At 69.9% G+C, this 57,671-nt stretch carries 36 protein-coding genes, 1 tRNA gene and 1 pseudogene (2 of these 38 cut by a window edge); 22 read left to right on the top strand and 16 right to left on the bottom strand.

Going from position 1 to position 57,671, the window contains the following annotated elements; translation table 11 throughout:
* Window positions 1–22 carry the 3' portion of a SecDF P1 head subdomain-containing protein gene (locus tag AC3ITM_RS18125; RefSeq protein WP_489267027.1) on the top strand. It extends 446 nt beyond the left edge of the window, so 22 of the gene's 468 nt are visible here — the last part of the coding sequence; its start codon lies beyond the left edge, outside the window; it ends in the stop codon at window positions 20–22.
* 21 nt (window positions 23–43) lie between these two features.
* Here AC3ITM_RS18125 and AC3ITM_RS18120 read toward each other — a convergent pair whose 3' ends face one another.
* The 7 genes and pseudogenes from AC3ITM_RS18120 to AC3ITM_RS18090 all read right to left on the bottom strand — a co-directional run bounded on the left by AC3ITM_RS18120 (window position 44) and on the right by AC3ITM_RS18090 (window position 6,880).
* Window positions 44–1,849: an MFS transporter gene (locus AC3ITM_RS18120; RefSeq protein WP_489267025.1), complete on the bottom strand. Its 1,806-nt coding sequence runs from the start codon at window positions 1,847–1,849 to the stop codon at window positions 44–46.
* A 52-nt stretch (window positions 1,850–1,901) separates the two neighbouring features.
* Window positions 1,902–3,017 carry an N-acetylglucosamine-6-phosphate deacetylase gene (gene nagA / locus AC3ITM_RS18115; RefSeq protein ID WP_489267023.1) on the bottom strand — a complete coding sequence of 372 codons (1,116 nt, stop codon included), beginning with the start codon at window positions 3,015–3,017 and terminating at the stop codon, window positions 1,902–1,904.
* Entirely contained in the window at window positions 3,014–3,793 is a 780-nt protein-coding gene (locus tag AC3ITM_RS18110) for a DeoR family transcriptional regulator (protein ID WP_228886069.1), read from the bottom strand. The genes nagA and AC3ITM_RS18110 overlap by 4 nt, the downstream gene beginning before the upstream one ends.
* Before the next feature lie 34 nt (window positions 3,794–3,827).
* Window positions 3,828–5,156 carry a D-tagatose-bisphosphate aldolase, class II, non-catalytic subunit gene (locus tag AC3ITM_RS18105; protein ID WP_489267021.1) on the bottom strand — a complete coding sequence of 443 codons (1,329 nt, stop codon included), beginning with the start codon at window positions 5,154–5,156 and terminating at the stop codon, window positions 3,828–3,830.
* 23 nt (window positions 5,157–5,179) lie between these two features.
* A complete protein-coding gene (locus AC3ITM_RS18100) occupies window positions 5,180–5,383 on the bottom strand; it encodes a hypothetical protein (RefSeq protein ID WP_489270150.1) in 204 nt (67 codons plus the stop codon).
* An 8-nt stretch (window positions 5,384–5,391) separates the two neighbouring features.
* A pseudogene (locus tag AC3ITM_RS18095) lies at window positions 5,392–5,709 on the bottom strand (ROK family protein); the annotation flags it as partial.
* A gap of 13 nt (window positions 5,710–5,722) precedes the next feature.
* Window positions 5,723–6,880 carry an SIS domain-containing protein gene (locus tag AC3ITM_RS18090; RefSeq protein WP_489267019.1) on the bottom strand — a complete coding sequence of 386 codons (1,158 nt, stop codon included), beginning with the start codon at window positions 6,878–6,880 and terminating at the stop codon, window positions 5,723–5,725.
* 324 nt (window positions 6,881–7,204) lie between these two features.
* On the opposite strand from AC3ITM_RS18090, the gene AC3ITM_RS18085 reads away from it, so the two are divergent.
* From AC3ITM_RS18085 to AC3ITM_RS18070, 4 genes are all read left to right on the top strand, one after another.
* The gene (locus AC3ITM_RS18085) at window positions 7,205–10,564 is read left to right on the top strand and encodes a TIM-barrel domain-containing protein (protein WP_489267017.1); all 3,360 of its coding nucleotides are present in this window, start codon (window positions 7,205–7,207) and stop codon (window positions 10,562–10,564) included.
* A 133-nt stretch (window positions 10,565–10,697) separates the two neighbouring features.
* The gene (locus AC3ITM_RS18080) at window positions 10,698–13,670 is read left to right on the top strand and encodes a TonB-dependent receptor plug domain-containing protein (RefSeq protein ID WP_489267016.1); all 2,973 of its coding nucleotides are present in this window, start codon (window positions 10,698–10,700) and stop codon (window positions 13,668–13,670) included.
* Window positions 13,671–13,724: 54 nt separating this feature from the next.
* Entirely contained in the window at window positions 13,725–15,080 is a 1,356-nt protein-coding gene (locus tag AC3ITM_RS18075) for a Gfo/Idh/MocA family protein (RefSeq protein ID WP_489267014.1), read from the top strand.
* Between the two features lie 119 nt (window positions 15,081–15,199).
* Window positions 15,200–15,640 carry a hypothetical protein gene (locus AC3ITM_RS18070; protein WP_489267012.1) on the top strand — a complete coding sequence of 147 codons (441 nt, stop codon included), beginning with the start codon at window positions 15,200–15,202 and terminating at the stop codon, window positions 15,638–15,640.
* Here AC3ITM_RS18070 and AC3ITM_RS18065 read toward each other — a convergent pair.
* The gene (locus AC3ITM_RS18065) at window positions 15,634–16,017 is read right to left on the bottom strand and encodes a hypothetical protein (protein WP_489267011.1); all 384 of its coding nucleotides are present in this window, start codon (window positions 16,015–16,017) and stop codon (window positions 15,634–15,636) included. The two genes, AC3ITM_RS18070 and AC3ITM_RS18065, sit on opposite strands and share 7 nt — an antisense overlap.
* Before the next feature lie 122 nt (window positions 16,018–16,139).
* On the opposite strand from AC3ITM_RS18065, the gene AC3ITM_RS18060 reads away from it, so the two are divergent.
* From AC3ITM_RS18060 to AC3ITM_RS18015, 10 genes are all read left to right on the top strand, one after another.
* Complete coding sequence (locus AC3ITM_RS18060; RefSeq protein ID WP_489267009.1) at window positions 16,140–16,838, top strand: STN domain-containing protein; 699 nt, start codon at window positions 16,140–16,142, stop codon at window positions 16,836–16,838.
* Complete coding sequence (locus tag AC3ITM_RS18055; RefSeq protein ID WP_489267008.1) at window positions 16,838–17,368, top strand: RNA polymerase sigma factor; 531 nt, start codon at window positions 16,838–16,840, stop codon at window positions 17,366–17,368. The genes AC3ITM_RS18060 and AC3ITM_RS18055 overlap by 1 nt, the downstream gene beginning before the upstream one ends.
* Window positions 17,365–18,381: a FecR family protein gene (locus AC3ITM_RS18050; RefSeq protein ID WP_489267006.1), complete on the top strand. Its 1,017-nt coding sequence runs from the start codon at window positions 17,365–17,367 to the stop codon at window positions 18,379–18,381. The genes AC3ITM_RS18055 and AC3ITM_RS18050 overlap by 4 nt, the downstream gene beginning before the upstream one ends.
* Before the next feature lie 256 nt (window positions 18,382–18,637).
* On the top strand, window positions 18,638–32,245 hold the full coding sequence (locus AC3ITM_RS18045; RefSeq protein WP_489267004.1) for a filamentous hemagglutinin family protein: 13,608 nt from the start codon (window positions 18,638–18,640) through the stop codon (window positions 32,243–32,245).
* Between the two features lie 147 nt (window positions 32,246–32,392).
* A complete protein-coding gene (locus AC3ITM_RS18040) occupies window positions 32,393–34,000 on the top strand; it encodes a ShlB/FhaC/HecB family hemolysin secretion/activation protein (protein WP_489267002.1) in 1,608 nt (535 codons plus the stop codon).
* 36 nt (window positions 34,001–34,036) lie between these two features.
* Window positions 34,037–35,857, top strand: a complete 1,821-nt coding sequence (locus AC3ITM_RS18035; protein ID WP_489267001.1) for a DUF2341 domain-containing protein — start codon at window positions 34,037–34,039, stop codon at window positions 35,855–35,857.
* A gap of 10 nt (window positions 35,858–35,867) precedes the next feature.
* Window positions 35,868–36,281, top strand: a complete 414-nt coding sequence (locus AC3ITM_RS18030; protein WP_228886054.1) for an ExbD/TolR family protein — start codon at window positions 35,868–35,870, stop codon at window positions 36,279–36,281.
* Between the two features lie 4 nt (window positions 36,282–36,285).
* The gene (locus tag AC3ITM_RS18025; RefSeq protein ID WP_489266999.1) at window positions 36,286–36,981 is read left to right on the top strand and encodes an energy transducer TonB family protein; all 696 of its coding nucleotides are present in this window, start codon (window positions 36,286–36,288) and stop codon (window positions 36,979–36,981) included.
* Window positions 36,982–37,036: 55 nt separating this feature from the next.
* Window positions 37,037–38,770 carry a putative porin gene (locus tag AC3ITM_RS18020; RefSeq protein ID WP_489266998.1) on the top strand — a complete coding sequence of 578 codons (1,734 nt, stop codon included), beginning with the start codon at window positions 37,037–37,039 and terminating at the stop codon, window positions 38,768–38,770.
* A gap of 52 nt (window positions 38,771–38,822) precedes the next feature.
* Window positions 38,823–39,611 (top strand): SapC family protein, encoded by a 789-nt coding sequence (locus tag AC3ITM_RS18015; protein ID WP_489266996.1) that lies wholly within the window; start codon window positions 38,823–38,825, stop codon window positions 39,609–39,611.
* A gap of 168 nt (window positions 39,612–39,779) precedes the next feature.
* Here the strand turns inward: AC3ITM_RS18015 and AC3ITM_RS18010 are convergent, their stop codons facing one another.
* Together AC3ITM_RS18010 and AC3ITM_RS18005 are read right to left on the bottom strand one after the other, a co-directional pair.
* Window positions 39,780–41,663, bottom strand: coding sequence for an aspartyl protease family protein (locus AC3ITM_RS18010; RefSeq protein WP_489266994.1), 1,884 nt, complete (start codon window positions 41,661–41,663; stop codon window positions 39,780–39,782).
* Window positions 41,664–41,744: 81 nt separating this feature from the next.
* A complete protein-coding gene (locus AC3ITM_RS18005; protein WP_489266992.1) occupies window positions 41,745–42,899 on the bottom strand; it encodes an AraC family transcriptional regulator in 1,155 nt (384 codons plus the stop codon).
* A gap of 152 nt (window positions 42,900–43,051) precedes the next feature.
* On the opposite strand from AC3ITM_RS18005, the gene AC3ITM_RS18000 reads away from it, so the two are divergent.
* The gene (locus AC3ITM_RS18000; RefSeq protein ID WP_489266990.1) at window positions 43,052–43,684 is read left to right on the top strand and encodes a flagellar basal body L-ring protein FlgH; all 633 of its coding nucleotides are present in this window, start codon (window positions 43,052–43,054) and stop codon (window positions 43,682–43,684) included.
* Window positions 43,685–43,859: 175 nt separating this feature from the next.
* Here the strand turns inward: AC3ITM_RS18000 and AC3ITM_RS17995 are convergent.
* Window positions 43,860–43,936, bottom strand: a tRNA-Arg gene (locus AC3ITM_RS17995).
* Between the two features lie 155 nt (window positions 43,937–44,091).
* Here AC3ITM_RS17995 and ubiA point away from each other — a divergent pair.
* Window positions 44,092–44,985 carry a 4-hydroxybenzoate octaprenyltransferase gene (ubiA, locus tag AC3ITM_RS17990; RefSeq protein WP_489266989.1) on the top strand — a complete coding sequence of 298 codons (894 nt, stop codon included), beginning with the start codon at window positions 44,092–44,094 and terminating at the stop codon, window positions 44,983–44,985.
* Between the two features lie 157 nt (window positions 44,986–45,142).
* Window positions 45,143–46,567 carry a short-chain fatty acid transporter gene (locus tag AC3ITM_RS17985; RefSeq protein ID WP_489266987.1) on the top strand — a complete coding sequence of 475 codons (1,425 nt, stop codon included), beginning with the start codon at window positions 45,143–45,145 and terminating at the stop codon, window positions 46,565–46,567.
* Window positions 46,568–46,583: 16 nt separating this feature from the next.
* On the opposite strand, the gene AC3ITM_RS17980 is transcribed toward AC3ITM_RS17985, so the two are convergent.
* The 3 genes from AC3ITM_RS17980 to AC3ITM_RS17970 form a co-directional block, all read right to left on the bottom strand.
* The gene (locus tag AC3ITM_RS17980) at window positions 46,584–49,436 is read right to left on the bottom strand and encodes a type I restriction endonuclease (protein WP_489266985.1); all 2,853 of its coding nucleotides are present in this window, start codon (window positions 49,434–49,436) and stop codon (window positions 46,584–46,586) included.
* A 253-nt stretch (window positions 49,437–49,689) separates the two neighbouring features.
* Window positions 49,690–51,204: an HsdM family class I SAM-dependent methyltransferase gene (locus tag AC3ITM_RS17975; protein WP_489266983.1), complete on the bottom strand. Its 1,515-nt coding sequence runs from the start codon at window positions 51,202–51,204 to the stop codon at window positions 49,690–49,692.
* On the bottom strand, window positions 51,201–51,800 hold the full coding sequence (locus tag AC3ITM_RS17970; protein ID WP_489266981.1) for a restriction endonuclease subunit S domain-containing protein: 600 nt from the start codon (window positions 51,798–51,800) through the stop codon (window positions 51,201–51,203). Before AC3ITM_RS17970 ends, AC3ITM_RS17975 begins: the two co-directional genes overlap by 4 nt.
* A 706-nt stretch (window positions 51,801–52,506) precedes the next feature.
* Here AC3ITM_RS17970 and AC3ITM_RS17965 point away from each other — a divergent pair.
* On the top strand, window positions 52,507–52,650 hold the full coding sequence (locus AC3ITM_RS17965) for a hypothetical protein (RefSeq protein WP_489266979.1): 144 nt from the start codon (window positions 52,507–52,509) through the stop codon (window positions 52,648–52,650).
* Window positions 52,651–53,202: 552 nt separating this feature from the next.
* On the opposite strand, the gene AC3ITM_RS17960 is transcribed toward AC3ITM_RS17965, so the two are convergent.
* Window positions 53,203–53,874 carry a VOC family protein gene (locus tag AC3ITM_RS17960; protein ID WP_489266977.1) on the bottom strand — a complete coding sequence of 224 codons (672 nt, stop codon included), beginning with the start codon at window positions 53,872–53,874 and terminating at the stop codon, window positions 53,203–53,205.
* A 79-nt stretch (window positions 53,875–53,953) separates the two neighbouring features.
* Window positions 53,954–54,787: an AraC family transcriptional regulator gene (locus AC3ITM_RS17955; RefSeq protein WP_489266975.1), complete on the bottom strand. Its 834-nt coding sequence runs from the start codon at window positions 54,785–54,787 to the stop codon at window positions 53,954–53,956.
* Between AC3ITM_RS17955 and AC3ITM_RS17950 the strand changes: the two genes are divergently transcribed.
* The 3 genes in view from AC3ITM_RS17950 to AC3ITM_RS17940 are tightly spaced (at most 8 nt apart) and all read left to right on the top strand, a layout consistent with a single transcriptional unit that may run on beyond the window.
* On the top strand, window positions 54,740–56,314 hold the full coding sequence (locus AC3ITM_RS17950) for an efflux transporter outer membrane subunit (protein WP_489266973.1): 1,575 nt from the start codon (window positions 54,740–54,742) through the stop codon (window positions 56,312–56,314). The genes AC3ITM_RS17955 and AC3ITM_RS17950 overlap by 48 nt on opposite strands.
* Window positions 56,315–56,322: 8 nt before the next feature.
* The gene (locus tag AC3ITM_RS17945; RefSeq protein WP_489266972.1) at window positions 56,323–57,459 is read left to right on the top strand and encodes an HlyD family secretion protein; all 1,137 of its coding nucleotides are present in this window, start codon (window positions 56,323–56,325) and stop codon (window positions 57,457–57,459) included.
* Window positions 57,456–57,671 carry the 5' end (the start) of a DHA2 family efflux MFS transporter permease subunit gene (locus AC3ITM_RS17940; RefSeq protein WP_489266970.1) on the top strand. 1,338 nt of this gene lie beyond the right edge of the window, so 216 of the gene's 1,554 nt are visible here — the first part of the coding sequence; its start codon is at window positions 57,456–57,458; its stop codon lies beyond the right edge, outside the window. Before AC3ITM_RS17945 ends, AC3ITM_RS17940 begins: the two co-directional genes overlap by 4 nt.

The following is a 57,671-nucleotide window of genomic DNA, read 5'->3' as shown; positions in this document are numbered from 1 at the left end:
GATCACCGGCCAGACGCGCTAGCGCTGCCGTCGGCCGCGCTACTCAGCGGAAGTTGGCCTCGATCTGCTCCAGCGACTTGCCTTTGGTCTCCGGCAGCCAGAACGCGGCGACCAGGAAGTACAGCAGGGTGCAGCCGGCCCAGAAGAAGAACATGCTGGCATAGCCGTGGTGGCCGACGGTGGGCAGGAAGATCGCCGCGATCACGGTGGACACGAACTGGTTGATCAGCAGCGCGATGCTCATGCCGTTGCTGCGGATCCGGGTCGGCATCAGTTCGGACAGCGCCAGCCACACGCATACGCCGGGACCGACCGCGAAGAACGCGACGAAGACCAGGATGCAGCCTGCCACCAGCCAGCCGTGGGTGGGCGAGGGCACCGGGCCGAGCATGGCGCGCTCGATCACCAGCGGTGCGTTGGCCGCCTGTGCCGGGTCCGGGAACGGATTCAGGTGCAGCGTGCGGAAGAAGCGGCCGATCACGCTGTCGGCCGAGACCGCGTCCTCGCGGCGGATCTGCAGCGTGGCGTCGATCGGGTTGTCGCTGCGCAGCGAGCGCACGTTGTTGAAGCCGGCATAGGCATAGGACACGGTCAGCTGCTGCGGCCCGCTGCCGGCATTGCCGTCCAGCTGCTGCCACCGTGCCGCATCCAGCGGCAGCGACAGGCTGCTGCCGGCCACCTGCTGCTGCAACTGGGCCTGCACGTCGATGCGGCCGCGTTCGCTCTGCACGAACAGCAGCGCTGCAGCCAGCAGCGACAGGGTGATGCCGCCACTGCCCAGCATCAGCAGGAACTTGCGGCCCTTGCGGTCCACCAGCAGCAGCGCGACCACGGTCATCACCGCGTTGAGCAGCTTGATCGCCACATCGGCGCCATTGGCCACCGCGCCGGGCAGCCCGGCCTGGTTGAGGATGTTGACCGCGTAGGCCAGCACCGAGTTGATGCCGGTGGCCTGGGTGAAGGCCAGCACCAGGCAGGCCAGCGCGAACGGCCACACGTAGCGGCGGCTGAGCAGTGGATCGCGCTTGCCGTTGCGGCCGATCTGGATGTCCTCCGGCGCCTGCATGCGTTGCAGGGTCGGCTCGACCTCGGCCGGCGCGACCGTGCGCTGCAGGGCGCTGCGGGCCTTGTCGATGCGGCCGCGACGGACCAGCCAGCGCGGTGATTCACTGATCAGCAGCACGCCAGCGGTGAACACCAGGCCGGGCAGCAGGCAGCTCCAGAAGATCGTGCGCCAGGCATGGTCCTTGACGTCGAACAGCAGTCGCTGCTGCTCGGCACCGGGCAGATGGCGCACCGCCTCGCTGGCCGCATCCACCGCATGGGCGTGGTACAGCCCGATCACCGCCGCCAGCACCAGGCCGATGGTCAGCAGCAGCTGGAACATCGCCGCGCCACGGCCACGCCGCTCCGGGCTGAGTACTTCGGCCAGGTACAGCGGCACCACCACACCGATCAGGCCGCCGCTGATGCCCTGCAGCAGCCGCCCCATCAACAGCGCGCCATAGCCATCGGACAGCGCCATCACCGGGATGCTGGCAGTGAACAGTACGCCGGCCAGCAGCATCGCGCCACGGCGCCCGATCAGGTCGGCGACCATGCCGGCGAACAGCGAGGACAGCACGCTGCCGAGCAGCACCGCGGCGACCACGAAACCCAGCTGCTGGCTGGTCAGGTGCCAGCTCGCGGTCGCGGTGGCTTCCAGGTAAGGCAGGGCGCCGGCGATGATGCCGATGTCGATGCCGTACAGCAGCCCACCCATGCCACCGATGAACAACAGATAGCGTATCGGCCAGCGTGGCGCGGAGGCGCCGGCGTGCACGGGAAGGGCTGCGGAAACATCGTTCATCGTGCCGGTCCTGTTCTGCATTGCATGCGCCGTGGCGGCGCGGGTTCAACGCTCAGTCGAGCGCGATGTCGTCGCCTTCCACCACCACGCCGCGCACGCGCAGGTCGTGGTCGAGCACCACCAGGTCGGCCCAGGCACCGGTCGCCAGACGGCCGCGGTCGTCGATGCCGAGATAGTCGGCCGGGTAGCGCGACAGCCGGTTGGAGGCGTCGGCGATGTCCAGTCCGAGCGAGACCAGGTTGCGCAGCGCCTGGTCCATGGTCAGCGCACTGCCGGCCAGCGAGCCGGTGGACAGCCGCACGCAGCCCAGGCATTTGTGCACGCGCTGCACGCCCAGCGCGTACTCGCCGTCGGGCATGCCGGTGGCGGCGGTGGCATCGGTGACGCAGTACAGCTTCGGGATCGCGCGCAGGGCGGTGCGGATCGCGCCGGGATGCACGTGCTGCAGATCGGGAATGAGCTCGGCGTACTGCGCATGCGCCAGCGCGGCGGTGGCGATGCCGGGGTGGTAGTGGTCCACGCCGGTCATGCCGTTGAACAGGTGGGTGAAGCCGGCGGCACCGGCATCCAGCGCGGCCACGCCGTCTTCGTAGCTGCCGGCGCTGTGGCCGAGCTGCACGCGGATGCCCAGCGCGCTCAATGCGGGAATCAGCGCCTGGTGCTGGCCGATCTCCGGGGCCAGGGTCAGCACCTTGATCGGCGCGATCGCATGCAGGCGGCGCACGTCGTCCAGGGTGGCCTCGACCACCAATGGCGGCTGCGCGCCCAAGCGTTCGATGCTGATGAACGGGCCTTCCAGGTGTACGCCGAGCACGCGCGCCATCCCCGTCGCGCGCGTGCCGATCGCGCCGGCCAACCCCTGCAGCGCCCGCACGATGTCGTCCTCGTGCGCGGTCATGGTGGTGCCCAGCAGCGCGGTGGTGCCGTGGCGCGCGTGGGTGCGGGCGACGGTGGCGGCCGCATCGCCGCCCTGCATGATGTCCACCCCGGCACCGCCATGCACGTGCAGGTCGATGAAGCCGGGCAGGATCAGTGGTACCCGCTCGTCGCCGCGCGGATCGGCGTGCGCGGTATCGATGGCGAGGATGCGCTGGTCGAAACGCAGATCGCCACGCACCCACCCCGATGGGGTGAGGATGCGGCCATGCAGCGTGCGGGGTGCGGTCATGGTGGGGGCGACCCGGTGATGATCACTTCGATGCCCAGCCGCTGCAGCCCTTCCAGGTACTCGGCGTCGATGCTGGCGTCGGTGATGATGGTGTGGACCTGGTCCAGCCGCGCGATGCGGTGCAGGCTGACCCGGCCGAACTTGGAGGCGTCGGTGAGCACCACGATGCGGCGTGCGCGCTCGACCATGCGGTGGTTGAGGCTGGCTTCGGCTTCGTGGTGGGTGGTCAGGCCGAACTGCAGGTCCAGGCCGTCCACGCCCAGGAACAGGGTGTCGAAGCTGTAGGTATTGAGGCTGGCTTCGGCCTGGCTGCCCTGCAGCGACAACGACTGCTTGCGCAGCAGCCCGCCGGTGAGCAGCAGTTCCACGCCCGGCGCGTTGGCCAGTTCCCAGGCGATGTTCAGGCCGTTGGTCATCACCGTCACATCGCGGTGCCCGCGCAGGTGCCGGGCCAGGGTCATGGTGGTCGAGCCGGAGTCGATGATGATGTTGTCGCCGGGCTTGACCAGGCGCGCGGCATGCACGCCGATGCTGTCCTTCAGCGGCAGGTTCAGCGCATCCTTTTCGTGGATGTCCTGTTCCTGCGGCGGCGTGCGCACCAGGGTGGCGCCGCCGTGGGTGCGGGTGGCCAGGCCCTGCGACTCGATGTGGGTCAGGTCGGCGCGGATGGTCACCGCCGACACGGCGAACCGGGCGACCAGTTCGCTGACCTGCACGTTGCCGTGCTCGACCAGCATCTGCAGGATCTGTTGGCGGCGCTGCCGTGTGTTGCGCATGGGAGGCGATTCCATTCGGAAGGAAAGCCGAAGCTTACCGTTCCGAAAGCTCCGTGGCCCGGGAAGTTTCGTTCTTCGCCGGCGCGCGGTTGCGATTGCAGGCCCGGGCGTACTCGGCCAGGCGCTGGGCGACCTTGTGCCGGATCAGCGCCAGCGGGTCCGGCCGCAGCTGGCCGGCTTCGATCGCCCGCTGCTGCTCGGGCAGGTACTGGCTGAGCAGGATCTGCGGCGGGGCGTGCGCGGTCAGGTTGGCCACCAGCGTGTCCAGCGCGGCCTGCACCGGCGGCTCGCCCCAGTAATAGCGGCTGCGGTCGCTGAGTGAATACGCGCGCAGCAGGCGCAGCGCGTGCGCGTCGCCCTGGTAGTAGTTGCGCCAGCTGCCGGGCTTGTCGACCATGCAGCGGTCCAGCACCTCGATCAGGTTCGAGCGCTGCGACGCCGGCAGCAGTTCGCTTTCGATCATCGCCAGCGCGAACACCGCTTCGCGAAACGCGTAGGTCGCCGCCGGGCCGACCTTGAGGATGGCGAAATGGTCGCGCACCAGCTCATGCAGGCCTGCTTCGGTCTGGTAATCGGTGGAATGCGCCTCGAACACGATGCGCGGCTGCTGCTCGACGAATGCCGACAGCTCGCGCGCGGCAGCCGGATCGTAGTAGTGCACGCTGCTGTGGTCGAAATCCACGCCGGGCTGCACCACCATCGCGATCACGCGCTCCCACGCCGGCAGCAGGTCCGGGGCGGAGAACGCCTCCCGATGGATGTCCAGCGTGGTCGCGGCCGCGGCCGGCGTGGTCACCTGCAGGCCACCGGCCAGCGAGGCTTCGCCGCCGGGAATCGGCACTTCGGTGCCGATCACGTAGACCGGGGGCGGCAGGCCGTGTTCGGCCGCAGTGCGCTCGGCGATGCGTGCCAGTTCGGCCGAGCGCGCCGCCACGATCGCATCGGGCAGCGGGGTCGGGTCATCGGCGCAGGACATGCTGCAGTCCAGGTGGATCTTGTGGAAGCCGGCGGCCACGTAGGCGGCGATCAGATCGCGCGCATTGGCCATGGCGGTCTCGGCCGGGCCCTTCTGCCAGGCATTCGGGCCGAGGTGGTCGCCGCCCAGCACCAGCCGCTCGGCGGGGAAGCCGGCATCGCGCGCCAACTGCAACACGTAATGGCGGTATTGCGCCGGGGTCATGCCGGTGTAGCCGCCGAACTGGTCGACCTGGTTGGAGGTCGCCTCGATCAGCAGCAGGGTGTCGTAGTGGCTGGCCACCTGCATCGCGGCCAGCAACACCTGCGCATTGCTGCAGCACACGCTGTACAGCCCCACGGGTTGGCCCTGGCGGTGGGCGGCGATCAGCGATTGGATGGCGGACATGGCAACTCCAGTAACAACGGTGTTCAGCGGGAGGGATGCTGCTGGCGCGCCAACAACGCCGCGCCACGCGCGCCGCCGGCATCGCCGAAGCGGGGCGGCAGGATCGGCGGCACGACCACGCCATCGAACAGGTACGGTGCGATCGCGTCGGGCAGGTCGCGGTACAGCTGTACATGCTCGGGTAGCCGGCGCCGGCGCCCTGGTGCGCCTCGCTCAGGGCGAAGCACTGCAGGTCGTTGCCGAACTGCAGCGGACGTTGCAGCAGGGCCTGCAGGTCATCGCCCACCCGCTGGCCGGTCAGGCACGGCACGTTGGCGCTGAGCTGGCGGCCGCTGCGGTCGCGCACCCCGGGCAGGCCGATGCCGACCGCGCTGCCGCCGGTGCCCAGCGCCAGGTCGGCGCTGTGCACCAGGCCGGTGAGGGCCTGCAGGAAGGCGTCGTAGGCCTGGGTGGGCGTGGTTACGCGCTGGCGGTGCCGTTCGCGCAACTCATTGTCATAGGCCACCAGCTCGATCTTGGTGCCGCCGACATCGATGCCGTACCAGCTCTGCATGGGCGTGGCCTGCTCAGCCATGGGGATGGATGGTGACGCCCTGCACGACCCGGTTGACGGTGCCGTCGGGGAAGGGGTTGTCCGGGGTCATGCCCAGCGCGGCCGAGCGCTGCAGCGCATAGCACTGCGGCATCAGCAGCCACAGCGGCGCCAGCCACGGATCGGGCAGCGCCGGTGCGGCGAGTACGAAGTCGCCGTCGGCGCGGTCGTTGCCGTCCGGCCCGACCGAGATCACCCGCGCGGCAATGCCGTCGCCGCGCAGCTCGTCCAGCAGGTCCTGCTCGTAGCGGCGCGACAACGCTTGCGCGCTGCGCAGCATCACCACCAGGGTGTCGCCGTTGAGCGTGGACTTGGGCCCGTGGCGGAAGCCGAGCGGGGTGTTGGCCAGCGCCAGCACGCGGCCGCCGGTGAGTTCGAGCACCTTCAGCGCGGCTTCGCGGGCGAGCGCTTCCAGCGGGCCGCTGCCCAGGTAGATCACGCGCGTGTAGGCGGCCTGGGCCAGCCTGCCTACTGCCGCGTCCCAGCCCTGCAGGGCGCGCTCGCCATCCCCGGCCAGGTCGAGCAGCCGCTGCACGCGCTGCGGCCACGGTGCGCGGTCGAACACACTGAGCGCGGCCAGCAGCATGCAGCTCAGGCTGCTGGTCATGGCAAAGGCACGGTCGCAGCTGGCTGCCGGCATCAGCAACGACAGCGTGTCGCTGCGGCCCTGGCCACGCTTGGCCAGTTCGCCCTCGGCATTGCAGGTGATGTCCAGGAAGCGCGCATCGGTCACCTGGTCGCGCACCAGCTCCACCACGGCCACGCTTTCCGGGCTGGAGCCGCTGCGGCCGAACGACACCAGCAGGGTCGGGCGCTCGCGGCGCAGGTACAGCGCCGGGTGGGTGAGCAGGCTGGTGGTGTGGACGGCGCGCACCTCGGCCGGCCACTGCGCATTGATCTGGTCGGCCACCATCTCGGCGATGAAACCAGAGCTGCCGGCGCCGGTGAGGATCACCAGCTGGCCGGGGTCGCGCAGGCGGTCGCCAAGGAAGGCGTCGAGGCGGACCCGGGCGGTGTCCAGCACGCCGGCCAGGGCGGTCCACATGGACGGCTGCTGGGCGATTTCTTCGGCGGTATGGGCGCCGCCAAGGCGCTGCCAGGCGGGCAAGTCGGAGAGCAGAGAAGCGTCCATTCGCAATTCCTGTTGGGCGAGCGAACCTTCCGCGTTTTCTTTCGAAATGTCAAATATCGAAAGATAAAGAAAAGCTCGCTTGGTCACCGTTTTCGATCGAGAGCGCGCGGGCGCTGCCCATTAATGGCGCGGTGCACCAAGGTTTCAGGCGACACGAATTGCGCATTCAGGTGGCGTTTGGAAAGTGTTGCTTTGCGTCATCTTTCGTTTTAGAGAAAATATCCTTCCTTTTTCTTTGCAATTTGTTGACATCTTTCGAGGCCCTGCCCTAGAGTCGGCCGCAATGGTTGGAGATACCCGCCGAACGCGGGCCTGGGGGGCAAGGTGGAAAGCCGTATACGTCGCACTGGTCTGTCTGTCGCATTGCTGGCGGCCCTGGCGCTGGCCGCATCGGCCCAGGCCGAGCCGCTGGGCAACCTGCGCACGATCAGCGCCGTGCCGGCCAGGGACGGCAATCCCGGTTGGGAAGTCCGCACCGACAGCGGCGCCCTCCTGCGCGTGGAGCTGCTGGGCGAGGACGTGCTGCGCGTGCAGGCCGGGCGCGACGGCACGCTGCTGCCGGCCGGCGACAAGGCCGCGCCGATCGTGCTGCCGCAGGCGGCCGCCAAGGTGGCCTACCAGCTGGAAGAAGACGGCAATGAAGTGCGCATCCGCACCGATGCCCTGGTGCTGCACATCCAGCGCCAACCGCTGCGCCTGTCGCTGGATCGCCGCGAGGGCGGCCGTGATGTGGCGCTGTGGCGCGAACTGCAGCCGCTGGACCTGGACAAGGACCAGAGCGTGCAGGTGCTTTCCAGCGAGGCCGGTGAACATTTCTACGGCGGCGGCCAGCAGAACGGCCGCTTCGAGTTCAAGGGCCGCGAGCTGGAGGTGTCCTATTCCGGCGGCTGGGAAGAAGGCGACCGCCCCAACCCGGCGCCGATGCTGCTGAGCTCGCGCGGCTGGGGCATGCTGCGCAACACGTGGAGCGACGGCAGCTACGACCTGCGCCAGGCCGACCAGGCCACCCTGCTGCACCGCGAAGACCGCTTCGATGCGTACTACTTCGTTGGGCCGAGCCTGCACACCCTGCTGGATCGCTACACCACGCTGACCGGCCGCGCCGGCCTGCTGCCGCGCTGGGCGTTCTCCTACGGCGATGCCGACTGCTACAACGACGCCGACAACATCAAGAAGCCCGGCAGCGTGCCCGACGGCTGGAGCGACGGTCCCACCGGCACCACCCTGGACGTGGTCGACAGCGTCGCCAAACAGTACCGCGCGCATGACATGCCCGGCGGCTGGATCCTGCCCAACGATGGCTACGGCTGCGGCTACAAAAAGCTGCCCGAGACCGTGCAGGGCCTGGCGAAATATGGCTTCAGGACCGGCCTGTGGACCGAGAACGGCGTCGACAAGATCGCCTGGGAAGTGGGCACCGCCGGCAGCCGCGTGCAGAAGCTGGACGTGGCCTGGACCGGCAAGGGCTACCAGTTCGCGATGGACGCCAACCAGTCCGCGTTCAACGGCATCCTGCACAACTCCGACTCGCGCCCGTTCCTGTGGACGGTGATGGGCTGGGCCGGCATCCAGCGCTACGCGGTGGCCTGGACCGGCGACCAGAGCAGCAGCTGGGACTACATCCGCTGGCACATCCCGACCCTGATCGGCTCGGGCCTGTCCGGCATGGCGTACGCCAGTGGTGACGTGGACGCGATCTTCGGTGGCAGCGCCGAAACCTTCACCCGCGACCTGCAGTGGAAGAGCTTCACCCCCGTGCTGATGGGCATGTCCGGCTGGTCGGGCAATGCGCGCAAGCATCCGTGGTGGTTCGATGAGCCCTACCGCAGCGTCAACCGCGACTACCTCAAGCTGAAGATGCGCATGACCCCGTACATGTACGGGCTGGCGCATGACGCGGCGACCACCGGCGCCCCGCTGCTGCGCGCGCTGATGTGGGATTACCCGCAGGACCCGCAGGCCTACACCGAAGCGCACAAGTACCAGTTCCTGCTCGGCCGCGAACTGCTGATCGCCCCGGTGTACCGCAGCCAGGCCGCCAGCCGTGGCTGGCGCCGCGACATCCACCTGCCGCCGGGCCGCTGGATCGACTACTGGGACGGCCGCCAGCTGCACGCCGGCGCGGACGGGCGATCGCTGGACCGTCCGGTCGACCTGGCCACGATTCCGGTGTTCGTGCGCGCCGGGGCGATCATCCCGATGTACCCGGAGATGCTCTATGACGGGCAGAAGCCACTCGACGAGGTGACCTTCGACCTGTACCCGCAGGGCAACGCGCAGTACACGCTGTACGAAGACGATGGCGCCACCCGCCGTTATGAGAAGGGCGAGTCCAGCACCCAGGCGATCACGGTGCAGGCGCCGGCGCAGGGCAGCGGTCCGGTGCAGGTGCGCATCGATGCGGTGCGGGGCCAGTACGCCGGGCAGTTGGCGCAGCGCCGCTATGGCCTGCGCGTGCTCAGCCGCCAGCGCCCGGCGGCGGTGACGCTGGACGGACGCGTGCTGCCGATGCTGGCCGACAAGGCGGCATGGCAGGGCGCGGGCGAGGGCTGGTACTTCGATGCCGGCGAACGCCGCGGCACGCTGCACGTGCGCACCGCGCCGACCGATATCCGCCAGCCGCTGGCGCTGCAGCTGGATCTGCCGGTCGCCGCCGCGCCGGCCGACGATGCCTTCCCGGCCGCGCCGGAACTGGGCCGCGCGCTGCCCTCGGACAGCCTGCTGGTGGTCAACCGCCCGGCCGAGGAGCAGGGCTATGAGATGGAGAAGGCCTTCGACGACGATCCGGCCACCTGGTTCCGCACCGTGCGCAACCAGGCGGTCAAGACCGGTGCGCACGAATGGGTGCTCGGTTTCGGCGAACGCAAGCTGATCGACGGCATCGAGCTGGCGCCGCGCAACGACCAGCACTGGAAGAACGGCCAGATCCGCGACTACGAAATCTACCTGGCCGACAGCAATGGCGAGTGGGGCGAACCGGTCAAGCGCGGTCGCCTGACCCTGCAGCAGGGCAAGCAGCAGATCGACTTCCCCGCCCATGCCGGCCGCCTGCTGCGCTTCCGCGTACTGAGCACGCAGAATCCGGAAGGCGACGGCGCCGGCGCTGCCGACCCGATGGTGACCGCTGCCCAGGGCAGCGTGGCGCGGGCGGTCGATGCGCTGCAGCCGCGCGATGTCGGCCCGATCGTGCTGTCCAGCTTCCACGTGCTGGAGCATCCGCAGCCGGAAGGGCCCGCGCAGCAGCTGTATCTGTCCACGTTGCCGCTGCCGGCCCCGTTGAAGGCCGGCGTCGCCACCGACCACGCCTGGGGCGGGCAGGCCGGGATGCGCATGAACGGCCTGCATTTCCGCCGCGGCCTGGGCGTCGGCGCGAGCAGCCGGATCGACCTGCAGCTGGACGGCAACTGGCGCCTGCTGCGTGCCGACCTGGGCATCGACGACCAATGCCGCGCCGCCGGCGGCATGCAGTTCCAGGTCTGGGGCGAGGACCGCCTGCTGTACGACAGCGGGCTGGTCAAGGCACCGGGCGTGGTCAAACCGGAACTGGACGTGCGCGGCCTGCGACGGCTGAGCCTGCGCACGCTGGGGGCGCAGGGCGACAACCCGGCGCAGGTCTGTGGCAACTGGGCCAATGCCGCCTTGATCGGCCAGGAGGGCGATACCGCCAGCATCGTGTCGCCGTAATCGAACCCGCTTTCGAAATACCGCTCTCTCCCGTTTCCCGTCTGCGGCCCTCCGGCCGCGGCACGGGGGACGTTTGCCCGAAAACACCCATCCACCGCCAGCCCCACGCTGCGGATCGAACAAGGAGACAAAGATGTTGACCGAACGCCATCGCCATCGCTGCATCACCGCTACCCCCTTGTCCATCGCGCTGGGCATGGCCCTGGCCGTGGCCGGCACTGCCAGCGCGCAGGACCCGACGCCCGACCCCAAGGCCACCGAGCTGTCGCGGATCGAGGTCACCGGGTCCAATATCCGGCGCAGCGACGTGGAAACCGCCTCGCCGGTGCAGGTGATCAGCAAGCAGGACATCGAAAACATGGGCGCGCGCACCCTGCTGCAGGTGCTCGACAACCTGCCGGCCGCGCGGCCGGCCCAGCAGGATGCACGCTCGCTGTTCACCGGCTCCGACGGCGCCTCGCAGGCCAACCTGCGCGGCCTGGGCGCACAAGGCACGCTGGTGCTGTTGAATGGCCGCCGCCTGTCGTACTACGGCGCGCCGGCCGGCTTCCAGACCCAGTTCGTCAACATCGATGCCATCCCGGCCGCGGCGATCGAACGCATGGAAGTGCTGACCGACGGCGCCTCGGCGGTCTACGGCACCGACGCGGTGGCCGGGGTGATCAACGTGATCACCAAGCGCTCCTACCAGGGCGCGGAGATCAACCTCACCACCGACAAATCCTCGCGGATCAGCTCCTACGGCGAACACCAGGGCAGCATCACCGCCGGCTTCGGCGATCTGGATGCGGACCGCTACAACGTGTACGCCTCGGTCAACCTGTACCGCCGCGACGCGATTCCGCTCAGCGACTTCTACGACAAGCGCCCCAGCCAGTACTACGTCAACAATCCCAACTACCTGCCCAACCTGCGCCTGGGCGTCGGCAGCAAGCCGGGTGAGTTCAACCCGGGCAGCTATTTCGCCTTCGACCCGGCCACCGGCCGGCGCGTGCAGGAGGCTGCGCCGGGCTGCAACAACGTACTCACCAGCGAAGCGGCCGGCCCGCGTTGCATCTGGGAAACCTGGATGAACAACGAGATCGACGCCGGCGCCAAGTCCGAACGCAACACCGCCTACGTCAACGCGCACTTCCTGATCGGCGACAGCACCGAAGCCTTCGCCGAAGCGACCTATACCGACATCGACCTGACCGCCAACGGCGGCACCCCGCGCGCCTACGGCACCACCACCGGCAATCCGACCAGCTGGTTCTCGCGCAACACCGGCAATACCGTCAACCAGTTCCTGTACCCGTACCTGGGCCCGAACAACGAGTACAACCACGCATCGCCCGAACTGAAGGCATTGATGGGCGGCGTGGTCGGCCTGCAGTACCTGCTGCAGGACGTGGGCGCCAGCCACTTCGGCCAGCGCAATACCGACCAGAGCTACCGGGTGGTGACCGGCCTGCGCGGTACCGCCGGCGACTGGAACTGGGAAACCGCCTTCGCCACCGCCGGCAGCCACTCGGTCACCTACCAGACCACCAACGTCAACCTGGCCGGCTTCGAGCGCGCGTTCGGCCCGTACTCGATCGACCCGGGCACCGGCCGGGTGATCATCTCCGACCATCCGGCATACAAGTTCGGTGAGATCAGCGAAGCCAACGCCGCGTTGATCCGCGAGGCCTTCCCGACCTTCGACATCCAGTCCTGGACCCGCCTGCATACCCTGGACGGCAAGATCGAAGGCCCGCTGTTCCAGATGCCGGCCGGCGAAGTACGCGCTGCGTTCGGCTTCAACGCCAGCCGCGAAACCTTCTACACCCCCGGCAACCCGGACGCGGCCAACGGCCTGATCACCCAGCAGGGTGGCTCGTGGTTCGATGGCAAGCGCAACACCTATGCGCTGTTTGCCGAGACCGTGGCACCGCTCACCGAGAAGCTGGAACTGGATGCGGCCCTGCGCGTGGACAAGTACCCCGATTTCAGCGCCAACCTCGCGCCCAAGGTCGGCCTGAAGTACCAGATGTTCGACCAGCTGATGCTGCGCGGCACCTATTCCACCGGCTTCCGGGCGCCCAGCCTGGCCGAGTCCGGCAACGGCGGCGTGTTCGCCCAGCTCGGCGGCTACCGCGACGAGCTGCGCTGCAACGAGACCAACGCCATCGCCAACCTGCTGTTGCAGTCCGGCCGGGGCGGCGACGTGGACCTGGGCAAGACCCTGCTCAACAGCGACTGCAGCCGCACCGTGGCGCGCATGACCCAGCCCAACCCGGAGCTGAAGCCGGAGAAGGCCAAGATCACCACGCTGGGCTTTGTCTACGAGCCCACCCAGTGGCTGTCGGTGTCGGCCGACTACTGGTTCATCTACCGCAGCAACGAAATCGTCGCCCCGGACTACACCCGCGACGAGGACATCATCTCGTCCACGCGCTCGCCGATCACCGAGGCCGACCGCGCCAACCAGGCCGCGCTGGCCGCCATGTGCGCCGACCCGGCCAGCGGCGTCAGCTGTCCCGGCACGCTGCCCGGCTACAGCGCCGGCAATGTGGCCAGCGTGGTGGGCCAGTACAAGAACCGCGGCAAGACCCTGATCGACGGCTTCGACATCGACGCGCGCAGCCGCTTCTCGCTGGGCGACTGGGGCAACCTGAACATCGGCGTGGCCGCCACCATCGCCAACCGCAACCGTTCCTACCTGGACGACGAAAGCGGCTGGTACTACGGTGACCTGGTCGGCTACTACAACAACCCGCGCCTGCGCGCCACATTGAATGCCGACTGGAGCTACAAGCAGGTCACCACCAGCATGTTCATCAACTACGTGGGCGGCACCAAGTGGGCGCTGCAGCAGATCGATGAAGAAGACAACAACCCGCAGACCTGCACCGCCGGCTACCTGCCGGTGGAGCAGAGCAAGTGCGACGGCGCCCCGTCGTGGTGGACCGCCAACCTGAGCGTGGCCTGGCGCCCGGATGCGCACTGGAACGTGGGCTTCACCATCAAGAACCTGTTCGACCGCCTGCCGTTCTACGATCCCAACAGTTTCCTGGGCGATTCCAGCGATTACGCGACCATCTTTGGTCGTGGTTACAGTCTCACCGTCGGCTACAAGTTCTGACGGCTCCATCGCGCCGGCCGCCGCCGGCGCGATTCCAAGAGGAGGGTTTGTTCCATGCAACGCAGAGAATTCATCGCCGCCAGCGCGGCCATCGCCGCCACCAGCCTGCTGCCCAGCACGCCCGTCTGGGCGCGCGGGCGCAAGGTGCGGCTGGGCCTGATCGGCACCGGCATGCGCGGCCAGGTATTGCTGAAGGAGCTGGTGCGCCGCGACGATGTCGAGGTGGTGGCGCTGTGCGACATCGAACCGATCATGCTCGGCCGCGCCGTGGACATGGTCGCCAAGGCCGGCAAGCCGGCGCCGAAGACCTACGGACAGGACCGCGACGTGAATGCCTGGAAGGGCCTGCTCGAACAGCGCGGCCTGGACGGGGTGATCATCGCCACGCCCTGGGAGTACCACGCGCCGATGGCGATCGCGGCGATGCAGGCCAAGGTCGCGGTGGGCTGCGAAGTGGTGGCCGGCATCACCCTGCAGGACCATTGGGACGTGCTCAATACCCAGCTCTCCACCGGTACCCCGTACATGCTGCTGGAGAACGTCTGCTACCGCCGCGACGTGATGGCCGCGCTGCAGATGGTGCGCCAGGGCCTGTTCGGCGAACTGGTGCACCTGCAGGCCGGTTACCAGCACGACCTGCGCGGGGTGAAGTTCAACTCCGGCGACCCCGGCCAGCCGTACGACAGCGGCGTGGAGTTCGGCGCCAAGGGCTGGTCCGAAGCGCGCTGGCGCACCGAGCATTCGGTGCAGCGCAACGGGGAGTTGTACCCCAGCCACGGCATCGGACCGTGCGCGATGTATACCGGCATCAACCGCGGCAACCGCTTCACCCGCATCAATGCATTCGCCAGCAAGGCGCGCGGGCTGCATGAGTACACCGTGGCCAAGAGCGGCGGCACCACCCATCCGAGTACCAAGGCCACCTTCAAGCTCGGCGATATCGTCACCACCACGCTGGCTTGCGAGAACGGTGAGACGATCCTGCTGCAGCACGACACCTCGCTGCCACGTCCGTACTCGATGGGTTTCCGCGTGCAGGGCACCAGGGGCCTGTGGATGGACGTGAACCAGTCCATCCATATCGAAGGCCGCAGCCCGCCGCACAAGTGGGAACCGTTCCAGGCCTACCAGGACCAGTACGAGCACCCGCTGTGGAAGCAGCACGCCGACACCGCGGCCAGCGCCGGCCACGGCGGCATGGACTGGTTCGTCATCCATGCCTTCGTCGAAGCGTTGAAGGCCAGGGCGCCGATGCCGATCGACATCTACGACGCCGTCACCTGGAGCGCGATCACCCCGCTGTCCGAGCAGTCCATCGCCAGTGGTTACCAGACCCTGGATTTCCCGGACTTCACCGCCGGGCTGTGGCAGCAGCGCAAGCCGATCTTCGCCTTCGACGGCCGCTACTGACCGCACCCAGCGGCGGTACCGGGCATAACCGGTGCCGCCGCGACGGCCGCCATCGTGCTGTCACCTGGCGCGCCCACAGTGGGCACCCACCGGCCGGTGGCCAACCCAGAGCAGTCCGTATGCATTCCTTTCCGTGGCGGCAGTGGCTGCTGCACCTGCGTGCCCGTTGGGCGCGCCCCCGCGCCTGGCTGATGCTGGGTGGGCTGGCCATCGCCGGCAGCGCCGTGGCCGCACCGGTCCCTGCCAGCTGGCTGGACTATGCGCAGCAGGTGGGGGCGGTGCTGGGCCAGCGCCTGGCCGACGCCGAAGCGGCGCAGGCCGGCGATCTGCCGCCGCGTACGCAGGCCACCACGCTGGCACTGAGTGTGTGGATTGCCGCCGATGGCAGCATCACCGCACTGCGGCTGGATACGCCGCGCGATCGGCAGGCCGACACCGAAGCGGCATTGCGCGCGGTGCTGCAGCGCGACCCCCTGCCGGCCGCGCCGCCGGCGGACATGCGCCAGCCACTGCGGTTGTCGCTGTCGCTGCCGCCGCCCGCCGCAGCGCCGGCTCAGTAACCCGGCCGCGGCGGCACCGGCGGCGGTGCTGGCGCCGGGGCGGGGCGTTGTGGCCGGGTGGAGATGCCGAAGCTGTTGCCCATCCGTTGCTGGGTGGCGGCGCGGTGGGCCAGGCCCAGCGCGCTGGGGGCCTGGCGCACGCGTTGTTCCGAGGCCGCTGCGCCGGGCAACGGCGCGGTGCTGCCGGCCGGCGCCAGCCGCCGGGCCAGGCACGCATAGTCACGGATGCGTTCGCCATTGACCTCCAGCTCGATGCAGGCCGGCGCCGGCGCTTCCTGCGCGGTAGCCTCGGCCACGGCGTGGCCGGGCAACGCCGCCAAGGCCAGGGCCAGGGCGGTGCGCAGGTGGGGGGAGTACCGCGAATCCGGGAAGCGCATGGGTGTCACCGCTCTGCAATGAAGCCGCCCTAATGTGATCGGCTTGGCGTTGTGATGCTGGCGTGTCTTGCATGCAGTTTGATGACACTGGGCGCAGAACGGGGGGCAGGCGCAACATGGTCGTGGCAGACGCCGCATGCCGGTGCCTGCGCGGCGCCGGCTGGCTGTTGTGGCTGGCCGGGCTGCTGGCGGCAGGGGCAACCCATGCTGCCGACGGCGCTGCGCTGGCCGCACCCCCCCTGCGTTTCGACATCCCTGCCCAGCCCTTGCCGCAGGCATTGCAACAGTACGGGGAAATCACCGGGGTAGCCGTGCTCAGTGACGCCGGGCTGCTCGGTGGGCTGCGCTCGGCGGCCATCGCCGGTCGTTATCACCAGAGGGAGGCCTTGCAGTTGATGCTGGTGGGTACCGGGCTTGCGCCCCGCTATGTCGATGCCGCTGCGGTGACCCTGGTCGCGGCCGATGCGGCCGACGCGTCGCCGGCGCCGACAGCGCCGGCGGCGGGCCTGCCTGCCGGCTCCGACCGGCAGCGGCAGCGTGCGGCGATCATCCTCCAGCAATCGCTGGAACGCGCCCTGTGTGGCACACGATTGACCCGTCCGGGCAGTTACCGCGCGGCGCTGGCGGTGTGGCCGGAGGCCGGCCGCATCGCCCGTGCCGAGCTGCTCAGCTCCAGCGGCGATGCACGGCGCGATGCGGCCATCGTCCAGCGCGTACAGGGCCTGCCGCTGGCAGGCTTGCCCGACGCGGTGGAATCGCCGGCGACGCTGCTGCTGTTGCCGCGCAGTGCCGGTTCCACCCCACCGTGCCGGGGCCGTTGATGGCCGGTATGCGCGGGCTGCTGCTGGAGCACTACGAAGCTTTCCGTCGGCGCCTGCGCCGCCGCCTGGGTTCGGACGACCTGGCCCTGGATGCGCTGCAGGAGACCTGGCTGCGGGTGGAGCGGATGGGCGCCGCGCAGCCGCAGCGCAACCCGGTGGCCTATCTGTTCCGGATGGCGGTCAATGCCGCCTCCGACCAGCGCGCCGCGCAGGGCCGGGTACTGAGCGCGGTGGAAGTGGACGCGTTGATGGATGAAGGCGTGGACCATCTGGACCCGGCCGCAGTCGCCTTCGACCAGGCCCAGTTCGCCGCCCTGGCCAGCGCCCTGGATGAACTGCCGGCGCGCCAGCGCGCCATCCTGATCGCCGCCCGGATCGACCAACAGCCGATCGACGCCATCGCCCACCAGCATGGGGTGTCCTCGCGGATGATCGGCAAGGACCTGAAGAAGGCGCTGCAGCATTGTGCCGGGCGCCTGGAGCGGCCGCTGGTGCAGCGTTTCGGTCCCGGCGCTGGAAAACCGTCATGACTGGTATGCCCAACCCTTCGCCTTCCCCGTTCCCCCCCGCGCTGCGCGAGCAGGCCCAGACATGGTTGTTGTGCCTGCAGTCCGGGCGCGCCACCGAAGCCGATGCCGAGGCGTTCCGGCGCTGGCGCGCGGCCGACCCGCAGCACGCCCGCGCGTTCGCGCAGGCGCGCCAGCTGTGGCAGGCGCTGGGCCCGGCGCTGCAGGCACCGGTAGCGGCCGTGGCCGCGCCGCCGGTGGCCACGCCGTTGCCGGTACGGCACGCGGCGGCGACGGCGCGGCCGCGTGCACGGGTGGACCTGCGTCGGCGCGCCCTGCTCGGCGGCGCGGTGGCTGCCGCGGCAGTAGGGTGGGTCGGCCTGCGTTCGCCATTGGGCCTGTGGCCGGAGTGGCAGGCGCTGGCGGCCGATTACCACACCGCCACCGGCGAGCGCCGCCAGTTGCAGATCCAGGGGGTGGCCGTGGAGATGGCCGCGCGCACCGCCCTGCGCCTGCCGGCAGACGGCCACGGCATCGAACTGCGCCAGGGCGAGGCGCAGTTCGACCTGGCCGCGGCTGGCGTGCGCGGGTTCGCCATCCATGCCGGCGCTGCGCTGGTCACCCCGGCCGCGGCCGCGCGGGTCAACGTGCGTTGCATCGACGGCGACACCCGCATCACCTGCCTGGCCGGCCAGGTGCAGGTCCGCCGCGGCGATCGCACGGTGCTGCTGCAGCCGGGCATGCAGGCGCGGCTGGATGCCGACCGGATCACCTCGGTGGCGCCGGTGGTGGCCGAGCGGGTGGATGCGTGGCGGCAGGGCTGGCTGGTGTTCGACGACCAGCCGCTGGGCGAAGTGGTGGACGAGATCAACCGCTATCGCACCGGTCGCATCGTGATCACCGGCCAGGCACTGGCGCAGCGCCGGGTGCAGGCGCGGATCCCGATCGCACGGATCGACAGCTTCGTTGAGCTGGTACGCGATGCCTATGGCGCACGCGTGGTGAGCATGCCCGGCGGCGTGGTGTTGCTCGGCTGAGTCGCCGCGCTGTCGAAGCACACGGCGATGACAGCGTGGTGACAAGCAGGGCGCCGATCGACGCGGCGTCGTGCGCAGATGAATTTTTTGTTGCAGTGGTTCAGTCGCGTTCACCGGCCACGGTCTTATCCCTCGTAACAAGCGCAACGCATTGCACTGCCACGCTCGCTCCTGCTGCCAGGGACCGGCGCCGCACCGCAGCGCGGTGACATGCGCTTGCCCTTATCAGCGAACGATATTGCGACGGGTGACAGCGATGGTGAAGCAGCAGAACGTACCGGTTGGCCATTCCGTCGCGCGCACGCCGCAGCTGCGGCCGCTGTCGCAGGCGATCGCGGTGATGCTGATGGCCAGCGGCATGGTGGCCGGGGTCAACGCGCAGCAGGCCTTCAGCCCGGCCTGGTTCGCCGGCAAGGGCATCCAGCAGCAGAACGCGGCGCAGAGCGGCCGGTTGCCCAACGGCATGCCGTCCAATCTGGACCGCACCGATGCGCAGGCGCAGAAGGCGCGCGAGACGCTCAAGACCTCGCTGGACAACCTCAACACCGCCGCGCAGGCGATCGCCATGCAGCAGCGCCTGCAGCAGACCGCGCGCGACGCCGCACGGCTGCGCGCCAGCCAGGTGCCCGAAGGCCTGGGCCAGGGTGGCTTGAAGGTCGACGACGACGCGCTGACCCGCGGCTGGTCCAACGCCAGTGCGCCCACCCAGAGCAGCAAGGACGGCACCACCACGGTCAGCATCGCCCAGACCGGCGACAAGGCCATCCTCAACTGGGAAACCTTCAACGTCGGCCGCAACACCGTGGTCGATTTCGACCAGCAGGCCGGCTGGTCGCTGCTCAACCGGGTCAACGACCCGTCCGCGCGCCCCTCGCAGATCCTCGGCCGCATCCAGGGCCAGGGCACGGTGATGCTGGTCAACCGCAATGGCGTGGTGTTCGACGGCAGCAGCCAGGTCAACGTCAAGAACCTGGCCGCCGCAGCGGTCAACATCAGCGATGCGCAGTTCCGCAAGGGCATCTACAGCGATGCGCAGGGCAACGCGTTCATCCCCACCTTCGGCAACGATCTGGCCACCACGGCCAGCAGCTTCGCGCACGGCGCGGCAACGGGCGAGGTGGTGGTCGAACGTGGCGCGCAGATCACCACCCACGTGCCGTCGTCGGTGACCGAAGGCGGCGGTTACGTGCTGCTGCTCGGCCGCCAGGTGCACAACCACGGGCAGATCACCACCGCCAACGGCCAGACCACGCTGGCCGCCGGCGATGCGTTCGTGATCCGCAAGGGCATGGGCACCGAGCAGAACCAGACCTCCACTACCCGCGGCAACGTGGTCACCACGCTGCGCGGCGCGGCGGCCAGCGCCGACACCGGCGTGGTCGGCAATACCGGCCTGGTCCAGGCCGCCACCGGCGACATCACCCTGGCCGGCCATGACGTGCGCCAGCAGGGCGCGCTGATCTCGACCAGCTCGGTGCACACCCGTGGCACCGTGCACCTGCAGAACGAACGCGCCGATACCACCGGCAGCATCCTGCTGGACCAAGGGAGCACCACCGCGATCGTACTCGATGCCAGCGCCACCACCGCGCTGGATGTCCAGCGCGAAACGCTGGTGCAGGAGTCGGACAAGGTCGGCGACGGTATCGCCCATCGCCGCGACCAGTCGCTGGTGCAGATCGGCACCGGCGGCAAGGTGGCCTTCGAAGACGGCAGCCTGACCCTGGCCACTGGCGGGCAGATCTTCGTCGACGCCGCCGACAGCGAGGTCCGCCAGGGCGCCCGCCTGGACGTGGCCGGCTATGTCGGGGTCAAGATCGCGATGGAGGCCAATAACGTCCAGATCAACGTGCAGGGCAACGAACAGCGGGACGCCCCGCTCAACCGCGACGACAAGTCGCTCAACAGCCGGAACATCTGGCTGGACCGGCGCGATCTGGTGCTGGTGCCGGCCGGTACCAATGGCTATGAGACCGACCGCTGGTATACCGCCGGAGGCCTGCTCGAAGTGGGTGGTTACCTGGGCGTGACCGGCCATGGCATCGGCGAGTGGTCGGCGCAGGGCGGCACGGTGCAGTTCAGCGGCGGCAATGTGGCCACGCAGCGCGGCTCCAGCATCAATCTGTCCGGCGGCGCACTGGATGTGCAGACCGGCTACGTCAACCTGACCCATCTCAAAGGTGCGGACGGCAAGCTGTACAACGCCTCCACCGCACCGGGCGATCTGCTCTACAGCGGCCTGTACCGCGGGTTTGAAGATACCCACGCGCGCTGGGGCAATACCGAGTTCTACTACAACCCGCTGATCGCCCCGCAGCGCAGGCTGGAGAACGGCTATACCGTGGGCCGCGACGCTGGCCGGCTGATCGTCGCCACCCGCCAGGCGCAGTTGCAGGGCGACGTGGCGACCACCGCCTTCCAGGGCGACCGCCAGCAACGCGCCCGCGACGCGGCGCTGGATGGCTACCAGCAGGGACAGACCAGCGTTGCCCGCCAGGGCCAGCTGGTGGTCGGCAGCTACCTGCCGTTCTACGACAAGGACAGCGGCCAGCAGCGCTTCGGCCCCGGCGCCCTGGCCGAGCGTGTGTCCATCGGAAGCGATCCTGCCAGTGCCTCCGGTAGCGGCGGGATCGGCCTGGACGCGGCCTGGCTCAACGCGCAGCGCTTCGGCGGCGTGGAGGTATACGCGCACGCCGGCATCGATGTGAACCAGGCGCTGGAAGTTGCGCCGGGCGGCACGATCGCCCTGCATGCCAGCGACGTGCGCATCAACGCCGATCTGCGCGCACGTGGCGGCAGCATCGCACTGGGCGACATGGTCGTGCAGCACACCACCGGTGGCGTGGAGTGGCAGGACCTGCCGATCAGTGCGCGCCCCGGCGACACCTTGCTGCACCAGGTGCTGGTCGGCGATGACGTCACCCTCGATACGCGCGGCCTGTGGACCAACCAGACGCAGGACCCGGCGGCGATCGGCGGATTGCCGTTCCTCGACGGTGGCAGCGTGGCGGTGCGCAGCACCGGCAACGTGGCCCTGGGCGAGGGCAGCGTCATCGATGTGTCCTCCGGTGCGGCCATGGGCGCCGACGGCGATGTGGCCGGTGGCAAGGGCGGCAGCGTCACCCTGGCCGCAGGGCAGAACATGGGCAGCGGCGTGCTGTCGCTGGATGGCAGCGTACGCGCCCACGGCGTCAAGGGCGGCGGCACCCTCAACATCGAGAACGGCACACTGGTCAGCATCGGCGGCGACGTGCCCGATGCGATCGAGCACCTGGCCGCAGGCCAGGCCAGCACACTGCCGGTACGTCTGGCAGCCGATGTCACCATCCAGCCCGGCGACGTGTTCCCGCTGAGCTTCTCCATCACCGTCACCCACGTGGCCGGCGGCAAACCGATGCCGGTCACGGTCCGCCCCGACGTCAGCAGCACCAAGCCGGTCACCACCCGGGCACCGTGGGTGTTGCCGGTCGCCGTGCAGCTGGCCGACAACGGGCCGTCCAAGGGCCCCGGCGAAATCCTGCCGGCCGGCACCACCCTGTGGACCATCACCGACCTGCCGGCCGGCTATGTGCTGCCGGCCGCGGTGTTCCCGTCGGGGCTGCCGATCCCCCCGCAGACGTCCCGTTACGTTGCAGGCACCGTGGCCAGCACCGCAGTCACCGTGCCGGCCGGCACCCGGCTGCCGGTCGGCACGGTGTGGCAGCGCGAGATCCCGGTGCAGTCGTTCCTGGCGCTGGATACCGGCCTGTTCCAGAGCGGCTTCAAGCAATACAACGTAGTCGGCCGCGATGGCGTAACGGTAGTGGAAGGCACGCACCTGGATGTGGCGATGCCGCTGCTGCAGGTCGACCTCGCTGCCGCGCGCGCGCTGGCGACCGGTGCCGATCCCGACGGTGCGCTGTCGGCGTGGCTGCCGCCGCTGCAACAGGACGATCAGAAAAGCGGCGACGTCATCCTGCGCAAGGGCGCCGGGCTGTCATTGACCGCCGGCACCGCGCAGAACGCGGCAGACCTGGAGATCGGCCGCAACAGCCGGATCAACGTCGATCCCGGCCAGGCCATCAGCCTGACCGGCAACGCGCAGATCACCCTCGATGGTGCCCTGCAGGCACGCGGCGGACGCATCACGGTACTCGGCGGCGACCTCGGCGAAGGCAACCTGCTCAACCGCCCCAATGGCATGCCGAACGCACGCTCGATCTGGGTCGGTGAGCAGGCCGTGCTGGATGTGTCCGGCACGGCCCATACCGCATTGGATGAAAAGGGCGGCCGGCACGGCCAGGTACTGGATGGCGGCACTATTGAGATCGGCGCGCGACACGGTCTGGCGTCGCGCGACATCAATGCCATCGATGCCTTCGTGGTGGTGCGCGAGGGCGCGCGCCTGGATGCCTCCGGCGCGCAGGCGACGCTCGACCTGCCCAATCTCGGGCAGACCAACGTGGCCAGCCACGGCGGCGTGATCGCCCTGAGCGCCAGCAATGGCCTGTTCGTCGACGGCAGCCTGCGTGCCGCCGCCGGCGGCAGCGGTGCGCGCGGCGGCACGCTGGCGCTGAACCTGGAAACGCCGATCTACGGCCAGGTCGACCGCTGGACCGGCAAGGGCGCCGAGGTGGACGATGGCGTGCGCGTGCCGCGCGAACTGGTGATCGAACAGCAGTACAGCGGCAGCGGCCTGGGCGCGGACGTGGTCGCCGGCGCGTTGGATCCGACCCTCGCTTACGGCAAGGCGCGCTACGGAGTGGATGCCATCCATGCCGGCGGTTTCGGTACGGCCTCGCTGTACGTCAATGGCCTGCTCGATTTCGACGGCAGCGTGGACCTGCGCATGGACCAGGCGCTGTACCTGACCGCCAGTTCGCTGGGCCTGGCCACCGGCGCAGCGCGCGACAGCCAGGTGCAGCTGGCCGCGCCATACCTGCGCCTGGCCGGTACGGCCCGCCGCCAGCCCGACAACACCATCATGCCCAATCCGATCACCGGCTCACGCAACATCGGCCCGGCGGCGGGGTCGAAAGGCGTGGCCACGCTCGCCGATGATGCATCGATCACCTTTGCCGGCAGCCTGGTCGACCTGGCCGGTGCGGTCGGCTTCGGTGCACGCGGCGAGATCGTGCAGAACGCGGAGGAGCCGCTGCTGGTCGAGCGCGATGCGTTCGGCACGGTGCGCATCGAAAGCCAGGGCGACCTGCGCCTGCGTGCGGCCGATCTGTACTCCCCTGGCGATACCACCCTGGCGGCCGCGCAGATCTACGGCAGCGGCAATGTCACGGTGGGCCTGCGCAACACGCTGAACGAATGGGGCGCACCGAGCATCGGGCTGGACCCGGACCGCGTGCTGGATATCCAGCGCATCGGCAGCGTGCTGCCTGCGCAGCCGTACAGCGTGTTCGGCGCCATGAGTTTCGCTGCGGCCACCATCAACCAGGGCGGCGTGCTGCGCGCGCCGCTGGGCAGCATCACCCTGGGCCGCGCCGACGGCAGCGGTTACACCGGTGTGGTCAACCTGCTGCCCGGCAGTGTCACCTCGGTCAGCGCCAATGGTCTGGTCATGCCCTACGGCGGCACCGTGGACGGCCTGGTCTACAACTACGATGGCGTGGACGTGGACTACCAGGGCGTCGGCGGCGAGCCGAAGGTCGAGTTCCGTTCGCATGCGGTGAACGCCCAGCCCGGTGTGGTGCTGGACCTGTCCGGCGGCGGTGAACTGACCGGCGCGGCCTTCCTGTCCGGCCGCGGCGGGTCCACCGATGCGCGCCTGAACCCGCTGGTGCAGATGGGGCGCGACGGCTTCACCCTGCCGGGCCTGTCCACCAACCCGGTGTATGCCATCGTGCCGGGTGTGCAGGCCGGGCAGGCGCCGATCGGCGCCGAACACGGCGCCGGCGATCCGGCCATCGGCCAGCAGATCACTATCGGCGCCGGCGTTCCCGGGCTGCCGGCCGGCACCTATACGCTGCTGCCCTCCAACTATGCGCTGCTGCCGGGCGCGTTCCGGGTGGAACGCAACGGCCTTGCCGGCAGCGCTGCCGCATTCGGCACCACCCAGGCGATGCGCAACGGCTCGTGGAGCACCTCGGCGCGCCAGGGCGTTGCCAACACCGGCAGCAGCGATGTGCTGCCTACCCAGTGGCTGGTGACCGCCGCCGACGCCCTGCGGACGTACTCGCAGTACAACGAAACCAGCTACGCCAACTTCGCGCTGCAGCAGGCCGCGCGCGAAGGTGCACCACGCCCGCTGCTGGAGCGTGACGCCAAGGCGGTCAACTTCATGGTGACCAGCCCCAGCGTGGCTGGCGCGCTGGACCTGCCCTCGCTGCAGTTCAACGCTACCGTGCTGGACGCGCCGGGTGCGACCGGCACCGGTTCGGTGGCGCGCCTGCTGAACTCCGCCAACTACGAGATCCTTGCCGACGGTACCCAGCCCAGCGAGGACTTCGCCGGTGTGTCGGTGCACGCCAGCGAGCTGAACCGTATCGGCACCGCGCGCCTGGAAATCGGTGGGCGCCTGCGCAGCACCTACAGCAACTTCACTACCGGCTCGCTGCAGTCGGCCAACGTGATCACCATCGACGGCGGCGCGGGCAGCAACAGCATCGTGCTGCGTGCCGGCGCGCAGTTGCAGGCCGCCGACGTATTCCTGATGACCGGCCAGCAGGCCGGCGGCATCACCCTGGAGCAGGGCGCGGGCATCAATACCCTGGGCCAGGGCGCCGCTGCGTATGACGCCACCCAGGGCTACATCTATGCGCCGGGCCGCAATGCATTGCTGGCGGTGTCCAACGGCCAGATCAACCTGCTGGCGCCGGAAGCGCCCGACAGCCAGGGCAACGGCGCCGGCACGATCGAGATCGGCGCGTGCGCCATCACCACCGGCTGCGCGGGCACCACCCGGCTGTACTCCGAAGGCACCATCGCCACCGCCACCGACAACCGCTTCGTGCTCGGCGATGCGGTGCGCTACGGCACCCGCAATCTGTCGCTGGCTGTCGGCGGCATCAACGTCGGCAGCGCGGCGTCGATCGCAGAGGCCACCGCGCGCGGCACGCTGCCGGCCGGCATGACGCTCAACCAGGACGTGCTCGGCCGCCTGTTGCTGGGCGACACCAGCGTCGGCGCGCCGGCGCTGGAAGCGCTGTCGCTGACCGCCCGCGAGTCGGTCAACTTCTACGGCGATGTATCGCTGTCCACCTATGATGCGGTCACCGGCAAGTCGGCGTTGCAGCAGCTGGTGTTGGGCACGCCGGCGATCTACGGGCATGGCGACGCCGATGCCGTGGCCCGCATCCACACCGATACGCTGATCTGGAGCGGCGCGCTTGCCCCGGCCGGCAGCATCGTCGCCGATGGCCCCGGCACCGGTCACGGCCAGCTGGTGGTGGATGCCCGCGATATCGTGTTCGGCTACGGCCCGCGCACCCAGCCCGATACCGTGCGCGCGCAGGATCGCCTGGCGCTGGGCTTTGCCGGCGTGCACCTCAATGCCAGCGGCCGGGTGACCGCCAACCAGAAGGGCAGCCTGAGCGTCTTCGAGACGCAGGGTGCCTGGAATGCAGACACCAGAACCTACGCCCGCAGTGGCGGCGAACTGTTCATCAGTACCCCGTTGCTGACCGGCGCAGCCGGGTCGGTCAACACGATCACTGCGGGCGGCAACCTGCATGTGACCGGCAATGGCGCGGCGGCCACGCCCGACAACGCCACCCTGGCTGCCGCGCTCGGCGCGGAAATCGCGCTGGACAGCCGTAGCGGCAACCTGCTGCTGGATACCACCGTGTTGCTGCCCAGCGGCAAGCTCGGTCTGGCTGCGCAGGGCGAGGTACGCCTGGCCGATGGCGCGCAGCTGGACCTGGCCGGCCGCCGCATCGATTTCTTCGACACCGCCAAGTACAGCTGGGGCGGCGACGTGCTGATCGACAGCCGGCAGGGCGACGTGCGCCAGGACAGCGGCGCGAAGATCAACCTGGCCGCGCAGAACAACCGTGCCGGCACCTTCACCGCGCACGCCGCCGCAGGCCGCATCGACCTGGCCGGCCAGCTGCTGGGCAGCAGCAGCGGGCACTACGACGCCGGCGGCACCGAGGTGCCCTACGCCGCAGGCCGCATCGACCTGCACGGCCAGGCCATCAACGACTTCAGCGCACTCAATACCCGCCTGACCCGCGACGGCGTCACCGGCGGGCGCAGCTTCCGCATCGGCCAGGGCGACCTGGCGCTGGGCGACGAAGTGGTGGCGCGTGAAGTGAACATCGCGCTGGACAATGGCCAGCTCATGGTCAACGGCACCATCGACGCCAGTGGCGAACAGGCCGGCAGCATCCGTCTGGCCGCGCGCAATGGCGTCACCCTGGGCAACGCGGCCGTGCTCGATGCCAGCGCGAGCGTGCTGCGCCGCGACAGCTACGGCGTGGCGATCGATGCACCCAACCGGGCCACCATCGAGATCGATTCGGGCAGCGGCACCTTGTCCATCGCCAGCGGCGCACGCATGGACCTGCGCGTGGCCGGCAGCAGCAGGAACGTCGGCACGGTGGCACTGAACGCGCCGCGCGTGGGCGGCGATGACGTGGCGATCGAGGCCGGTGGCCCGATCACCATCGACGGCGCCAGGACGATCCAGCTCAATGCCTTCATCACCGACAACACCGCCGCGCCAGGTACCGAGGCCAGCACGGACGGTGAAAGCTACCAGGTCATCGACCAGGCATATCTGGACCGCCTGCACACGCAGAGCAGCACCTTCATCGATGCCGCACTGGCCAACAGCGCGCTGGTCGACAACCGCCTGGCCGGCCTGCGCCGCTACGGCGATGCCTTCCACCTGCGCCCGGGCGTGGAAGTGGTGGCCGACCTGGCGGTGAACGCGGACGGCAACCTGCACGTGGATGGCGACCTGGACCTGTCCGCGCACCGTTATGCCAGCCTCAACCCCGGCAGCCAGCGCAGCAGCGTGCGCGGCTCCGGTGAGGCCGGTGCGCTGGTGTTGCGCGCGCAGGGCGACCTGGACGTGTTCGGCAGCATCAGCGATGGCTTCGACGGCAGCCGCCTGGGCACTACCTTCGATGACAGCGGCTGGTACCTCACCGCCGGCCGGCAGCTGTTCGGCAGCGACGTGGTGGTGCCGCATGGCGGCCTGGTCACGCTGGCCGCCGGCACCGTGTTCAACTCGGGCAAGGTGCTCAACTACGACCTGCCCATCGGCGACATGCAGATGGCCGCCGGCACCCAGTTGCCGGCCGAGGCCAGCCTGGCGCTGCCGCTGGCGCTGGCCAAGGGCACCGTGCTGGGCGCGGCGGTCCACGACGCCTCCGGTGCGCTGCTGTATGCGGCCGGCACCGTGCTGGCCGATGCGGTGACCCTGCCGCAGGGCGCGCGCCTGTCGGCCGGCCTGCGCCTGCCGCTGGCCGCCCGCATCGCGGCGATGACCTGGCCGGCCGGCGTGGCCTTGCCCGCATCGCCGCTCAACAATCTGGTGACCCTGGCCGCGGATCTGGGCCTGGCCAAGGGCGCCTTCATTCCCAGCGAGACCGAGGTCAAGCTGCCGGGCGACGCCACCACGGTGAACCTGCGGCCCACCGACGCCGATGGCAACCAGGGCCGCGTCTGGGCGCTGGCGCCGATGCTGGCCGCCGGTTCGCAGTCGTGGGACATCAGCCTGGTGGCCGGTGCCGACGTGGCCGCCGCCGATCGCCTGACCGTGGACCGGGCCGGTACCGGCAACCTGCGTCTGTCCGATCCGCATTACGGCCAGGGCGGTGCGGTGGTCGAGATTCCCGGCACCGGCTCGCCGGCGACGTACCTGTGGGGGGACGTAATCCAGTTCGAACAGTTGGTGCGGGACTCCTTCGGCGACTACATCCTGAGCTTTGTGCCGACCTCCGGCGCCGCGTTCACCGACGATCAACTCGCCGAGCTGGGGCTGTGGGGTTTCATCTGGGGTTCCCCGGAAAACCTCAACGAACATGGCTACGGGGAGCTGGCGGCCATCGACTCGCCGGAGGTTCCGCCGGACACCGAATTCAAGACGCTGCCGGGCCGGGAACAGCTGCCCAGCGTGGTGCGTACCGGTACCGGCGACCTGCGCCTGGTGGCGGGCGCCGACATCGCCACCACCTCGCTGTACGGCGTGTACACCGCCGGCACGCCGTCGGCCAGCCTGGCTGTGGGCGGCAGCGATGCCTACAACCAGCCGCGTGCGGTCATGGCGCCCAGTATTTCCAACCCGATCGGCAACAGTGTGCTTGGTGATGAGGGTGCAGTGTTCGAGCACCTTGTCGACGGCGGCAGCCAGAGCCTGTACCAGGCGTGGTATCCCGATGCGGGCGGCAACCTGCTGCTGCGCGCCGGCGGCGACATCCTCGGCGACAGCCTGGGCCGTGCGTCGAATACCTTGCGTCCCGAACCGCTGGGCCTGGCAACCTCGCGGCTGACCCCGAGCGCCTCGGTCGGCAACTGGCTGTGGCGCCAGGGCAGCGGCAGCGTGGAGAACGGTGCCGATGCCGTTCCCACGGCGTGGTGGATCAACTTCGGCACCTATGTGGCGGCGCCGGGCGAGGCCAACTACTACAACAACTTCGTCAACATGCCGCGGCTGGTGGGCTTCACCGGCTTCGGCACGCTCGGCGGTGGCAACCTGGTGCTGGAAAGCGGCGGCGACGCCGGCATGCTGCAGGGCCGTGGCGACCAGGGCAGCTACTACCTGGCGCGCAGCGCCGGCCTGAACCTGGCCGTAGCCAGCACCGGGCGGATGACCGCCGGTGGCGCGCTGGTCCAGACCGGTGGCGGCGACCTGGACATCCGCATCGGCGGCGGCCTCAATGCCGACCCGGCGTTGCGCTCGTTCACCGGCAGCAACATCGCGTCGGAGGCCAATGTGATTGCCGCCAACGACGCGCACCGGCTGGAACTCAACGGCAGCTTCACCAACCTGCGCGGTGCGCTGCGTCTGCAGGCAGGCAGCGTGGGTGGCGTTGAACTGCGTTACGGCGCGCGCCAGGATGCCAAGGAATCGCGCCCCTACGACATGTATACCGCCACTGCGGCCACTTCGGCCGGTGGCCCGGTATTGTTGCTCGGCGACGCCGGCGCACGCCTGGAGGCACGCGGCGACCTGGTGCTGGGCACCGTCACCGACCCGGGGCGGGTTGGTCAGTACAACGGCGGCACGCCGTTCACTGCCAATGGCGTGCGCCACGCCGATGGTGGCTGGAGCTGGTTCTCGCTGTGGACGCCATCTACCGGCGTGGACCTGTTCGCCGCCGGTGGCAACCTGACCCCGACCATGGCCATGCTCGACGGCATCCCCCGTACCGACAGCCAGGCCACCGACGGCAACCACGTGTATCCGTCGATCCTGCGCGCAGTGGCCGCCAGCGGCAGCATCTACTACGGCAAGGCGCGCACCGCGACAACGGCCGGCACCAACAACGAGAACTTCGTCGCTGGCGTGGTGCTGGCGCCTTCGCCGGTGAGCGACCAGTTCGCCGCTACCGGCAACGGCCAGCTGGAACTGCTGGCCGCCGGTTCGATCTACGCCAACGGCACCGGCTTTGGCACCTCCGGCGCCGACCCGACCGCCTTGCCCGATCCGTGGAATCCGGGCTTCGTCGGCCTGGCCGGCACCAACTGGCATGGCCGCCAGTTCCTGCACAACGTAAGCCCGGATGCATTGGCGCCGAGCGTCCTGCTGAGCGGCCTGGACGCCAGCGGGTCATCGCAGCGCTACCCGCTGTTCGCCTTCACCGCGCCCGCCGCGTCGGGGTACGTGCATGTCGGTCAGTCACCGTCGCGCTACTACGCCGTCCACGGGGATCTGGTCGGGCTGCGCACCGGCAGCGTGGTCGACACCAGCTACAACGCCTTCAACAACGGCGTGGTCACCACCACCGACAACACCTGGTATGACGGCGGTGGCGCCGTGGCCATCCGCGCCGGCCGCGATATCGTCAACTCGGGCACGCCGCTGGGGGCGTTCGACAACGTGGGAACCGGCTATGGCAACGCCGATGGCGCGCTGGGCTGGATGGGTACCATCAACCGCGGTGATCCCGCCGCCGAGCCCAAGCCTACGGCGATCGCCGCCGGCACTGCGCGCGGCAACCTGATCGTGCATACCAGTGCCGACGATGTGTCGGTGGTGCAGGCCGGGCGGGATATCCGCTTCAGCACGTTCTACGTGGCCGGCCCGGGCCTGCTCGACATCAGCGCCGGCCGCGACGTGTACATGGCCGACAAGGGCGAACTGCGCAGCCTGGGGCCGGTCACCGGCACCACGCCCGGCGACCGCGGCAGCGGCGCCAGCATCGCGGTGGCGGCCGGCCTTGGCGAGCGCGGTGCGGATTGGAACGCCTTCGCCGCGCGTTATCTGGACGCGGCCAACCTGGCCGATCCCAACCGCGCGCTGGGCGACCAGGATGGCAAGGTCGTGCGTGTCTATGGCGGCGCCGTGTCACTGGCGCAATGGCTGCAGGCGCAGTTCGGTTACGGCGGCGATGACGCCGGCGCCGCTGCCTTCCTGGCGCAACAGCAGCAGGTGCTGGACCAGGCCCACGCGGCTGCGGTGGCCAGCGGCGGCGCGGCTGCCAGCCGTGATCTGGCCCGTGAGTTCAAGCAGGAAAGCCAGCTGCACCTGGTCAACTGGCTGACCGGCCGTTTCGGCGGGGCCAACGGCCGCGGCCTGCACTTCGATGCCGCCAGCATGGACGCGCGGGCCTTCTTCGCCGCGTTGCCGGCCGAACAGCAGAGCGCGTTCCTGCGCACTGTGTACTACGCCGAGCTCAAGGCCGCCGGGCGTGAGTACACTGCGGTCGACGGCCCGCGCGAAGGCAGCTACCTGCGCGGCCGCGAGGCGATCGCCACGCTGCTTCCGGCCAAGGATGCCAAGGGCGGCGAGATCGCCTACCACGGCGACCTGACCATGTTCAGCAGCGCGCAGTACTACGAGGGCATCCTGGAGGTGCCCGCTGCCCGCCGCCCGAAACCGGGCCAGAGCTACCTGTCCGAAGCGGAGTGGATCGCCGCCGGTCGCCCCACCACCGGGGTGCGCTACTACCGCGTCAACGACGCCGGCATCCACACCGATTTCGGTGGCGACATCCACCTGCTGGTGCCCGGCGGCCGCGCGCTGGTGGGCGTGGATGGTGGCTTCCTGCCGGGCGCGGGGTCGGGCGTGCTGACCCAGGGCGAGGGCGACATCAACATCTACGCGCGTGGCAGCCTGCTGTTCGGCCAGAGCCGCATCTTCACAACCTTCGGCGGCAACATCCTGGCCTGGTCGGCCGAGGGCGACATCAACGCCGGCCGCGGCAGCAAGACCACCGTGGTCTACACCCCGCAGCGCCGCGTCTACGATGCGGTCGGCAACGTCGCGCTGTCGCCGAACACGCCGAACACCGGTGCCGGCATCGCCACGCTCAATCCGATCGCCGAAGTGCCGCCGGGCGATATCGACCTGATCGCGCCGCTGGGCACCATCGATGCGGGCGAGGCCGGTATCCGCGTGTCGGGCAACGTCAACCTGGCCGCGCTGCAGGTGCTCAATGCCGACAACATCCAGGTGCAGGGCAAGGCCACCGGCATCCCGATGATCGCTGCGGTCAACGTGAGCGCATTGACCTCGGCCAGCGCGGCGGCCAACAGCGCCGTGCAGGCCGCGCAGGACATGGTCAAACGGCAGACCCAGCAGGCCCAGCCGTCCACCATCAGCGTGCAGGTGCTCGGCTTCGGCGAACAGACCAGCAGCGTCGCGCCGGACAAGGCCGGTGACCGCTATGACCCGGACAGCGTGGTGCAGGTGGTGGGCATGGGCGAGTTGAACGCCGAGCAGCGTGCCCGCCTGTCCAGCGCAGCGGCGGTACGGCAATGAGTGCGGCGCTGACCGTGCCGCCGCGCCTGCCGCAGGTTTGCCGCATGCGTGCAACGCCGTTGTTACCCCTGCTGTGCACCATCGCGGCGGTCGCGCAGGTGCCGCGGTGAACCGGTTCCTCCCCTTTTCCGCATCGAGAAGCCACTGATGTCCCCACTTTTCCCGGCGCTGGCCTGGGCCTGCCTGCCGCTGTGCCTGTCGTGCGCGATCGCCACGGCGGCCGCGCAGGACGCCCCTGCGCAAGCCGCGTCGCCGGCGGCCAGCGCCGCACGCGTCAACATCAACGAATACCTGGTGCGCGGCAACAGCGTGCTGGATGCGCGCGAGATCGAACGGGCGGTGTCCGACCACCTGGGCCCGGACCGCACCCTGCAGGACGTGGAAGCCGCGCGCGCGGCGCTGCAGGCCGCCTACCAGAGCAGGGGCTACCAGTCGGTCTACGTCGACCTGCCCGAACAGCAGGTCAGCGGCGGGGTGGTGATCCTGCAGGTCACCGAAACCCGCATCGGCCAGGTCAGGGTGGTCGGCGCGCAGCACAACGACCCGGCCCGGCTGGGTGCGCGCGTACCGGCGCTGCAGGCCGGGGTGGTGCCCGATTTCGAGCGCGCCCAGCAGCAGCTGACCGCGCTCAACCGCGGCGGCAAGCGCCAGGTAGTGCCACTGGTCAAGCAGGGCGCCGCCGAAGGCACGATGGACGTGGAACTCAAGGTTGAGGACAAATCGCCGTGGCGCTACAGCGCCTCGCTCAACAACGACCACAGCGCCGACACCGAGCCGCTGCGCAGCATCCTGACCATCGGCCACGACAACCTCTGGCAGAAGGAACACACCGCCTCGCTGACCTTCTTCGCCGCGCCGCAGGACCTGGACCAGGCCAACGTCTGGTCGGCCGCCTACGGCCTGCCGCTGGCCGGCCCGGACTGGATGCTGGACTTCTCCGGCTACCGTTCCGACAGCAACGTGGTCTCCAGCGGCCAGACCAACGTCACCGGCAAGGGCCACGCGCTGGGCGTCAAGCTCACCCACAGCCTGCCGATGACCGGCGCCTGGTGGCACCAGCTGTCGATCGGGGTGGATTTCAAGGACCTGGACGAATCGGTGGCGATGGTCGGCCAGGCCTCGGATTTCGCCCCGCTCAAGTACGCCCCGTTGACCCTGGCCTACAGCGGTTTCCGCCAGGGTGAGCAGCACCAGTTGAGCGTGGCGCTGCAGGCCGTGTTCGGCGCGCGCAGCCTGTTCGGTTATGGCAGCAGCGACGATGAGTTCGACTGGAAGCGCGCCTATGCCGATCCGAGCTTCTTCACCGTCAAGGTCGACCTCAGCGATACCTACACGCTGGCCAGCGGCGCGCAGTGGTTCGCGCGGCTGTCGGCGCAGGTCACCGACCAGCCGCTGGTGTCGGGCGAACAGTTCGCCGCCGGCGGCATGTACACCACCCGCGGCTACCGCTCGGCCGAAGGCATCGGCGACTACGGCGCGCTGGCCACGCTGGAATGGCGCACCCGCCCGCTGGGCTGGTGGGGCCTGCAGGACTGGCGCCTGTACGGCTTCATCGACGGCGCCTGGCTGGGCCTGCGCCGGCCCCTGCCCGAACAGGCCGACAGCGCGCGGATGAGCGCCATCGGCCTGGGCAGCAGCCTGCGCATCGGCGAGCACTACAACCTGCGCCTGGACTACGGCCACTCGCTCAGCGACGGCCCGACCACCACCAAGGGCGCCAACCGCCTGCACCTGAGCGTCGGCGCCAGCTACTGAGCCCGAGCTTCCACGCCTTCCCCGGAGATACCGTCAATGCAACGCTTTCTTGCCCTGTTGTTGTTCTGCCTGAGCATGTCCACGCTCGGTGTCGCCCACGCCGAAACGGCGTGGTGGCAGGCCGACTGGAAGTACCGCAAGCCGATCACCCTGGACGCCGGCCCCAACGGTGCGGCGCTGGGCGGCAACCTGGGCCGCACCCCCGTGTTGATCCGCCTGCACACCGGCAACTTCGCCTTCGATGGCGTGGCCGAGGGCGGCAACGACCTGCGCTTCATCGGCGCCGACGGGCATACCGTGCTCAACCACCAGGTCGAGCAGTACGACGCGGCGCTGGGCATGGCGCTGATCTGGGTCGACCTGCCGGCACTCAGCGGCACCGCGCCGCAGACGGTCTGGATGTACTACGGTAACCCGGGCGCGCCGGCGGCCGGCAATGGCCAGCGGGTGTTCGACCCGGACTACAGCGCGGTCTACCATTTCGCCGACAGCGGCACCGAAGCGCGCGATACCACCGCCTACGTCAACCCGCTCAGCGGCGAATTCAAGCCGGCCGACGGCGCCATCATCGGCCGCGGCGCGCAGCTGTCCGGTACCCCGTTGCGCCTGCCCGGTTCGCCGTCGCTGGCGATCGCCGCCGGCGCCCCGATGACCTTCTCGGCCTGGATCAAGCCGGGCCAGCTCGGCCCGGACCAGGCCATCTACACCCGCCGCGAAGGCGAGGATGTGTTCATCGTCGGCCTGGACAACGGCGTGCCCTACGTGCGCGTCAACCAGCAGCGCAGCCAGCCGGTGCCGGCCCTGAAGGCCGGGCAGTGGGCGCACCTGGCGGTGACCGCCGCCGATGGCGCGGTGGTGCTGCATGTCGGTGGCCGTGAAGCGGTGCGTATCGAAGCGCGCCTGCCGGCGTTCGCCGGTGAAGCCCTGCTCGGCGCCGATGCGGCGCCGGCCGCCGCGGCCGGCGCCGTCGCCGCCGCGCCGGCGGTGCCGGTGGCCCAGCCGTTCCTGGGCGATATCGACGAAGTGCGGGTGTCCAAGGTGGCCCGCCCGGCCACGCTGCTGCTGGCCGACGCCAGCGCGCAGGGCGCCGAGTCGCGGCTGATCGCCTTTGGCGAGGACGAGCAATCGGCCGGGGTCAGCCACTTCGGTTTCATCCTCAAGGCGATGCCGGTCGATGCCTGGGTGGTGGTGATCGTGCTGGGCCTGATGCTGCTGCTGTCGTGGACGATCATGATCGCCAAGAGCCGCTACTTCGGCACCGTGGCCAAGGCCAACGAAGCCTTCACCGCGCAGTACCGGCAGGTGGTCGGCGCGCCGGTGGCGGCCTTGCAGGAACGCGACCGCAGCGGCGTGATCAGCGCGCAGATCCGCGACAACGCCACCCTGTGGCGACTGTACCGCATCGCCATGGATGAAATGGATGGCCGCGGTTCGCACCACCACGGGCTGACCGCCGCGGCGATCACCTCGATCCGCGCCTCGATGGACGCCGAAGTCACCCGCGAAACCGAACGCATGTCCAAGCGCATGAACTGGTTGTCCACCACCATCGAAGGCGCGCCCTACATCGGCCTGTTCGGCACCGTGATCGGCATCATGCTGGTGTTCGCGGTGGCCGCCATGGCCGGTGCGGTGGACATCAACTCGGTCGCCCCGGGCATGGCCGCAGCACTGTTGTGCACCGCCGCCGGCCTGGGCGTGGCGATCCCGGCGCTGTTTGGCTACAACTGGCTGGCCTCGCGCGCCGAGGCGATCGCCGCGGACATGTCGGTGTTCGTCGATGAGTTCACCGCGCGCCTGGCCGAAGAGTTCGACCGCAGCGCACCGGCCGCCGACGCGCGTCCGGCCCAGGCCTGAGGAGACCACCATGGCAAGGGCAAAGCGGTTCGGCATCAAGAAGCGCGAGAAGGGCATCAACGTCACCCCGTTCGTCGACGTGCTGCTGGTGGTGCTGGTGATCTTCATCCTGACCAGCAACGCCACCATCCCCGGGATCGAGGTCAACCTGCCCAAGGCCAGTTCCAGCATGGCGCTGGAGAAGCCCAAGACCAAGGCGATCACGGTGGACAACGCCGGGCAGATCTTCCTGGATGCCTTTCCGGTCAGCCTGGCTGAACTGGAGGACCGCCTGCGCACCGAGAAGGCGCTCAATCCGGATTTCCCGGTGATCGTGCGTGGCGATGCGCAGGTGCAGTACGCCCGCGTGGTCGAAGTACTCGACCTGCTGCGCCGGATCGAGCTCAACCAGGTCGGCCTGGTCACCGGCAAAGTGCAGGGGTGATGGCGTGAGTCCACTCCCTTCCCCCGCCGCCGGGCGCGTACCGGCGTGGCGACGCTGGTGGCCGCTGGTGGCCCTGGTCGCCGGCCTGGCGCTGCTGGTGCTGGCGCTGTGGTACCTGCTGTTCAAGGACCCGGCCAGCACCCGCCGCCCGGTGGCCGAGGTGCCGATGGTGATGCTGCCGCCACCCCCGCCGCCGCCACCTCCGGAGCCCGAACCCGAACCGGAGGTCAAGCCGGAGGAGCAGGTGATGCCCGAGCCGGAGCCGCTGGACGAGGTGCCCAAGCCCACCGAGGAAGCGCCGACGCCGGAAACCGCCGACCCGGTGACCATGGACGCCGACGCACAGGCCGGCGGCGACAGCTTCGGCATCCAGTCCGGCAGCGGCGGTGGCCGCAGCGGTACCGGTGGCGGCGGCGCCGGCAATGCCAGCTACGGCCGTTACCTGGGCTATGTGCTGCAGCAGGCGGTGGCCCGCGACGACAAGGTGCGGCGCCTGGCCTTCCAGCTGACCGTCAACGTGTGGCTGGACGCCTCCGGCCAACTGACCCGGGTGGAACTGCTGCGTGGCAGCGGCAACGCCGAGGCCGACGAACGCGTGCTGCAGGCCATCCGCGCGGTCGGCCGCATCGACGAACGCCCGCCGGCCACGCTGGACTTCCCCGCACGCGTGCTGGTGCAGGGCCGCCGGCCCGGCGCATGAGGCGGCGGCCACGATGACGTTTTCCCTTGAATCTTCCTTTTCTGCGAGCAAGCCGATGACCCGTTCAACCCTTCGTTCCACGCTGCTGGGATTGCGCAGCACCGCCCTGGCCACCGGTGTGGCGCTGTCGCTGTTCGCCGCTGGCGCGCAGGCCCAGGACGCGGCCGGCGAAAGCACCATGATCAAGCTGATTCGCGGCCTGATCGACAGCGGCGCGCTCAAGCCCGAGGCCGGCCAGGCGCTGCTGCTGGAAGCCCAGCGCGAAGCGGCGCGCACGCCCACCGCCGCGCCTGCGGCCGGCGCGATCGCCGCCCAGCCCGGCGATGTGCGCGTGCCCTACATCCCGCAGAGCGTGCGCGATGAAATCCGCGAGGAGGTCAAGGCCGGCATGATGGCCCAGGCCAAGGCCGAAGGCTGGGCCGCCCCGGACCAGGTGCCGGACTGGACCCAGCGCCTGCGCGTGCAGGGCGATGTGCGCGTACGCAACGAAAGCCGGCTGTATTCCGAGCGCAACAGCGACATCGAAGTGGACTGGGCGCGGATCAACGCCGGCAACGGCTACGACGTCAACGGCAACACCAACCTGGACCTGCCGCCGCTGCGCAACACCCGCCAGGACCGCAACAACTCCTGGCGCATCCGCGCGCGGCTGGGCGTGGTCGCCGAACTCGGCGAGCACACCCGCGCCGGCGTCCGCCTGGCCACCGGCAACGACAACGGCCCGGTCTCCTCCACCCAGACCCTGGGCGGCGGGCTGGCCAAGAAGGACGCCTGGCTGGACCAGGCCTGGTTGTCGTGGGCACCGCTGCAGGGCCTGGACATCATCGGCGGCCGCTTCGGCAACCCGTACTGGTCCAGCGACACGCTGTTCTCCAACGACCTCAACTTCGACGGGCTGGCGATCAAGTACACCCGTCCGCTCGGCGATGACGGCCTGTCGCTGTTCGCCACGCTCGGCCTGACCCCGCTGGAGTATTCCTCCGACAGCTTCCCCACCACCAGCCAGAACAAGATGGGCAGCGAGAACAAGTGGCTCAACGGCCTGCAGGTGGGCGCGAACTGGACCTTCGGCGACCAGCAGCAGCTGCGCGCGGCGCTGGGCTACTACGACTTCCGCAACATCGCCGGCGAGTACTCCCAGCCCTGCGCGTTGTATGCCGGCGCCGATTTCTGCAGCAGCGACTGGTCGCGCCCGGCGTTCATGCAGAAGGGCAACACCCTGATGCTCCTGCGCAACATCGCGCTCAATCCGCTCGACCCGGCCAACACGCCGATGCCGCAGTATGTCGGGCTGGCCTCGGAGTTCGAACTGCTCGACCTCAACCTGTCCTGGGAAACCCCGTTGTTCGACGGCCATGCACTGCGCGTGGAAGGCCACGGCATCAAGAACCTGGCCTACGACCGCAACGCGATGTGGGAGCGCGCCCAGGGCGGCATCGTCACCAACCTGGGCGCGGCCGCCAACGGGGTGGCCAGCGCGCAGGACATCGACAGTGGCGACATGGCCTATATGGTCCAGGCCACCTTCGGCCAGCTGGCGCTCAAGCAGGCCGGCGACTGGAACCTGTGGCTGGGCTACAAGCGCCTGGAAGCCGAGGCGCTGCCCGATGCCTACAACGATTCCAACTTCCACCTGGGCGGCACCAATGCCAAGGGTTACTACCTGGGCAGTTCGTACATGTTCGACAAGAACGTGTGGCTGACCGGGCGCTGGATGGCGGCCAAGCAGGTCAGCGGCGCGCCGCAGTCGATCGATGTGTTCCAGCTGGAAGTCAACGCCGGCTTCTGACCCTGTGGCCGGCGCCGCGGCGCCGGCCTTTCCCTTGCGCGATGGTATTGCGATGAACACTGAAGACACCTTGCACACGGCCCCTGCCGTCGATGAAAACGCGCTGGCCGACACCACCACCGATGCCGGCGGCCCGGCAGCGGGCACGCCGCCGCTGTACCGCACGCCGGTGCTGCTGTCGCCGCGCGAGCATGCGCACTGGCGCCTGCTGCCCGGCGATGCCGGCTTCGCTGCGGCCAGCCATGCGGTACCGCTGGTGGTGGGCGAGTTCGCCGCTGCCGCCCGCGACTACCCGCTGGTCTTTGTCGGTGCCGAGGCCGCGCCGGTGGTGGTGCTTGGCCTGCACGCCGAACACAACCGCTTCGTGGTGGCCGACCAGTGGCAGCAGGGCGCATACGTGCCGGCCTATGTGCGCCGCTACCCGTTCGTGTTCGCCCGCATCACCGACCCCGACGGCTATGCCCTGGCCATCGATGCCGACGCGCCGATGCTGCGCACCGATGGCGAGGACGGCCTGCCGTTGTTCGACTCCGATGGCCAGCCGAGCGCGCTGACCCGCCAGGCGCTGCAGTTCTGCGAAGCATTCACCGGCGATGCCAACGCCAGCCGGGCCTTCAGCGCCGCGCTGGTCGCCGCCGGTGTGCTGGTCGAACGCCAGGCCGATATCGTCCATCCCGACGGCCACCACACCAGCCTGCTCGGTTTCCAGGTGGTCGATGCCGAACGCTTCGCCGCATTGCCCGACGCGACCGTGCTGGCCTGGCACCGCCAGGGCTGGCTGGCGCTGGTGCATTTCCACCTGGCCTCGCTGGCGCGTTTCCCGGACCTGCTCAAGCCCTGACCCCCTCTACCGGGACGCCGGACAGGACACCGACAGGAGGTCGGGGGGCAGGCATCACGCCGGCCCCGCACGCGGCACCAGGCAGGTGGGAAGACCAGCCCGCATGCCGCAGCCCTTGTCCGGCACCCCGACCCTTCCTGTCCCCGCGCCGCACGCCGGCGCGGGGGATCAGCGCGGCCAGTGCGGCGCGATGCGCTCGGCCAGCACCAGCTCGGCCTGCGCCGGCCGGCCATCGCGCGCATAGCCGATCGCCACCGGCGTGCCCACCGGCAAGCTGCGCAGCAGCTCGCGCCACTGGCCCAGGCCGCGCGCGCCGACCGGTTCACCCTGGATCGACAACACCCGGTCGTCCACGCGCAGCTGCGCCTGTGCGGCGGCACTGTCGGCGGCCACGTCGGCGATCCGCAGCACATCGCCCTCGGCCTGCAGCCACAGGCCGCTGCGGTCGAACGGTTCGGGCGCGGCATTGTCTGCGTTCGGGGTGAAGTACATGCGCTTGGCCTGGTAATCCAGCCCCACCGTGAAGCGGCGCAGCAGGCCGCCGCCGACCAGCGCGCCGTAGTGGGGCGTGGCCAGCGCGCCCTTGTCGCCGGTCATCAGGTCGCCGGCCAGGCCGGCCACCTCCAGGCTGCCCAGTTGAAGCTGGCCCAGCCGTGCCGGATGCGCGCGGCTGGGGCCGCCGATGCCCCAGCCCAGCACCGTTTCCGCGCCGGCCTGGTACTTGTCCAGCAGGCCGTGCGTGCGTACGAACGGGCCGAGCAGGCTCAGCGAATTGCGCGAGCCCGAGTCGACCCACAGCCGCAACGCGATGCCATCGAGCGTGCCCGCCAGCACCGGGGCGCGGTCGTCCTGCTCGAATACCAGCGCCACTGCCCCGGCCGGCGGCTGGTAGCGGGCCGGGTCGGTGAAGGTAAGCACGCGCGCGGCATAGTCGAAGGTGGTGGCGAAGCGGCGGAAGGTTTCATAGCCGATGAAGCCGTCGTAGTGCACGCCCATCGATTGCACCTGCTCGCCTAGATCGATCACGTGGAACACCGGCCGCGGCAGGTGCGCCTGGCCGATGCGCAGATGCCGCCCCTGCGCCATGCCCAGTTCGACGGCGTTGTCGCCGGCACCGTGGATGGCCGATTTGCCGGCGCTGGCAAGTCCCAGCCGTTTGGCGGCGGCCGGGGTGAGCAGATTGATCGCGCCGGTATCCACCAGGAAACGTGCCGGCTGGCCGTCCACCTCGGCATCGACGTAGATATGGTTGTTGACCAGGTCGAAGGGGATCCGGGTCTGCCCCGAGGCGGTGTTCACATAGGCATCGGTGGGCATCGGCGGCGCAGCGAAGGCGCTGTCGGCGATCGCCGCGTTGACCGTATAGCGCCGCACCTGCAGTTCCCGGCGCAGGCGCGGCTCGTCGTGGCCGGCGCCATCGAGGGTATCGACGGTGATCCGGTGCGGCAGGCGCAGCCCGGCCACCGCGCGGTAGTCGTCCAGCACGGTCACCATCGACCCCGGCGGCAGCGGCTGCACCAGGCGGTGCAGCAGCCCCGAGTCGGCGTCGAACCACAGCTCCAGCCGCTCGCCTCCGTCCGGGGTGGCGGCCACCACGTCGTAGCGACGGCCGGCCAGGGTCTGCCGCCGCGCCGCATCTGTCCGGCCGGCGATGCGCGCCGGGTACCAGTAGGCGCGTGCGGCCAGCCAGGCCTGGCTGGCTGCGCGGCGGCGCGGCACCTGACCATCGAGCAGGCCCACCTCGCCGCCGCGTTCGCGGCGCCAGGGCTGCTGCCCGTCGTAGCCATGGGTGAGGGTGAACTGGCCCTGCCGCGCGGTTTCCAAATAGCGGCCGCGGCCCAGCTCCTGCTCCAGCCGCCATGCGCCGCGCAGCCCGCCGGAGGAGGCCTCGCCCTCGGCCCGCAGGGTACGCACCGCATCCCAGTGGCTGTCGCCGCTGCCGGCCTTGGCCCGGGCCAGCACCGTTGCCGTGTCCTGCGCCTGCACCGCGCCGGCCGTCATCGCCAGCAGCAGCGCCAGCAGCAGCGCCAGCAGCTTCCATCGGTATCCCATCGCACCGCTCCTTCACCAGAACCAGCGGTGATGGCAGCAGCAATCGGGTCGACGATCGTCCGGACGTGCAGGATTGGACCTTCAGTGGGCGTGGGCCGCGCCCACTGAAGGTGCGCGGCGGTACTCGCGCGGGGTGCGCCCGGTCATGCGCTTGAACACGGTATTGAACGTGGACTTGCTGCCGAAGCCGGACGCCAGCGCGATCTCCAGCACGCTGCGCGGGTCGTTGGCGTCGGCCAGGCTGGCGGTGGCCGCGGCGATGCGGAAGCCGTTCACGAACTCGGCGAAGTTCTGCCCCAGGCCCTGGTTCAGTGCCTGCGACACATGGTTGGCGGGCCAGCCACTGCGCTGGCTGAGGCCTGCCAGGTCGAAGCCCGGATCGGCATACAGGCGTTCCACCTGGACCAGCCGGCTCAGTTCGGCGGCGATGTCCCCGCACTGCGCCGGGTCGATCCCGGAGCGCTCATAGCGCGGGCCCACCGCATCCACCGCCGGCACGGCATGCGCGCAGCCATCGGCCTGCGCCGGCAGCAGGATGCGCTGGCGCAGGCCGAACCAGGCCAGCAGGTACAGGCCTGCCGTGGTCACTCCGTTCAACGCGGCCCCGAACCAGGGCCGGGCCGATGCGTCCGGGGCCAGCGGCCAGCGGCCCATCGCGCTGGAGATCCAGCACGCCACGATCACCAGCACCAGGCCGCGCAACCATACCCGCTGGGGCGAGGCCTGGCCGGCCGCCGGCGCTTCAGGCCAGGGCGGTGCCCGCCACGCGTGCCACACCGCGGCCAGCAGGTACGGGGCTCCCTGCAGCAGCCATGCGTGGAAGCTGAACAGGAACACGGCTGCGCCGGTGGGCGTGGCGTCGAACGGCGCGATCGCGTTCAGCAGTGAAATGCCGAAGGCCACCGCGGCCGGCAGCAGGTGCCAGCGCAGCGCGCGGTAGCCGGGCCACCGCCCCGGCGTGGCCAACGCCACCGCGTAGCCATACAACAGCGGGCCAAGCAGGTAGACCAGCGGCACCTCGACCACGCGCAGCCAACGCACCGCATCGGCCGACAGCCAGGCCCCGCCACCCAGCAGGAACGTGCCGAACAGATGGGCCAGCGCGAAGCACGCGAAGAAAGCCGTGAGCAAACCGGCCGCGCGCGTGCGCAATCCATATCCCATCGCGGCGGTCAGCGAGGCCAGCCCCAGCACGGCGGCCCCTGCGGCCAGGTTCAGCAGATCCGGTGGCGTCATGGGCGCAGTGTTGATGATGCCGGCAGGGGCGTCCAGCCACCCTGCGCCGGCACCGGCGCCGCACGTGCTAGCGCTGCGTGCTGTAATGCCTGGGCACTGACAAGCGCGCCCCGCGGTTTCCGCGTGGCTATCCGGGACAACGAGGCCGTCGGATGAACCTGCATGCTGCTACCGGCCACGCCTTCATCCGGACTCTGCTGCTGGTGGTGGCGCTGTGCACCGGCCCGGTGCTGGCCCAGGCGCCGGTTTCGCCACCGCTGCCACCGCCGCCGCTGGAACAGCCTGCAGAGGTGATCGCCGCACCGCCGCAGGCCGCAGCGCCTTCGTCATTGATCTGGGCGCCGCCATCGCCGGTCGGGCCGCGCGCGCCACCGGAGGTCGACGACCATCCCGGCACCGCCATTCCCTCGCGCTTTCGTATCGGCGATCCGGTGACGGTGCATGCGCGGAAATCGTCATGGTCCAAGGCGCATGCCACCCCCAACCCCCAGGCCTCGGAGACGGAACTGCTGATGGCCATTCCGGCCGAAGTGGCCGCCGTGCACGCCGACGGCAGCGTGCAGATCCAAGGCCCGCTCACCATCGCGGTAAACGGTCGGGATCAGACCCTGCAGGTTGCCGGCCGGGTCAGCCCCGGCGACATCGACGCCGGCAACATAGTGGATTCGCGCCGGATTACCCGCGCGTCGTTGACCTGGGCCGGGGGCGGGGGAATGGACGAGCCGCAGCAGCGGCGCCTGATCGGCAACATGGTCAAGCTGCTGCAGTTGCAGCAGGAGCACTGACGGCCCTGCTCAAGGCAGCGCGCCGATGCGTTGCGCCGGTCCCATCCCGCTGACGTGCAGCGGTCCCGGCGCGCAGGCCGGCATCGTGGCGCGCAAGGCGGTTCTGCCGCACTCGGGAAAGCACTGAACCTCCGCCACCGAGGCCGTCGGCGTAGAGACAGGTTTGAACGGGAGATGGTGCGCCCGGAGGGATTCGAACCCCCGACCAATGGCTTCGGAAGCCACTACTCTATCCGGCTGAGCTACGAGCGCGTTGTCCTGCATTTCCCGGGCGCCGGTACCGGCCGCCAGTCGCCTTGGCGGCGCGGGGACGAGCATTCTAGCGGGAAACGCCGCGCAGGTCTGCCCCCCGCTGAATTGCCCTGCACGGCAACGCCGGTTGCCGGCCGTGGCGGTATCCTTGGCGCATGGCTTACGAACGTTTTGATGCCCCCGCCGCCGCCGCACCGTCGCGCTGGGGCCAGTACTGGAAACTGATGCGCGCCGATCGCCCGATCGGCACCCTGCTGCTGCTGTGGCCCACCTGGTGGGCGTTGTGGCTGGCCGCCGGCGGCCAGCCGCCGCTGTGGACCCTGCTGGTGTTCAGCGCCGGGGTGTGGCTGACGCGTTCGGCCGGCTGCGTGATCAACGACTACGCCGACCGCTGGCTGGACCCGCACGTCAAACGCACCAAGGACCGCCCGCTGGCCAGCGGCCGGGTGAGCGGGCGCGAGGCGCTGGTGTTGTTCGCGGTGCTGATGCTGGTGGCCTTCGCGCTGGTGCTGACCCTGAACGCGCTGACCATCGGGCTGAGTTTCGTCGGCATCTTCCTGGCCGCCAGCTACCCCTACCTGAAACGCTACACCCACCTGCCGCAGGTCTACCTGGGCATGGCCTTCGGCTGGGGCATCCCGATGGCGTTCGCGGCGGTGCAGGGCGAAGTGCCGCTGATCGGCTGGCTGCTGTATGCCGCCAACATCCTGTGGTCCACCGCCTACGACACCTGGTATGCCATGGTCGACCGCGACGACGACCTGAAGATGGGCTCCCATTCCACCGCCATCCTGTTCGGCGAGCTGGACCTGGTCATCCAGGGCATCCTGTTCGCCCTGTTCCTCGGCGCGATGGGCCTGGTGGGCCTGCGTGCCGGCCTGGGTACGGCGTACTGGCTGTCGCTGGGCGTGGCCGCGGTGCTGATCGCCTACCAGTTCCTGCTGTGCCGCAAACGCGAGCGCGACCCGTGCTTCAAGGCCTTCCTGCACAACAACTGGGTCGGCGCGACCCTGTTTGCCGGTATCGCCGCGGCGCTGGCGTTCCATTGAGGCCGATGCCGGGCACGGTCCGGCATCGGTAGTGCCGGCCGCTGGCCGGCTTGGCGATCATTCCCGGGGAGCCGGCCGGCACTACGACCATTGGGCGACTGACACCGCGCGCGCCAGGCGACAGAATCCAACCCATTGAATGACCTGGGAGGGGGCGATGGCCACAGCGACGGCGGTGCACGATGGTTGGATGGCGCGGGCAGCACTGCGCTCGGCGGCCTGGGCGGAAAAATGGTTTCCCGACGCCTATGTGTTCGCCGTGCTCGGCGTGGTCATCGTGGCCGGCGCGGCAATCGGCTTCGGCGCCTCGCCACAGGCCACCGCCAGCGCCTTCGGCGAGGGCTTCTGGAGCCTGATCCCGTTCACCATGCAGATGGCCTTCGTGGTGATCGGCGGCTATGCGTTGGCCACCGCGCCGATCGTGGCGCGCCTGATCGACCAGCTGGCCCGCGTGCCGCGCAGCGGCCGTGGCGCGGTGGTATATGTGGGCCTGGTCAGCATGCTGGCCTCGCTGCTCAGCTGGGGCTTCTCGCTGGTGTTCGGCGGCCTGCTGGTGCGCGCGCTGGCCCGCCGCGAAGACCTGAAGATGGATTACCGCGCCGCCGGCGCCTCGGCCTACCTGGGCCTGGGCGCGGTATGGGCGATGGGCTTGAGTTCTTCGGCCGCGCAGCTGCAGGCCAACCCGGCCAGCATGCCGCCGGGGCTGGTGGAAATCACCGGCGTGCTGCCCTTCACCGAAACCATCTTCCTGTGGCAGTCGGTGGTGCTCACCGCCGCGCTGATCCTGGTCTCGCTGCTGATCGCCTGGCTGACCGCACCCGGCCCGGCCACCGCGCGCACTGCCAGCGCGTTCGACGGCGCCGCCCAGGCCGAGCCGCCACCGCTGCAACCACGCACCCGGCCCGGCGAATGGCTGGAATACAGCCCGCTGCTGACCGTGCTGCTGTCGCTGCTGGCCTTCGGCTGGCTGTTCGGCGAGTTCGCCAGCAAGCCGCTGGTCAGTGCGATCGCCAACCTCAACACCTACAACTTCCTGTTCATTTCGCTGGGCCTGCTGCTGCACTGGCGGCCGCGCAGCTTCCTCAATGCCGTGGCCAAGGCGGTACCCAGCACCACCGGCGTGCTGATCCAGTTCCCGCTGTACGGCGGCATCGCGATGATCCTCACCCACGCCACCGGCAGCGGCGATCAAACCCTGGCACACCGGTTGTCCAGCCTGTTCGTGCAGGTGGCCACCACCGACACCTTCGCCCTGGTGATGGGCGTGTACTCGGCGGTGCTGGGCTTCTTCGTGCCCTCCGGCGGCGGCAAGTGGATCATCGAAGCGCCGTATGTGATGCAGGCCGCCAACGAACTGAAGGCCCACCTGGGCTGGGCGGTGCAGGTCTACAACGCCGCCGAGGCGCTGCCCAACCTGATCAACCCGTTCTGGATGCTGCCGCTGCTGGGGGTGCTTGGGCTCAAGGCGCGCGACATCGTCGGCTTCACCTTCATCCAGTTGCTGGTGCATATCCCGCTGGTGCTGGGCCTGCTATGGCTGCTCGGCATGACCCTGACCTATGTGCCGCCGGTGATGCCGTAGGCAGTACCTGGGGGGCTCACGCCACCTGCCAGCCGCAGGGGGCCAGTTCGAGCAGCGCTTCCAGCACCGTGCCTGCCATGGTCGGGTCCAGCTCGGCGGCCAGCACCGCCGCCAGCCGTCGGCGCAGGCCGACGGTGAACAGATGCGGCGCGGCCGGCAGGCTGGCATGGGTGGCGGCCACGGCCGCCTCCAGCTGCACCGCCAGGGCGATCCGGCCATCCTGCTGCGCCGGCGCCGGTTCGCCCAGCTGCCGGCACAGCACGCCGTAGCAGGCCTGCACCAGCGGCCGCGGCGGCAGTGCCGGCGGCAGGTCCGCTGCGGCATCGGCCTCGATCCGGTCCTGCAGCGCACACAACCCGGCCAGCCGTTCGGCCGCCGCCAGCGGGCCGGCCAGCAGCGCGCGCAGTTGCTGGTCCCACCGCTGCCAGGCGGCGCGGTCCGCGCCGAACGCCCGCTCCAGCCGGCGCCGCAGCCGGCTGTGCAGCGCATCGGCGTCGCGGCGTGGGCTGGGCGCGTCCAGCGTGCGCAGCACCTGGTAGTCCTCCAGCAGCGGTTCGTGCAGTTCCGGCGCCTGCGCACGCGCCCAGTGCCGGATCCGCACGTCCTCGGCCCGGTAGCCATCGGCATCCTGCGCATCGGCGTTGACCGCATCGCGCAGCAGCGAACAGAAATGCAGGTCGTGGCGGTAGCGCAGGCCGCGTTCGGCCGGCAGGTAGTGGGCCGCCTCGGTGTGCGCGGCGCACAGCGCGGTTTCAAGCTGCTGGCCAAACCCGGTGACGCGCGCGTGCAGCAGTCTCCGCCGTCGCCGGTGCGCATCGCTGTCCCGGCCCTGCGTGTCCAGCACCCAGCGTGGGCCGAGGTGGTCGCGGCAGGCATGGAAATCATCGCTGGCCGCATGCGGCAGCAGCGCACGCAGCCGGCGGTGCTGCCGCGGCAGCTGTGCGTGGCCGTGCTGCAGCGGTTGCGGGCCCCAGCCATCGAAGGCGGAGGCGTCGGCCAATGCCGGTGGTGTACGCAAGTCCACCATCAGCGCGCCGCGTTTGTCCGGATGCGGCAGGTTGATCGCTGCCATCCAGCGCAGCAGTGCCGCGCGTGGCAGGGCGCAGTCGATGTACAGCACGGCACGGCGCCGGTCGCGTGGCAGCCGGTGCTCCGGCCTGGGCACGATCAGCAATTCGGCCTCCTGCCGCAACGCTTCTGCAGGCAGGTCTGCGGCCAGCGCGCAGTGCAGCAGGCCGGCCTGCTCGAACGCGCGCAGGTAGTGGCGCGCCTGGGCCATGCCGTCCACCAGCAGCAGCGCGCCCAGGTCGCGCTCGGCCTGCGCGATGCTGTCGCCGAAGTGCAGGCCGATCGTTTCGGCCACGCCGATGTGGCGCGTCGTCGTGGCCGCAGGACTGGCTGCGTTACCGGCGGCGCTGTGCGTGGCGGTGGTTGCCGGCTCGCATCGCGCTGCATACAGCACCGGGATGATGCTGCCCTCGGCCACCGCCGCGGCGACGGGGCTGGCGAACAGCACACGGTCGTCGCCCTCGTGCGCGCAGGCCACCGGCGCCTCGGCGATGGTCAGCCATCCGGCGCGCGGCAACTGCCGCCGCGCCCGGCGCAGGCGGGCCGCATCACCGGACCAGAACGTTGCATCGAGCAGCACGATCAGGTCATCACCGGCATGGCCGCCTTCGCGGCGGCGCAGCCAGCCATGCAGGGTGGCGGCACTGACCGTCAGTTCGCGTTCCTGGCGGGCGCCCATGAACGTGGCCAGCTGCTGCGCAGGCGCGCGTGCGCGGTTGCCTTTGGCCGGTGCCGCGCCGGCCAAAGGCGCTCCCACCACCAGCACACGGCAGTGGCGCAGGGCCGTTTCGCGGCGCAGCGCCTGCAACAGCCAGCCACGCACCTGGCCGGCGCCACTGCCTGCGGCCAGGCACAGTTGCCCGCCCTGGCGGCGGCCGTTGGCGTCCACCCGGCGCAGTTGCGCCAGCCCGGCCTGCACCGCCAGGAACTGCGCGGCACTGGCGATGCGCCGCTGGCCATCGCCACCGCAGTGCACAAAGCCGCGCAGCAGCTGCAACGCCCGCGCCGGCGCGAGCACGCCGGCCAACAGCGGGGCATGCACGCCGCGCAGGTCGGCCGGGTCGCCGCCGCACGGGGCCTGGCGCAAACGTTGCAACGCCGCGCCCGCGCAATCCGGCTCGTGCCAGCGCAGCCAGTCTTCGGCCGGCGTGCCGGGCAGGCCATAGCAGCCACCACGGCGGTCCAACGCCAGCAGCAGCTGTGCCCGCGCATACAGCGGCGCCAGCGTGGCCGACTGCTGGCCGTGCAGATGGTGTTCGACCGCGCTGGCCAGATCGGCCCAGCGCCGGTGCCGGTCGCGTTCGGCGCAGCTGACCCGCACCAGCGGCAGGCCGTTGACGTAGCCGACCAGTCCGCTCGCCGTCGGTTGCGCCCCGGTGCCGGTATCGACCGCGCTGGCCTCGGCGATTTCCCAGCAATTGGCCTGCACCTGCGCCCAGTCGATCAGCGCCACCGTGACCGGTACCACCTGCCCATCGGGCAGGGTCTGCAGGGTATCGATGCCGTCCACCAGTTGCCGCTGCCAGGCATGGTTGCCGGCCAGCAACCCCTGGCGCAGCGGCGCCGGGGTCAGGTCGGCGATGATCCGCGCGATGCTGTCCGCACTCAACGGCCAGTCCTGGCCCTGCGCCGCAAAGCGTATCGCCTGCAACCGCTGCAGCAGGCGTTGCTGCCGGATGCCGGCGAGGCCGTCAGCACCGACGGGGTCGCCGTGACCGGGAGCCACGTACTCCCAGCCAAGCCGGCGCAGCCAGCCCAGTGCCGAGCGCCGCACGTTGTGGTTGTCGCGCACGGCGGTCATCGCGGCAGGCCGGCGCCGACCACCGCAGCACGGCGCACATGCGGCACCGGCCCATGGCAGGCAGTGTCGGCATCGCAAACGGAAATGAAACGGGCGCGCATGCCCGCAGTCTGCGCGCACTGCAACCGCGCTCGTCGTGTGCACCATTCCGGTTCATGTCATCGGCTGGCCGCAGAACCAAGAACTTTTGGATCGCAGTTGCGTTCTGGATAGGGCGTGTCGATTGCTCTGCCTGCCAGACCACACACCGTGCTCAGTTCGGCACGGCAACCTGCCGCTCCAGGGCGCGCAGTTCGGCGTCCAGGCCCTGCTCCAGCCTGCCCAGGTGTGCCTTCAATGCGCTGCGTTCACCGCGCAGTGCGGTCACGGCCGGGCGCTGCGCCGTGTCGTCGGCGCTGACATAACGGGCCACGCTGAGGTTGCCGTCTTCGCGGGCCAGGGCTTCGGGGCCGACGCGGCTGGCCAGCCCGGGTACATCGGTGCGTTGCCGGCATACCGCCAGCAGGCGTTCGGCGGCGGCCAGGTCCAGTTTCGGCCCGCGCCGGTGCGCCGGCGCCAGCCGCCGCGCATCCACGAACAGCACCGCCTCGTCGTTGCGCACGCTGCGCAGCACCAGCAGCGCGGTGGCTACCGGCATGCCGGCAAACAACCGGTCCGGCAGGCCGATCACGCTCTCCACCAGGTTGGCCTCCAGCAGCCGTTGGCGGATCCGCGCCTCCTCCCCGGCACGGAACAGCACCCCGTGCGGTACCACCATGGCAATCCGGCCGTGCTGCCGGTCCAGCGCCCGCAGCATGTGCTGCAACAGCGCCAGGTGGCCCCACTGGCGCGGCGGCACGCCGTGGACGTAGCGGTGGAAGGGATCGTGCGCTACCCGTTCCGGCGCCCAGCGCAATGCGAATGGCGGGCGGCACAGGTGCACGTGGAACCGCCGCAGGCCGCCATCGGCGGTGAGCAGGGCGTCATGCAGCATGGGGTTGCCGGCCCGCACGCCATGATTGTCTTCACCGTGCAGCAGCAGGCGCAGGCGCGTGCGTGCCCAGCAAGGGTCGTCCTGTTCCTGCCCGTACAGCAGGTGCCGGCGCGCGCCGTGCCGGCTGCGCGCCCATTGGCCGGCGGCCAGCAGCAGGCTGCCGTTGTGGCAGGCCAGGTCGCAGATGGTGTCGTCCTCGCCGGGGTCCATCAGTGCGGCCATCAGCCAGGCCAGCGCGTCGGGCACGTGCGCCAGCGGTGCGCTGCGCGGCTGCGGCTGGCTGCGCTCGAGCAGCCGGTCCACCGCCTCGCCGATGTCGGCCCGGTACACCCCGCGCAGGCTGCGGAAATCCAGCGCGGGGATGGCCAGCCGGGCCAGCAGCCGCGACAGCGCCAGCTCGCGCCGGTCCGGATCGCGTGGCCAGCCATCGTGCAGGCGCAGCACGTCGAATACCTCGCCCAGCGTTTCCGGGTTGGCGCGCGCCAGCTGTTGCAGGGCGGCCATGATCCGCTGGTCGTTGCCGGGCAGGAAGCGCTGCTGGTGCAGCGGCTCGAAACGCGCCTCGGGCGGCACCACCAGCAACTGCACACCGGGCGAGATCGGCGCCCCGGGATCGGGCCCGGCGGTGTCCGGGTCGGTGGCGGCGGCCTCGGTATCGCTGGCGATCTTCAGCATCAGCAACGCCAGCACCAGGTAGGTGGCCACCTGGCCGTCCTCGACCCCTTCCAGGGTGTCGCGCGCGGCGGTCAGCGCAGCCTGGGTGGCGTGCGCACCGGGCAGGCTGGCCGGGTTCATGCCCTGCATCCCTCAAGCACCCGTTCTGCCACGGCGGCAATCTCCTGTTGTCGGTTGTGGATCAAGGCCTCCAGGCATTGCCGTTCGGCCTGTGCGGCGCGTGCGATGGCAATCACCCGCTGCTGCTGGGCCAGCGGCGGCACCTGCAGCGGCAGCTGCGCCACCACCACCTTGCGCAGGCTCTGCTGGCGCGACCCGGCGGCCTGCTGGCGCAGGTAGGCCTGCGCCGGGCGCTGGTTCAGCTGCCAGGCCAGGAAGGCCGGCAACAGCACCTCCGGGTTGCCCACGCGCAGCACGTACAGGTGGGGGCTGCATACGGTGAATTGTGGTGGGTCGCGCAACAGCATCGCCATCGGGTGATTGCCGCGTGCGGCCATCAGGACATCCTGATCCTGTACCCAGTGCGGTGCCTTGCGTGGCCGCAATGCGGTGCGCAGCAGCGCATCGCGCTCCTGCAACCCGGCCACGGCCAGGTTCTTCAATTGGATGACCTGCACCGGCCCGTCGGCAACGGCAGTGATGGCGCCGCGGAACGGATGGCCCTGGCGGATGCTGGCGAGATCGCCAAGCGCGATGATGCGCGTGAGTGCGTTCATGGCGCCACCATGCGTGGCAGGGTGGAGAGGGTCAACCGCGTACAACCGCAGCATTCGCAGTGATGCAGAACAGGTGGGGCCGCATCTGCGGAACTGGGATGGAGCACGCAACGAAACCTTGCTGGCGCGCACTTTGCGGCGGTTGATTCCAGCGATGACATCAACCGCATTTGTGTGTTCGAAAAGATGTGGTCAATCGAGTTGAGCAGGTTGCGCAAACGGGTGATGCGCGAGGCCGGGTGGTATGGCACTTCGATAGCTGCAGGGAACACGCCGCGCACGTGCGATCTGGCAGTGGCGAACGTGTCGGGAGGCCGCTGAGCTGTCCCCGGTGCACTACCCGATGTAGTCCGTAAGACTCGGTGCCACAGCATTGATGTCGTGGGAATCATGGGGGGCGTTTCGAGTCTGGACGCCGGAACGATACAGCCCGATTTCGGGTATCTAAAATCCAGATAATCGGGTGCGCGTCACTGGCAGCATGTTCATTCACCTGACCAGGCATAGTGTTGGAGAGGGCATTTGCTTATTCCCATCCGCTCTCAAGCGTTGCGCCTCCCGCCGACGTCGATACGACAATGGCCAACGCCATTGGTCGCGTTGTCTTGACGATTTCCTGCGCAAAACGCCACGTCTCGTTAACCTGCCGCTGCACAGGATGTCCCCAACCCCGGCATCCCCGCCGGTGGCCACCCGGAGACCTACCATGACTCAGCAGCGCAAGCAGGATTCCCAGGATCAACGCGGCCAGCAGCAGGGCCGCGGTCGCGACCAGCAGCAGGAACAGCAGCAGGAACAACAGCAGCGCAACCAGAACCAGCAGCAGGGATGGCAGGACGAAGAAGAGTGAGGCCTGCCGGCCATGCGCAATGAAGAGCCCCGCATATCGCGGGGCTTTTTTTCAGGTTCTCCGCCGATTTGCGTGGGAGGTAAGCTGCCAAGCGCAGCCTCAGATCAAAGGCAGCTGCCCGCGTATGCGCTGATTGGGTTGGCGCGGGTGGGTTGGCGGGACACGCCGTGAACCCCGCTCCGCGGCCCGGCCCAGCCGCTGGCGGCTGGGCGTTCGAGCGCATGCGAGGCAGTGCCTCGCAGGCAATGCACTCTCACCCTTGGGGGCTTGGCGAAAACTTGCTCGCATGCGCTGTCCTGCGCATGCGGCAAGACCGGGGTTGGGCATCCTGCCCAACCCGTCCGGCGTATACGCCGGACCCATGTTTTCGACAGTCCCGCCAACCCACCCGCGCCAACCCTCCACACATGGCTGGCACGCATGGGAAAGCGTAGGTCCGAGCCACGCTCGGACAGGGTGATGCCGGAACGGAGCGCATCCGGCCACGATCGGACGTACCTGCGATGGTTGGGCCGGGAACAGGCGGCGCAGGCCCGACCGTACGCCATTGTTTCAATCCGACTGCACGCACCAACCCAGTGCCGCATCGTCCAGCACCGCCGCCGCGGTGACCCCGCTCACCCGCACACGCACGCCCTTCGCATTGGGCAGCACCCGCTGCTCTGGGAACCAGCGGCGGGTGGCATCGGTCACGATCAGCAGCCCTTCGTCGTCGCCCAGCGCGGCAAACTGCGGCGTGGGCGGCGACAGCGGCTGCAAGCCGAATACCGCATCGGCACGCGCCTGCACGTCGGCCACGCTGGCCGCCGGCAACCCCACTTCGCTGATGCAGGTGATCTCGCTGCCGTGGAAGGCGCCGCGCCGCTCCGAGCCGGGCAGGCGACGCCGGCCGATCAGCTCCAGGATCAGCCCGTCGGGGCCGGTGAAGTAGATCGATTCGGAATCCCAGCGCCCGCCGAAGGTGAAATGCTGTTGCCCTTCGGCATTGCGCTGCCGCTGCGCGCGCGCATCCAGCCAGGCGGTGGCCTGGGTGAAGCGGTTGTGCGGCACGTTGAAGGCCAGGTGCACGCCGCCTACCGGCCGTTCGCCGGCCGGCAGCAGCTGCAGCGTGGTCCAGCCGGGCTGTACCCGATCATGCTCGACCGGCAGTTCCAGCGTGTGCTGGAAGTAACCGGCCACGGCGGCCGGGTCGGACACCGGCAGGGTCAGATGTTCGATGCGCATGCGGCCATGGTGCAGCGGCGTGGTAGGGACGTCCAGCGGTTGGCGATGAGTATTCAGCTGGAAGGTGACTGACGATGCGTCATTCCCGGGAGACCAGATAGTCGGTGGGCGATACGCCCAGTGCGCGGCGGAACATCGCCGAGAACGCGCTGGGGCTGAGGTAGCCGTGCTCCAGCGCCACCTCCAGGATGGATGCCCCGGCCGCAAGGCGCGGCAGGCTGAGCAGCAGGCACATCCGCCGCCGCCAGTCCCCGAAGCTCATCCCCACCTCGCGGTGGAACAGCCGCGCCACCGTGCGCCCGCTGACATGCATGTCGGCGGCCAGGCTTTCCAGCGTCACCGGCTCGGCCGGTTCGGCGATCATCCGCTGGCACAGGCGCAACAGCTGGGCATTGCGCGGCAACGGCACGTGCAGGCCCAACCGGGGTGCCCTTTCAATCTCGTCCAGGATCAGTTCCATCACCCGGTGGTCGCGGCCTGCAGTGGGGTAGTGCAGGCCGATCCCGGTAGCGGCGATGATGGCCTCGCGCAGCAGCGGGGACACCTCGATCACCTCACAGCGGGCAGGCAGGTTCGGCCGGGCCCGCGGCGCGACGTAGAGGGTACGCATGGCGATGTCGCCGGCGATATGGATGCGGTGTTCGATGTCTTCGGGCATCCACACCGCCCGCCCCGCCGGTACCACCCAGCTGCCGGTAGCGCTCTGCACCGTCATCACCCCGCTCAGGGCATGCACCAACTGCGCCCGCGAGTGGCGGTGCGGGGCAATGTGCTCGCCATGGGGGTGCCAGGTGGCCAGGGCCGCGACCGGGCGGTCGGTGGCATGGCAGTCGCTGACCGTGCGCGGAATGTCCATATCTAGACGATGGTAGTCCGCCAGGCGGGAGAAGGACAGCGGCGATGGTGGTGTCATGTGGACCCCCGGCCACACGCCACCCCACGTGCCCCGTCCATGACTGCTTTGCGCGCCCCCCTGTTGTGTCTGTTGCTTGCCACCGCCGCCAACGGGTGCGCCGTCGGCCCCGCGGGATCGCCCCGTTCGACCATCGGCGCGCCGCCTTCGCTCGGCCAGGTGGGCAGTGCGGTGGCGGCGGCCCCTGTGGCCACGCAATGGTGGCGCCTGTATGACGACCCGGCGCTGGACGCGCTGGTGACCGAGGCGCTGCAAAACAACCGCGATCTGCAGGTGGCATCGGCCAACTTGCGCGAAGCGCGCGCGGTGCTGCGCGAACGCCAGGGAGCGCGGCTTCCGCTCACCACGGTGTCCAGCGACATCGGTTATGGCAGCACGGTCAGCGACCAGATCGCCGCTGCGTTGGATCAGACCGAGGTGCGCACCGGGCAGCGTTACGGCGCGGCGGTGTCGGCCGGCTGGAGCCTGGATTTCTTTGGCCGGATCGCGCGCGCCGTGCAGGCCGCGCGGGCCGACGCCGAGGCGACCGCAGCCGCGCAGGACAGCGTGCGGGTGGTGGTGGCCGCCGAAACCACGCGCGCCTACGTGGACAGTTGCGGCTACGCCAGCGCTGCAGGTGTGGCGCAACGCTCGCTGGCACTGGCAACGCGACGCCTGGCGCTGAAGACCGCGCTGCGTGCTGCCGGCGGTACCACGGCAATGGAGGTGGCGCGTGCATCCGCACTGGCCGGGCAGGCCCAGGCGGCGCTGCCGGCGCTGCAGGCCGGGCGGCAGAACGCCCTGTACGAACTGGCCGTGCTGACCGGGCGGCCGCCCGATGACCTAGCCGCCGCGACGGGCAACTGCACCAGCGTGCCGCAGCTGAAGGCGCCGATCCCGATCGGGGACGTTACCGCGCTGCTCCAGCGCCGGCCCGATGTCCGCCAGGCGCAGCGTCGGCTGGAAGCGAGCACCGCGCGCATCGGCGTGGCCACCGCAAGCCTCTATCCCAGCGTGTCCATCCTCGGCACGGTGGCCGGTTCGGCGCCGGAGGTGGGCGATCTGGGCCACCACAGTGCCATCGCATGGAACGTGGGGCCGGTACTTTCCTGGCACTTTCCCAACATCAGCGCGGCGCGCGCGCAGATAGCGCAGGCCCAGGCGCAGGAAGCGGCCGCGCTCGCGCGTTTCGACGCGGTGATCCTGGCCACGCTGAAAGACGTCAAACAGACACTGGCGACCCATGAGGCGGCACGGCGCCAGCGCGATGCGTTGAACACCGCCGCCGTACAGAGCGGCGAGGCGATGCGACTGGCACGGCTGGGCCAGCGCGCCGGCGCGGCCAGCGAACTGGATGCGCTGGAAGCCGAATGCAGCGACGCGCAGGTGCACGCGGCGCTGGCCGCGGCCGAGACCGACCTGGCGTTGGGCCAGGTCGCGCTGTTCAAGTCGCTCGGTGGCGGCTGGGAGCAGGCGCCTGCCGTGCACACCCCGGTGATCACCCGCCGCGCCGACCCCGCGCGCCGGTTCCCTTCCCCCACCCTCTGAACATGACCATGACCGATACCACTCCCCCACACGGTGCACCTGTCGATATGGCCGGCCGCCGCCCGCCGATGATGCGCAGGCCGCTGGTGCTGGCCACCCTGCTGTTGCTTGCCCTGGCCGCGCTTGCCGCCGGCATCCACTGGTGGACTGCGGGCCGCTTCATGGTCGGCACCGACAACGCCTATGTCCGCGCCGACATCGCCACCATCAGCCCGCGCGTTGCCGGCTACATCGCCAGCGTGCAGGTGGGTGACAACCAGCGTGTCGCCCGCGGCGACATCCTGGCAAGGCTGGATGACCGCCACTACCGCAACCACGTGGCCCAGGCCGAAGGTGCCGTCGCGGTGGCCCGCGCCAAGGTCATGGCGCAACAGGCGGCCATTGCCAACCTGGACGCGCAGCGCCAGCGGCAACGCAACGTGATTGCCGCCGCCAGCGCCGACGTGCGGGCGCGCCAGGCCGACCTGCGCCAGGCCACGCTGGAGTACCGGCGCGAACAGAAACTTGCCCATCAGCAGGCGTCCGATGCCAGGCACCTGGAAGCGGCCGACGCCAGCGCCACGCGCAGCGCGGCGGCGGTGGACGCCATGCGCGCCACGGCGGCGGCAAGCGTTGACTACGCTGCCGTGCTGGCCACCGAACGCCAGCGCGCCACCGCCGCGCTGGAGGAGGCCCAGGGCGCATTGCTGCAGGCCCTGGCTAGCCTTGCGCTGGCCAGGCTGGAGCTGGAACACACCGTGGTCCGCGCCCCGATCGCCGGCACCGTCGGCCAGCGCAGCGTACGGGTGGGCGAGTATGTCGGGGCCGGCGCGCCCTTGATGGCCGTGGTGCCGCACCAGGTCTACATCGTCGCCAACTACAAGGAAGTGCAGCTGGAAGGCGTTGCGCCGGGCCAGCGCGTGCAGATCGAGGTCGACGCCTTGGGCGGGCAGGCGCTGGCCGGGCACGTGGAGAGTTTCGCGCCCGCTTCCGGCGCCCAGTTCGCGCTGTTGCCGCCGGACAACGCGACCGGCAACTTCACCAAGATCGTCCAGCGCATCCCGGTACGCATCGCGGTGGATGCCGGGCAACGCAGGCTTGCCTCGCTGCGGCCGGGAATGTCGGTGGTGGCCGAGATCGATACGCGTCCGGCGCGCGCCCGATGAGCGCCGCCGCAGCCGTTCGGTCCGAAGAGGCGGTTTCGCTGCGCGCCTGGGTGGCGGTGATCGGTGGCGTGGTCGGTTGCTTCATGGCCGGCATGAACGTGCATGTCACCAATGCCTCGCTGCCCGACGTGCGCGGCTCGCTGGGTGCCACCTTCGAGGAGGGGTCATGGATCACCACCGCCTACCTGGTCGCGGAGATCATCGTCATTCCA

It is taken from the genome of Stenotrophomonas sp. KH_029, from assembly GCF_057839765.1.
Note: the sequence above shows the minus strand (reverse complement) of the source record. Positions and strands in the feature narration are given on the sequence as shown.

Excerpts from the sequence above, each read along its gene's own strand:
- AC3ITM_RS18120 (WP_489267025.1), bottom strand. The coding sequence starts at position 1,849 with ATGAACGATGTTTCCGCAGCCCTTCCCGTGCACGCCGGCGCCTCCGCG.
- nagA (WP_489267023.1), bottom strand. The coding sequence starts at position 3,017 with ATGACCGCACCCCGCACGCTGCATGGCCGCATCCTCACCCCATCGGGG.
- AC3ITM_RS18110 (WP_228886069.1), bottom strand. The coding sequence starts at position 3,793 with ATGCGCAACACACGGCAGCGCCGCCAACAGATCCTGCAGATGCTGGTC.
- AC3ITM_RS18105 (WP_489267021.1), bottom strand. The coding sequence starts at position 5,156 with ATGTCCGCCATCCAATCGCTGATCGCCGCCCACCGCCAGGGCCAACCC.
- AC3ITM_RS18090 (WP_489267019.1), bottom strand. The coding sequence starts at position 6,880 with ATGGACGCTTCTCTGCTCTCCGACTTGCCCGCCTGGCAGCGCCTTGGC.
- AC3ITM_RS18080 (WP_489267016.1), top strand. The coding sequence starts at position 10,698 with ATGTTGACCGAACGCCATCGCCATCGCTGCATCACCGCTACCCCCTTG.
- AC3ITM_RS18075 (WP_489267014.1), top strand. The coding sequence starts at position 13,725 with ATGCAACGCAGAGAATTCATCGCCGCCAGCGCGGCCATCGCCGCCACC.
- AC3ITM_RS18070 (WP_489267012.1), top strand. The coding sequence starts at position 15,200 with ATGCATTCCTTTCCGTGGCGGCAGTGGCTGCTGCACCTGCGTGCCCGT.
- AC3ITM_RS18065 (WP_489267011.1), bottom strand. The coding sequence starts at position 16,017 with ATGCGCTTCCCGGATTCGCGGTACTCCCCCCACCTGCGCACCGCCCTG.
- AC3ITM_RS18055 (WP_489267008.1), top strand. The coding sequence starts at position 16,838 with ATGGCCGGTATGCGCGGGCTGCTGCTGGAGCACTACGAAGCTTTCCGT.
- AC3ITM_RS18050 (WP_489267006.1), top strand. The coding sequence starts at position 17,365 with ATGACTGGTATGCCCAACCCTTCGCCTTCCCCGTTCCCCCCCGCGCTG.
- AC3ITM_RS18045 (WP_489267004.1), top strand. The coding sequence starts at position 18,638 with ATGGTGAAGCAGCAGAACGTACCGGTTGGCCATTCCGTCGCGCGCACG.
- AC3ITM_RS18040 (WP_489267002.1), top strand. The coding sequence starts at position 32,393 with ATGTCCCCACTTTTCCCGGCGCTGGCCTGGGCCTGCCTGCCGCTGTGC.
- AC3ITM_RS18035 (WP_489267001.1), top strand. The coding sequence starts at position 34,037 with ATGCAACGCTTTCTTGCCCTGTTGTTGTTCTGCCTGAGCATGTCCACG.
- AC3ITM_RS18030 (WP_228886054.1), top strand. The coding sequence starts at position 35,868 with ATGGCAAGGGCAAAGCGGTTCGGCATCAAGAAGCGCGAGAAGGGCATC.
- AC3ITM_RS18020 (WP_489266998.1), top strand. The coding sequence starts at position 37,037 with ATGACCCGTTCAACCCTTCGTTCCACGCTGCTGGGATTGCGCAGCACC.
- AC3ITM_RS18015 (WP_489266996.1), top strand. The coding sequence starts at position 38,823 with ATGAACACTGAAGACACCTTGCACACGGCCCCTGCCGTCGATGAAAAC.
- AC3ITM_RS18010 (WP_489266994.1), bottom strand. The coding sequence starts at position 41,663 with ATGGGATACCGATGGAAGCTGCTGGCGCTGCTGCTGGCGCTGCTGCTG.
- AC3ITM_RS18005 (WP_489266992.1), bottom strand. The coding sequence starts at position 42,899 with ATGACGCCACCGGATCTGCTGAACCTGGCCGCAGGGGCCGCCGTGCTG.
- AC3ITM_RS18000 (WP_489266990.1), top strand. The coding sequence starts at position 43,052 with ATGAACCTGCATGCTGCTACCGGCCACGCCTTCATCCGGACTCTGCTG.
- ubiA (WP_489266989.1), top strand. The coding sequence starts at position 44,092 with ATGGCTTACGAACGTTTTGATGCCCCCGCCGCCGCCGCACCGTCGCGC.
- AC3ITM_RS17985 (WP_489266987.1), top strand. The coding sequence starts at position 45,143 with ATGGCCACAGCGACGGCGGTGCACGATGGTTGGATGGCGCGGGCAGCA.
- AC3ITM_RS17980 (WP_489266985.1), bottom strand. The coding sequence starts at position 49,436 with ATGACCGCCGTGCGCGACAACCACAACGTGCGGCGCTCGGCACTGGGC.
- AC3ITM_RS17975 (WP_489266983.1), bottom strand. The coding sequence starts at position 51,204 with ATGAACCCGGCCAGCCTGCCCGGTGCGCACGCCACCCAGGCTGCGCTG.
- AC3ITM_RS17970 (WP_489266981.1), bottom strand. The coding sequence starts at position 51,800 with ATGAACGCACTCACGCGCATCATCGCGCTTGGCGATCTCGCCAGCATC.
- AC3ITM_RS17965 (WP_489266979.1), top strand. The coding sequence starts at position 52,507 with ATGACTCAGCAGCGCAAGCAGGATTCCCAGGATCAACGCGGCCAGCAG.
- AC3ITM_RS17960 (WP_489266977.1), bottom strand. The coding sequence starts at position 53,874 with ATGCGCATCGAACATCTGACCCTGCCGGTGTCCGACCCGGCCGCCGTG.
- AC3ITM_RS17950 (WP_489266973.1), top strand. The coding sequence starts at position 54,740 with ATGGTAGTCCGCCAGGCGGGAGAAGGACAGCGGCGATGGTGGTGTCAT.
- AC3ITM_RS17955 (WP_489266975.1), bottom strand. The coding sequence starts at position 54,787 with ATGACACCACCATCGCCGCTGTCCTTCTCCCGCCTGGCGGACTACCAT.
- AC3ITM_RS17945 (WP_489266972.1), top strand. The coding sequence starts at position 56,323 with ATGACCGATACCACTCCCCCACACGGTGCACCTGTCGATATGGCCGGC.